The 57149-nt window shown below is 61.4% G+C and carries 49 protein-coding genes and 3 tRNA genes (2 of these 52 cut by a window edge); 31 read left to right on the top strand and 21 right to left on the bottom strand.

The window, feature by feature from the left end; genetic code table 11:
* The 5 genes in view from ACK3CV_RS20330 to agaF are tightly spaced (at most 14 nt apart) and all read left to right on the top strand, a layout consistent with a single transcriptional unit that may run on beyond the window.
* Positions 1–462, top strand: the 3' end of a protein-coding gene (locus tag ACK3CV_RS20330; protein WP_060419399.1) for a D-tagatose-bisphosphate aldolase, class II, non-catalytic subunit. It extends 822 nt beyond the left edge of the window; the window shows 462 of its 1284 coding nt (coding positions 823–1284); its start codon lies off the left edge, out of view; its stop codon occupies positions 460–462.
* A gap of 1 nt (position 463) precedes the next feature.
* Positions 464–940: a PTS N-acetylgalactosamine transporter subunit IIB gene (gene agaV, locus ACK3CV_RS20325; protein WP_019455696.1), complete on the top strand. Its 477-nt coding sequence runs from the start codon at positions 464–466 to the stop codon at positions 938–940.
* Between the two features lie 14 nt (positions 941–954).
* Positions 955–1734 (top strand): PTS N-acetylgalactosamine transporter subunit IIC, encoded by a 780-nt coding sequence (gene agaW / locus ACK3CV_RS20320; protein ID WP_033635784.1) that lies wholly within the window; start codon positions 955–957, stop codon positions 1732–1734.
* Positions 1724–2617, top strand: coding sequence for a PTS system mannose/fructose/sorbose family transporter subunit IID (locus ACK3CV_RS20315; protein WP_164141267.1), 894 nt, complete (start codon positions 1724–1726; stop codon positions 2615–2617). Before agaW ends, ACK3CV_RS20315 begins: the two co-directional genes overlap by 11 nt.
* A gap of 10 nt (positions 2618–2627) precedes the next feature.
* Entirely contained in the window at positions 2628–3062 is a 435-nt protein-coding gene (gene agaF, locus ACK3CV_RS20310) for a PTS galactosamine/N-acetylgalactosamine transporter subunit IIA (RefSeq protein ID WP_033654096.1), read from the top strand.
* 36 nt (positions 3063–3098) lie between these two features.
* On the opposite strand, the gene ACK3CV_RS20305 is transcribed toward agaF, so the two are convergent.
* Entirely contained in the window at positions 3099–4826 is a 1728-nt protein-coding gene (locus tag ACK3CV_RS20305; RefSeq protein ID WP_164141269.1) for an ABC transporter ATP-binding protein/permease, read from the bottom strand.
* Between the two features lie 205 nt (positions 4827–5031).
* Between ACK3CV_RS20305 and ACK3CV_RS20300 the strand changes: the two genes are divergently transcribed.
* Entirely contained in the window at positions 5032–5739 is a 708-nt protein-coding gene (locus tag ACK3CV_RS20300; protein ID WP_164039849.1) for a tetratricopeptide repeat protein, read from the top strand.
* Positions 5740–5771: 32 nt separating this feature from the next.
* Here ACK3CV_RS20300 and ACK3CV_RS20295 read toward each other — a convergent pair whose 3' ends face one another.
* Both ACK3CV_RS20295 and ACK3CV_RS20290 read right to left on the bottom strand, forming a co-directional pair.
* Entirely contained in the window at positions 5772–6419 is a 648-nt protein-coding gene (locus ACK3CV_RS20295; RefSeq protein ID WP_039567349.1) for a DsbA family protein, read from the bottom strand.
* Between the two features lie 68 nt (positions 6420–6487).
* Positions 6488–7372, bottom strand: a complete 885-nt coding sequence (locus tag ACK3CV_RS20290) for an MBL fold metallo-hydrolase (RefSeq protein WP_164039851.1) — start codon at positions 7370–7372, stop codon at positions 6488–6490.
* Between the two features lie 108 nt (positions 7373–7480).
* On the opposite strand from ACK3CV_RS20290, the gene ACK3CV_RS20285 reads away from it, so the two are divergent.
* The gene (locus ACK3CV_RS20285; protein WP_015378928.1) at positions 7481–8389 is read left to right on the top strand and encodes a LysR family transcriptional regulator; all 909 of its coding nucleotides are present in this window, start codon (positions 7481–7483) and stop codon (positions 8387–8389) included.
* 27 nt (positions 8390–8416) lie between these two features.
* Here the strand turns inward: ACK3CV_RS20285 and ACK3CV_RS20280 are convergent, their stop codons facing one another.
* Positions 8417–9340: a LysR family transcriptional regulator gene (locus ACK3CV_RS20280; RefSeq protein ID WP_033649494.1), complete on the bottom strand. Its 924-nt coding sequence runs from the start codon at positions 9338–9340 to the stop codon at positions 8417–8419.
* A gap of 133 nt (positions 9341–9473) precedes the next feature.
* Here ACK3CV_RS20280 and lysA point away from each other — a divergent pair, with 133 nt between their 5' ends.
* On the top strand, positions 9474–10736 hold the full coding sequence (lysA, locus tag ACK3CV_RS20275) for a diaminopimelate decarboxylase (protein ID WP_033649495.1): 1263 nt from the start codon (positions 9474–9476) through the stop codon (positions 10734–10736).
* Positions 10737–10763: 27 nt separating this feature from the next.
* Here the strand turns inward: lysA and ACK3CV_RS20270 are convergent, their stop codons facing one another.
* The 3 genes from ACK3CV_RS20270 to galR form a co-directional block, all read right to left on the bottom strand.
* Positions 10764–11066 carry a helix-turn-helix domain-containing protein gene (locus ACK3CV_RS20270; RefSeq protein ID WP_004931828.1) on the bottom strand — a complete coding sequence of 101 codons (303 nt, stop codon included), beginning with the start codon at positions 11064–11066 and terminating at the stop codon, positions 10764–10766.
* 5 nt (positions 11067–11071) lie between these two features.
* A complete protein-coding gene (locus ACK3CV_RS20265) occupies positions 11072–11416 on the bottom strand; it encodes a type II toxin-antitoxin system RelE/ParE family toxin (RefSeq protein WP_164039853.1) in 345 nt (114 codons plus the stop codon).
* A gap of 160 nt (positions 11417–11576) precedes the next feature.
* Positions 11577–12596, bottom strand: coding sequence for an HTH-type transcriptional regulator GalR (gene galR / locus ACK3CV_RS20260; RefSeq protein WP_049194765.1), 1020 nt, complete (start codon positions 12594–12596; stop codon positions 11577–11579).
* A 220-nt stretch (positions 12597–12816) separates the two neighbouring features.
* Here galR and ACK3CV_RS20255 point away from each other — a divergent pair, with 220 nt between their 5' ends.
* From ACK3CV_RS20255 to lplT, 3 genes are all read left to right on the top strand, one after another.
* On the top strand, positions 12817–15075 hold the full coding sequence (locus ACK3CV_RS20255; protein WP_164141271.1) for a molybdopterin guanine dinucleotide-containing S/N-oxide reductase: 2259 nt from the start codon (positions 12817–12819) through the stop codon (positions 15073–15075).
* Positions 15076–15423: 348 nt separating this feature from the next.
* Positions 15424–17580 carry a bifunctional acyl-ACP--phospholipid O-acyltransferase/long-chain-fatty-acid--ACP ligase gene (gene aas / locus ACK3CV_RS20250; protein ID WP_489009891.1) on the top strand — a complete coding sequence of 719 codons (2157 nt, stop codon included), beginning with the start codon at positions 15424–15426 and terminating at the stop codon, positions 17578–17580.
* A complete protein-coding gene (lplT, locus tag ACK3CV_RS20245) occupies positions 17577–18761 on the top strand; it encodes a lysophospholipid transporter LplT (protein WP_164039858.1) in 1185 nt (394 codons plus the stop codon). Before aas ends, lplT begins: the two co-directional genes overlap by 4 nt.
* A 33-nt stretch (positions 18762–18794) precedes the next feature.
* On the opposite strand, the gene ACK3CV_RS20240 is transcribed toward lplT, so the two are convergent.
* The 4 genes from ACK3CV_RS20240 to mutH all read right to left on the bottom strand — a co-directional run bounded on the left by ACK3CV_RS20240 (position 18795) and on the right by mutH (position 21926).
* The gene (locus ACK3CV_RS20240) at positions 18795–19835 is read right to left on the bottom strand and encodes an NADP(H)-dependent aldo-keto reductase (protein ID WP_033635767.1); all 1041 of its coding nucleotides are present in this window, start codon (positions 19833–19835) and stop codon (positions 18795–18797) included.
* A 206-nt stretch (positions 19836–20041) separates the two neighbouring features.
* Positions 20042–20260, bottom strand: a complete 219-nt coding sequence (locus ACK3CV_RS20235) for a YgdI/YgdR family lipoprotein (RefSeq protein WP_033635766.1) — start codon at positions 20258–20260, stop codon at positions 20042–20044.
* Between the two features lie 159 nt (positions 20261–20419).
* Positions 20420–21136, bottom strand: coding sequence for a TerC family protein (locus tag ACK3CV_RS20230; protein ID WP_033635765.1), 717 nt, complete (start codon positions 21134–21136; stop codon positions 20420–20422).
* Between the two features lie 103 nt (positions 21137–21239).
* Positions 21240–21926, bottom strand: coding sequence for a DNA mismatch repair endonuclease MutH (mutH, locus tag ACK3CV_RS20225; protein WP_060429296.1), 687 nt, complete (start codon positions 21924–21926; stop codon positions 21240–21242).
* Positions 21927–22622: 696 nt separating this feature from the next.
* On the opposite strand from mutH, the gene rppH reads away from it, so the two are divergent.
* From rppH to recD, 12 genes are all read left to right on the top strand, one after another.
* Complete coding sequence (gene rppH, locus ACK3CV_RS20220; protein ID WP_004931849.1) at positions 22623–23150, top strand: RNA pyrophosphohydrolase; 528 nt, start codon at positions 22623–22625, stop codon at positions 23148–23150.
* A gap of 12 nt (positions 23151–23162) precedes the next feature.
* Positions 23163–25409, top strand: coding sequence for a phosphoenolpyruvate--protein phosphotransferase (gene ptsP / locus ACK3CV_RS20215; RefSeq protein WP_041036509.1), 2247 nt, complete (start codon positions 23163–23165; stop codon positions 25407–25409).
* A gap of 222 nt (positions 25410–25631) precedes the next feature.
* Entirely contained in the window at positions 25632–26504 is an 873-nt protein-coding gene (gene lgt, locus ACK3CV_RS20210; RefSeq protein WP_033649501.1) for a prolipoprotein diacylglyceryl transferase, read from the top strand.
* 7 nt (positions 26505–26511) lie between these two features.
* On the top strand, positions 26512–27306 hold the full coding sequence (thyA, locus tag ACK3CV_RS20205) for a thymidylate synthase (protein ID WP_164039862.1): 795 nt from the start codon (positions 26512–26514) through the stop codon (positions 27304–27306).
* Positions 27307–27480: 174 nt separating this feature from the next.
* Positions 27481–27984: a prepilin peptidase-dependent protein gene (locus ACK3CV_RS20200; protein ID WP_049212619.1), complete on the top strand. Its 504-nt coding sequence runs from the start codon at positions 27481–27483 to the stop codon at positions 27982–27984.
* The gene (locus tag ACK3CV_RS20195) at positions 27978–28556 is read left to right on the top strand and encodes a prepilin peptidase-dependent protein (RefSeq protein ID WP_041036506.1); all 579 of its coding nucleotides are present in this window, start codon (positions 27978–27980) and stop codon (positions 28554–28556) included. Before ACK3CV_RS20200 ends, ACK3CV_RS20195 begins: the two co-directional genes overlap by 7 nt.
* Positions 28553–28999 carry a YgdB family protein gene (locus ACK3CV_RS20190; protein ID WP_033649503.1) on the top strand — a complete coding sequence of 149 codons (447 nt, stop codon included), beginning with the start codon at positions 28553–28555 and terminating at the stop codon, positions 28997–28999. Before ACK3CV_RS20195 ends, ACK3CV_RS20190 begins: the two co-directional genes overlap by 4 nt.
* Positions 28989–29345, top strand: coding sequence for a prepilin-type N-terminal cleavage/methylation domain-containing protein (locus ACK3CV_RS20185; protein WP_164039864.1), 357 nt, complete (start codon positions 28989–28991; stop codon positions 29343–29345). The genes ACK3CV_RS20190 and ACK3CV_RS20185 overlap by 11 nt, the downstream gene beginning before the upstream one ends.
* Positions 29346–29377: 32 nt before the next feature.
* Complete coding sequence (gene recC / locus ACK3CV_RS20180; RefSeq protein WP_164039866.1) at positions 29378–32749, top strand: exodeoxyribonuclease V subunit gamma; 3372 nt, start codon at positions 29378–29380, stop codon at positions 32747–32749.
* Between the two features lie 231 nt (positions 32750–32980).
* On the top strand, positions 32981–35869 hold the full coding sequence (gene ptrA / locus ACK3CV_RS20175; RefSeq protein WP_164039867.1) for a pitrilysin: 2889 nt from the start codon (positions 32981–32983) through the stop codon (positions 35867–35869).
* Entirely contained in the window at positions 35866–39420 is a 3555-nt protein-coding gene (gene recB / locus ACK3CV_RS20170) for an exodeoxyribonuclease V subunit beta (protein WP_164141275.1), read from the top strand. Before ptrA ends, recB begins: the two co-directional genes overlap by 4 nt.
* Positions 39417–41267 carry an exodeoxyribonuclease V subunit alpha gene (recD, locus tag ACK3CV_RS20165; RefSeq protein ID WP_164039871.1) on the top strand — a complete coding sequence of 617 codons (1851 nt, stop codon included), beginning with the start codon at positions 39417–39419 and terminating at the stop codon, positions 41265–41267. Before recB ends, recD begins: the two co-directional genes overlap by 4 nt.
* Before the next feature lie 38 nt (positions 41268–41305).
* On the opposite strand, the gene argA is transcribed toward recD, so the two are convergent.
* Positions 41306–42649: an amino-acid N-acetyltransferase gene (argA, locus tag ACK3CV_RS20160; RefSeq protein WP_049232224.1), complete on the bottom strand. Its 1344-nt coding sequence runs from the start codon at positions 42647–42649 to the stop codon at positions 41306–41308.
* Between the two features lie 221 nt (positions 42650–42870).
* Here argA and amiC point away from each other — a divergent pair, with 221 nt between their 5' ends.
* Positions 42871–44124 carry an N-acetylmuramoyl-L-alanine amidase AmiC gene (gene amiC / locus ACK3CV_RS20155; protein ID WP_033635752.1) on the top strand — a complete coding sequence of 418 codons (1254 nt, stop codon included), beginning with the start codon at positions 42871–42873 and terminating at the stop codon, positions 44122–44124.
* Between the two features lie 90 nt (positions 44125–44214).
* Here the strand turns inward: amiC and ACK3CV_RS20150 are convergent.
* The 3 genes from ACK3CV_RS20150 to ACK3CV_RS20140 all read right to left on the bottom strand — a co-directional run bounded on the left by ACK3CV_RS20150 (position 44215) and on the right by ACK3CV_RS20140 (position 44568).
* Positions 44215–44291 (bottom strand) — tRNA-Met (locus tag ACK3CV_RS20150).
* 66 nt (positions 44292–44357) lie between these two features.
* Positions 44358–44434, bottom strand: a tRNA-Met gene (locus ACK3CV_RS20145).
* Positions 44435–44491: 57 nt separating this feature from the next.
* Positions 44492–44568: transfer RNA gene (locus ACK3CV_RS20140), tRNA-Met, on the bottom strand.
* 216 nt (positions 44569–44784) lie between these two features.
* Here ACK3CV_RS20140 and mltA point away from each other — a divergent pair.
* Both mltA and tcdA read left to right on the top strand, forming a co-directional pair.
* The gene (gene mltA / locus ACK3CV_RS20135) at positions 44785–45921 is read left to right on the top strand and encodes a murein transglycosylase A (RefSeq protein ID WP_086580378.1); all 1137 of its coding nucleotides are present in this window, start codon (positions 44785–44787) and stop codon (positions 45919–45921) included.
* 84 nt (positions 45922–46005) lie between these two features.
* The gene (gene tcdA, locus ACK3CV_RS20130) at positions 46006–46812 is read left to right on the top strand and encodes a tRNA cyclic N6-threonylcarbamoyladenosine(37) synthase TcdA (RefSeq protein WP_004931886.1); all 807 of its coding nucleotides are present in this window, start codon (positions 46006–46008) and stop codon (positions 46810–46812) included.
* Here tcdA and csdE read toward each other — a convergent pair.
* A complete protein-coding gene (gene csdE / locus ACK3CV_RS20125) occupies positions 46803–47237 on the bottom strand; it encodes a cysteine desulfurase sulfur acceptor subunit CsdE (protein ID WP_164040299.1) in 435 nt (144 codons plus the stop codon). The two genes, tcdA and csdE, sit on opposite strands and share 10 nt — an antisense overlap.
* A gap of 19 nt (positions 47238–47256) precedes the next feature.
* Positions 47257–48462 carry a cysteine desulfurase CsdA gene (gene csdA, locus ACK3CV_RS20120; RefSeq protein WP_164040297.1) on the bottom strand — a complete coding sequence of 402 codons (1206 nt, stop codon included), beginning with the start codon at positions 48460–48462 and terminating at the stop codon, positions 47257–47259.
* Between the two features lie 196 nt (positions 48463–48658).
* Between csdA and ACK3CV_RS20115 the strand changes: the two genes are divergently transcribed.
* The 4 genes from ACK3CV_RS20115 (at position 48659) to rlmM (ending at position 51729) form a co-directional block, all read left to right on the top strand.
* On the top strand, positions 48659–48883 hold the full coding sequence (locus ACK3CV_RS20115; protein WP_025304050.1) for a YgdI/YgdR family lipoprotein: 225 nt from the start codon (positions 48659–48661) through the stop codon (positions 48881–48883).
* A gap of 385 nt (positions 48884–49268) precedes the next feature.
* The gene (locus ACK3CV_RS20110; RefSeq protein ID WP_025304049.1) at positions 49269–50186 is read left to right on the top strand and encodes a transcriptional regulator GcvA; all 918 of its coding nucleotides are present in this window, start codon (positions 49269–49271) and stop codon (positions 50184–50186) included.
* Between the two features lie 51 nt (positions 50187–50237).
* The gene (locus ACK3CV_RS20105; protein ID WP_004931896.1) at positions 50238–50633 is read left to right on the top strand and encodes a DUF423 domain-containing protein; all 396 of its coding nucleotides are present in this window, start codon (positions 50238–50240) and stop codon (positions 50631–50633) included.
* Positions 50626–51729, top strand: coding sequence for a 23S rRNA (cytidine(2498)-2'-O)-methyltransferase RlmM (gene rlmM, locus ACK3CV_RS20100; RefSeq protein WP_033635748.1), 1104 nt, complete (start codon positions 50626–50628; stop codon positions 51727–51729). The genes ACK3CV_RS20105 and rlmM overlap by 8 nt, the downstream gene beginning before the upstream one ends.
* Positions 51730–51768: 39 nt before the next feature.
* On the opposite strand, the gene xni is transcribed toward rlmM, so the two are convergent.
* From xni to queF, 3 genes are all read right to left on the bottom strand, one after another.
* Positions 51769–52527, bottom strand: coding sequence for a flap endonuclease Xni (gene xni / locus ACK3CV_RS20095; RefSeq protein WP_033635747.1), 759 nt, complete (start codon positions 52525–52527; stop codon positions 51769–51771).
* Between the two features lie 52 nt (positions 52528–52579).
* Positions 52580–53944, bottom strand: coding sequence for a nucleotide 5'-monophosphate nucleosidase PpnN (gene ppnN, locus ACK3CV_RS20090; protein WP_019455737.1), 1365 nt, complete (start codon positions 53942–53944; stop codon positions 52580–52582).
* A gap of 192 nt (positions 53945–54136) precedes the next feature.
* Positions 54137–54982, bottom strand: coding sequence for an NADPH-dependent 7-cyano-7-deazaguanine reductase QueF (gene queF, locus ACK3CV_RS20085; protein WP_033649800.1), 846 nt, complete (start codon positions 54980–54982; stop codon positions 54137–54139).
* Positions 54983–55045: 63 nt separating this feature from the next.
* Here queF and syd point away from each other — a divergent pair, with 63 nt between their 5' ends.
* On the top strand, positions 55046–55594 hold the full coding sequence (syd, locus tag ACK3CV_RS20080) for a SecY-interacting protein (protein ID WP_033649801.1): 549 nt from the start codon (positions 55046–55048) through the stop codon (positions 55592–55594).
* A 610-nt stretch (positions 55595–56204) separates the two neighbouring features.
* Here the strand turns inward: syd and ACK3CV_RS20075 are convergent.
* Positions 56205–57149: the 3' portion of an MFS transporter gene (locus tag ACK3CV_RS20075; protein WP_033654117.1), read on the bottom strand. 294 nt of this gene lie beyond the right edge of the window; only the last 945 of its 1239 coding nucleotides appear in the window; its start codon lies beyond the right edge, outside the window; it ends in the stop codon at positions 56205–56207.

Raw genomic sequence — 57149 nt, 5'->3', positions numbered from 1 at the left:
GTGCGCGATCACTTCGCCATCCTGAAGGTGGGGCCGGCGCTGACCTTCGCGCTGCGCGAAGCGCTGTTCGCCCTCGATCGCATCGAACGTGAATGGCTGGGGGAGCGCCAGTCGGCGCAGCTGTGCGCCACGCTGGAGCAGGTGATGCGCGAGCAGCCGCAGCAGTGGAGCCGCTACTACCACGGCACGCCGCACCAACAGTACCTCGATCGCCACTACAGCCTGAGCGATCGGGTGCGTTACTACTGGCCGCAGCCGCAGGTGCAGCAGGCGGTCGACGGGCTGCTGGACAACCTGCGCCGCAGCCCGGCGCCGCTGGCGCTGCTCAGCCAGTACCTGCCGGATCAGGCGCGGGCGCTGAACGCCGGCGAATTGAGCGCCGATCCGCAAGAGTGGGTGCTGCATAAAGTGACGCAGGTGCTCGACGATTACCACGCCGCCTGCTACCCGGAGGGCCGCTGACATGCCGAACATTTTAATGACCCGCATCGACAATCGCCTGGTGCACGGCCAGGTGGGCGTGACCTGGACCAACACCCTCGGCGCCAACCTGGTGGTGGTGGCCAACGACGAGGCCGCCGCCGATCCGGTGCAGCAGAACCTGATGGACATGGTGGTGGCGGAAGGGGTGCAGACCCGCTACTTCACGCTGCAGAAAACCATCGACGTGATCCACAAGGCGGCGGATCGGCAGAAGATTTTTCTGGTGTGCAAAACGCCGCAGGATGTGTTGACGCTGGTGCGCGGCGGGGTGCCGATCCGTTTCGTCAACGTCGGCAACATGCACTTCGCCGAGGGGAAGCGGCAGGTGCACAAAACGGTGTCGCTGGACGACGGCGACGTGGCCGCGTTTCGCGCGTTAGCAGCGCTGGGCGTGGAGTGCGAAGTGCGCCGGGTGCCGGATGAGGCGGGCGAGGCGATCGGCAAACTGCTCTTTTGAGCCAGGGGGAAAGCATGTTGACGGATGCGTTATTGATTGCGTTGTTGGCCGGGCTGGCGGGGGTGGACCTGTTCGACGGCCTGACCCATTTCCACCGGCCGGTGGTGATGGGGCCGCTGGTGGGGCTGATTTTGGGCGATGTCTACACCGGCTTGCTGGTGGGCGGCACGCTGGAGCTGGTGTGGATGGGGATGGTGCCGCTGGCGGGCGCCCAACCGCCGAACGTGGTGATCGGCGGGGTGATCGGCACCGCGTTCGCCATTCTGACCAAGGCCGACCCTAAAGTGGCGATCGGCGTGGCGGTGCCATTCTCGATTGCGGTGCAGGGCTGCATCACGCTGCTGTTTACGCTGTTCTCGCCGATGATGCACCGCTGCGATCGCATGGTGAAAGAGCTGAACTGGCGCGGCGTCGAACGGGTGAACTATCTCGGCATCGGCATCCTGTTCATCTTCTATTTCGTGGTGGCGTTCCTGCCGATTTACTTCGGCGCCGATGCGGCCAGCGCCATGGTGCAGAAGGCGCCGGGTTGGCTGCTGGACGGGCTGGCGGTGGCGGGCGGCATGATGCCGGCGATCGGCTTCTCGCTGCTGATGAAGGTGATGATGAAAAAAACCTACGTGGCCTATTTTATCCTCGGCTTTATCTCGGTCACGTTCCTTAAGCTGCCGATCCTGGCGGTGGCGCTGGGCGCCCTGGCGATCGCCCTGATCGATTTCTTCAACACGCAACGCGGCGCGGCAGAGGCGACGGCCCGGCCCGCTCCGCAGGAGGACGCCGAAGATGGCATTTAACGATTCCGACGATCTGCTGGCGCAAAAGGCCGAGCAACGCATGGCGCAGGCGCTGGCCACCAGCCAGGTGGAGCAGGACGACTATCTGGACAGCCAGCCCGCCGAAGCGCTGACGCGCGGCGACATCAACCGTATGGCCTGGCGTTCGCTGCTGCTGCAGGCGTCGTTCAACTATGAACGTATGCAGGCCGGCGGCTGGCTGTACCAGCTGATCCCCGGGCTGCGCAAGATCCACCGCAACCCGCAGGATCTGGCCAACTCGATGAAGATGCACATGGAATTTATCAACGTGCACCCGTTCGACGTCACCTTCCTGTCCGGCCTGGTGCTGGCGATGGAGCAGAACAAGGAGAAGATCTCCACCATTCGCGCGGTGAAAGTGGCGCTGATGGGGCCGCTCGGCGGCATCGGCGACGCGCTGTTTTGGCTGACGCTGCTGCCGATCTGCGCCGGGATAGGCGCTTCGCTGGCATTGGAGGGCAGCCTGTTCGGGCCGATCGTCTTCCTGCTGCTGTTCAACCTGTTCCACTTCGGCCTGCGCTTCGGGCTGGCGCACTACGGCTATCAGGCCGGCACCAGCGCGCTGGCGCTGTTGAAGACCCACACCCGGCGCATTTCTCACGCCGCGTCGATCGTCGGCATGACGGTGATCGGCGCGCTGGTGGCCTCGTATGTGCATCTGTCCACGCCGTTGGTGATGCATGCCGGCAAGGCCAGGGTGGCGCTGCAGACCGACGTACTGGACAAGTTGATGCCCAACTTGTTGCCACTGTGCTTCACGCTGCTCATTTTCTTCCTGATGAAGCGCGGTTTCTCGCCGGTGAAGCTGATTGGCGTCACCGTAGCGATCGGCGTGGCGAGCAAATTTATCGGCATTTTGTGAGGAGCGGGCTATGCCAGGCATTGTGATTACCGGCCACGGCGGCTTCGCCACCGGGCTGTTGCAGGCGGTGGAGCAGGTGGTGGGGCCGCAGCGGCACTGCGCGGCGGTCGATTTCCCTGAACAGATGAGCACCGCGCAGCTCAACGACGCCTTGCGCTCGGCGCTGGCGGCGGTGGCGCAGCCGGACGGCGTGGTGTTTCTCACCGACATGCTCGGCGGCTCGCCGTTTCGCAGCGCCTGCGAACTGGCGGATGCGCAGGGCGATTGCGAAGTGCTGACCGGCGTCAACATGCAGCTGGCGGCGGAAATGATGCTGGAGCGCGACGGGTTGAGCCTGGATGAGTTTCGCGAGGTGGCGCTGGCGTGCGGCAAACGCGGCCTGACCAGCCTGTGGCATGAGCGCCGCCGGGTGAAATGCGAAGACGTGCCGGCCGACGGCATCTGAACGAACGCCGGACGCCGCCGCGCCCGGCTCTGCGGGTTATGCCGGCAGCGGGCTTAGCATCAGGCGCGCCGGTTGATCTTCGCTGCGGCTGAAGCGCCAGCAGGTCTGGTGGTACTTCGCCACGCTGTTGCGGTGCGCCACGCTGATCAGCGTCACGTCCGGCAGTTCATCCACCAGCAGGCAGTACATCAACTGTTCGGTTTCGTCGTCCAGCGCGCTGGTGGCTTCGTCGAGGAACAGGATGCTCGGGCGAATCAACAGGGCGCGGGCGAACGCCAGCCGCTGTTGCTCGCCCGGCGACAGGCGATGGCTCCAGTTGGCGGAGGTATCCAGCCAACGCTGCAGGTGCTTCAGGCGGCAGTTTTCCAGCACTCGCATCAGCTGCGGATCGCTGTATTCCGACGCCAGGCTCGGGTAGCTCAACGCTTCGCGCAGCGTGCCGATCGGAATGTAGCTGCGCTGCGGCAGGAACAGCGTGTTGGCATTGGCCGCTACCCCGATAGCCCCCGCGCCGTAAGGCCAGATACCGGCGATGGCCCGCAGCAGCGTCGACTTGCCGCAGCCGGAAGGGCCGACGATCAGCAGGCGATCGCCGCGTTGCAGCGTCATCTCGGCGCCGGCCAGCAGCGGCTGGCCGTCGGGCAAGTTCAGGCTGAGGTTATCCAGCGTCAACGGATGGGCGGTCTCTTCCCGCAGCTGAATGCCGCGCGGCTGATGATGAACCTGATCGACGGCGGCGTTGAAGCCGGCCAAACGGTTGACGCAGGCTTTCCAGGTCGCCAAATCGTTAAATGCGTCGATAAACCATGACAGCGCACCCTGTACCTGGCCGAAGGCCGAGGCGATCTGCATCAGGCCGCCCATCTGAATGGCGCCGGAGAAGTAGCGCGGCGCCGCCACCAGCAGGGGAAATACGATGGCGAACTGGCCGTAGAAGTTGGTGGCGATGTTCAGCCGCCGGGTGATGCGCATAATAGCCCACCAGTTGCTGCGAATGGTGTCAAAACGGTCGCCCAGCTGCTGCGCCTCGCGCGGTTCGCCGTGGTACAGCGCGATGGCGTCGTTGTTTTCGCGGATGCGGATCAGGCCGAAACGGAAGTTTGCCTCATACCGTTCCTGGTTGAAGCCCAGCATGACCAGCGGTTTGCCGACCCACCAGATCAGCAGCGATCCCAGCACCGCATACAGCAGCGCGAACCACACCATATAACCGGGCAAGGTGATGGCATGCTGGCCGAGCGCGAAGGTCATCGGCCCGCTGAAGTGCCATAGGATGTCGATAAAGGAAAACAGCGTCACCAGGCTGGAGAGCAGCCCGAGCGACAGCGACAGGGTATATTGGGTCAAGACGTTGAGATCTTCGGCGATACGCTGATCGGGGTTATCGACGATCTGCTGCTGCTCGGTGTGGTAATACGCCTGGTGCGCCAGCCATTTTTCCATGAACTTTTCCGTCATCCAGCGCCGCCAGCGCATCTGCAGCCCCTGAGTCAGGTAGATCTTGTAGACCGCCAGCACGATGAAGATCAGCGCCAGATAGGTAAAGCGCCACAGCTGCGTCTTGAATACCGGGTAGTTCTTGTTCTGCAGCGCATCGTAGAACACCTGATTCCACTGGTTGATCTGCACGCTGATATAGACCAGGCCGAGCGACAGGACGACGATGGCGATCAGCATCATCCAGGCGCGCCATCGCTCCTCCGACACCCAAAAGGGTTTGATCAGCTGCCAAACGGCGTGTTTCTGCAAGGGGGTTGCGTTCATAACGGCTCGATAATTGCGGTATTTCGTTCAGCATGGGCTGCGGGCCGGTAACAAACAAACCGCGACTGTAAGCAGTTTTAACTCCGCTAACCGTTTGAAATAAGGCGGCTGAATCGACAGCGGCACGCCGACGGGCGCAATTGCGGCATACACTCCACCGCCGGGCGGTTATACTGGCGCCGAATTTTTGCAGAAAGGATAAACGATGAAGGCTTGGTTTCCCCTGTTGCTGACCTGCGGCGTCTTCGCCGGCGCCCGGGCCTGGGCGCACATTGACGAGCCGGACATCGCCGCCGACTGCCAAAAGGTGGCGAGCTACGCCGAACTGGGAAAAAAGGCCTATCAGCGGCAGGATTACGCCAAAGCTGCCGACATCTTTCGCGATCAGGCGGCCTGGAGCGAGTTTTGCGGCCTGAGCGAGCAGGCCATCGCCACGGCCTACAACAACGTGTCGCTGTCGCTGATGCGCGCCGGGGAATTGCTCAAGGCACAGGCCTACCTGGCGCTGGCGCCGCACGATGACAAATCGCAGCACAACATGAGCCTGTTGCGCCAACGCCTGGCGCAGCGGCCGCAGCCGCAGGGGCCGGGCGGCGTGTATTGGCAATACGCCGGGCGCGGCGTGTGGAGCGAAGTGGCGGTGAAGCCGCAGGGCGAGCACTGGCTGATCGATTTTTCCGGCTACGCCATGCCGCAGATGGGGCTGTATTACGGGCCGAACATGGGTGACTTCACCGCCGAGCTGCCAATTGAGCACGGCAAAGCGGTCTACCATCAGCATGACTCGGAAAGCGCGCAGGTCTGCGACGTCACGCTGGAATTTGGCGAGCAAGCGCTGGAGATGCACACGCGGGGGGATTGCGGGTTCGGTCACAACGTGCGCGCGGAAGGGCGGTTCGTGCGGGTCGAATGACCCGCCCCGGCAGCCGGGACGGGAAAGGTAGGTTACGCCAGCGCGGCGGCGCCCAGCAGGTTTTTCCAGGCTTCCACGTTACCCAGATAGTTGCCGGCCGGCAGCAGATGCAGACGGCCTTCGCTGTCCTGCAGCGCAAAGGTCGGGAAGCCCTGGCCTTGCACTTTGGCCAGTAGCGCCCGGCTTTCCGCGATGTGCTGCGCGGTTGGCGCGCCGGTGTTGAAACGCATTTCGGCGATAAACGCCGCCGAAGGCAACCCCAATTCTTTCGCCAATGCTTCCAGCACCGGCGTATCGGCGATGCGCCGGCCTTCTTGATAGTGCGCCTGCTGAATGCGGTGCAGCATGTCCAGCCCGCGCCCCGCCAGCTTTTCCGCCGCCAGGATAGCGGTGATCGGCGGCTCGGAATCCATCACTGCCGTGGTGTCGCGCAGCAGGCCGTTGAAATAGGCTTCGCCAAAAGGCTGGCCCGTCATCTCGGCGATGCGTTTGTCGTGCGGAATGACGTAGTTGCGCCATTCGTCGGTAATCTGACGGCGGTTGTTGCCGGTCATCATGCCGCCGGCATGCGGCACGATCTTCAGCCCAGGGAGGCTCTGAGCCGCTTTCACCAGCGGTGCGGCGCCGTAGCACCAGCCGCACAGCGGATCGAAAATGTAATGCAGAGTGGTTTCGGTCATCTTTACTCCTCGCCTGGCGCGCGGCAGCTCACCGCGGCGCCAGGGCTGGTTCAATCACGCACGGGCGCTTATTGCGGCCACTTCATCTCGGCTTTCAGCACTTTCGCGCTCAGTTCCAGGCTCGACTCGTCTTTCAGCGTCGGGTAGTGCTTTTTCATCGCTTCAATCAGCGCGGCGGAATCCTTGGCCTTCGGCAGCTCGGCTTCCAGCGTGGTCAGGTATTTCTGGGTAAAGTGCACCGATGCCAGCGTTTGCGCTGCGCCCGGCAGGAAGTGGCCCGGCACGACGACCTGCGGCTTCAGCGCTTCGATGTTTTTCAGCGTCTGCTGCCAGTGCTGGCGCGATTCCACGCTCTGGTTGTCGGCGATCCACGGGTGGATATTGTCACCGGCGACCGCGACACCGCCTACTACCGCTTTCAGCGCCGGGATCCACACGAAGGTGCGATCGGGGGTCGGGCCGTTCAGGCCTTTCACTTCCACTTTCTGGCCGTCGATGGTGAAGCTGTCGCCCTGCAGCGGCTGCGGCACGATCACGGTTTTCGGCGCGTTGTCTTTCAGGATCGGGCCCCAATAGGCGACTTTACCGTCTTTGGTAGCGTTGATGTCCTTGATAGTGCCTGGCGAAGCGATGATTTTCGCCTCCGGGAAGGCCGCTTTAATCACGTCCAGACCGAAATAGAAATCCGGGTCTGAGTGGCTGATATAAACGGTGGTCAGTTTCTTGCCGGTCGCCTTGATCTTTTTAACCAGCGCTTCGGCGTCGTTACGCTGGAACTGAGCGTCGATCAGCGCCACTTCGTGTTTGCCGCTGATGATTTCGGAAGACACCGGGAACACGCTTTTCTCGCCCGGGTTATACACTTCCATGGTCAGGGTATCGGCCGCGGTGGCGTAGGTGCTGAGGGTGGCGACGCCGGTGAAGGCCAGAGTTAACAGTGATTTCTTAAACATGGGCAGAGGTCCTTAGGTATCGGTTAATGTTGTAATGATGTTAGGTTGCATAAAGCGATAGAAAAACCGGATAATAAGCAATTATTCGTTGCATAAATCGGACTAATCATGGATCGCATTACCGCCGCAGAGGTTTTTGTCACCATCGTCGATCGCGGCAGCATGATCGCCGCTGCGGAAACGCTGGAGATGTCGCGCGCGATGGTGACGCGCTACCTGGCGCAGATGGAGCAATGGGCCGGGGCGCGTTTACTGCACCGCACTACCCGTAAGCTTAGTCTGACCGACGCCGGTGAGCGTACTCTGGAGCGCTGCCGGCAAATGCTGGCGCTGGCGGGGGAGATCGACCTGGTGGAGGAAGGGCAGAGCGACGAGCTGCGCGGCTTGCTGCGCATCACCTGTTCGCAGTCGCTCGGGCAAACGGCGCTGGTGGGGGCCGTCGCTCAGTATCTGAAGCGTCACCCGCAGGTGGCGGTCGATCTGCAGATGAACAACCGGGCGGTGAACCTGGTGGAAGAGCGCATCGATCTGGCGCTGCGCATCACCAACGAGCTGGATCCCAACCTGATCGCCCGCCCGCTGTCCACCTGCGCATCGGTGGTGTGCGCCGCGCCGGCATATCTGGCGGCGCACGGCACCCCGCGTCAACCGCAGGATCTGGCGTTGCACAACTGCCTGACCTACTCCTATTTCGGCAAAAGCCTGTGGCACTTCGATGCTCAGGGCGTGAAATCGGCGGTAGCGGTCAGCGGCAACCTGAGCGCCAACGAGTCGGTGGTGCTGATGGCCGGCACGGTGCAGGGGGCAGGCATTTCCATGCAGCCCTATTATTCGGCGGCGCCGCTGCTGGCCAGCGGCGAACTGGTCGAACTGTTGCCGGATTACCGGCCGCAGTCGATGGGCATCTACGGCATCTATACCTCACGCCGCCAGATGCCCGCCACCTTGCGCACCATGCTGGACTTTCTGGTGGAGTGGTTCGCCACCGATCCGCAGTGGCAGGCGACGCTGCGCTGATGCTTCGGCAATATTCCCACGCCGCTTTCAGCGCCTGACGGCGGCGGCCAGCCGGGCGACAAAGGTGGCGGCCTGCTGATGAAGGTGGTCGATAAAGGCCGTCACCAGCGCCGACGAGGGGCGGTGTAGCGGCCGAATAAGGCTGACGGTGAACGGCACGTCGATGCTGAACGGCCGCACGTGCACGCCGTTGCCGGCATAGTCGAGCGCCGTCAGCGGGTTGACGATCGACACCCCCACGCCGGCCCTCACCATGGCGCATACCGATGCCGCGCTGTGCGTTTCCATCACCATGCGGCGCTCGACGCCCTGTTCGCCGAACAAAGCATCCAGCAGGTGGCGATAGCTGTCGGTGCTCGACAGGCTGATAAAGTTCTGCCCGGCGAAGTCCTGCGGCGTCAGCCGATCTTTCAGCAGCAGCGGGTGGCCCGTCGGCAGCACGCACACTTCGTTCAACGTCATCAGCGTCACTCGCTCGGTGCCCGCCGGCGTCAGGGTGGTTTCCGTCAGCCCGAGATCGTGGCGCTGGGCCGACAACCACTCTTCTAGCAGCGGCGACTCTTGCGGGATAACGCTAAAGCTGACTTCCGGGTAACGTTCGATAAAGGGCCGGCACACCGCCGGCAGCAGCGATTGGGAAAATACCGGCAGGCACACGATCGACAGCTGCGCCTGCTGAAACTGGCGGATGCCGGCGGCGGCGTTGACGATGCGATCGAGGCCGTAATAGGAGCGCTGCACCTCTTCGAACAGCCGCAATCCCTGCACGGTAGGGGACAAGCGCCCGCGCACCCGATCGAACAGCTGCAGCCGAATCAGCTTTTCAAAACGCGCCAGCTCACGGCTGACGGTCGGTTGCGAGGTCTGCAGCAGGGCCGCCGCCTCGGTCAGGTTGCCGGTGGTCATCACCGCCCGAAAGATTTCGATCTGCCGCAAAGAGATGCTGTGCATGGCGAGGCCGCTCGATTAAGGGGAAACCCATATCATAAATGAATAGACTACGGCTAAATAGATATTTTCCACCCGATTCAGCGTGCGGCACTATGGCGTTATCTGCCGTCATTTTCGAATTGGGAATATCGCCATGCCACGCCCGTTGCACGACACCTCCACTGCGTTGAACGCCGCTAACCTGTTGGCCTTGCCGCAGCGTTTCGGCTGCCCGGTTTGGGCCTATGATGCGGACATCATCAGCCAGCGCATTGCTCAGCTGCGCCACTTCGACACTATCCGTTTCGCACAGAAGGCCTGTTCGAACATTCATATTTTGCGCTTGATGCGCGAGCAGGGCGTGAAGGTGGATTCGGTGTCGCTGGGCGAGATCGAGCGGGCGCTGCAGGCCGGTTTTCAGCCGGGCGGCGAACCGAGCGAAATCGTGTTTACCGCGGACGTGTTGGATCATGCCACGCTGGCGCGCGTCAGCGAATTGAAGATCCCGGTCAACGCCGGTTCCATCGACATGCTGGATCAGCTCGGCCAGGTTTCCGCAGGGCACCCGGTGTGGCTGCGCATTAACCCGGGTTTTGGCCACGGCCACAGCCAGAAAACCAACACCGGCGGCGAGAACAGCAAGCACGGTATCTGGTATGCCGACCTGCCGCAGGCGGTGGAGAAAATTCGCCGCTACGGCCTGAAGCTGGTCGGCGTGCACATGCACATCGGTTCCGGCGTCGATTACCAGCATCTGGAGCGCGTCTGCGATGCGATGGTGCAGCAGGTGATCGATCTCGGTCATGATATCAGCGCCATTTCCGCCGGAGGTGGCCTGTCTATCCCGTACCAGTACGGCGAAGAGGCGATCGATACCGAACACTATTTCGGGTTGTGGAACCGGGCGCGTGAACGCATCGCCGCGCATCTGGGGCATCCGGTGCAGCTGGAGATCGAACCTGGGCGTTTCCTGATGGCGGAAGCGGGCGTCTTGGTGGCCGAGGTGCGGGCGGTAAAAGACATGGGCAGCCGCCACTTCGTGCTGGTGGACGCCGGTTTTAACGATCTGATGCGCCCGGCAATGTACGGCAGCTATCACCATATTTCGCTGTTGCCGGCCGATGGGCGCGACACCTCGCGGCAAGCGCTGCGCGAGACGGTAATTGCCGGGCCGCTGTGCGAATCCGGCGACGTGTTCACCCAGCAGGCGGGCGGCGGCGTGGAAACCCGCGAACTGCCGCCGGTGCAGATCGGCGATTATCTGGTGTTCCACGACACCGGCGCCTACGGCGCATCGATGTCCTCCAACTACAACAGCCGCCCGCTGTTGCCCGAAGTGCTGTTCGAAAACGGCGAGCCGCGGCTGATCCGCCGCCGCCAGACCATCGAAGAGCTGATCGCGCTGGAGCTTATCTGATAAGCGGGCGGGCGCCTTGCGCTCGCTTCACAGCGTCATGCGGCGGTGTTGGCCATTGGGCAATTGCACATCCAGCGACAGCGTGCCGCCCATGGCCTCGATATAGCGTTTGAGCGACGACAGCTTTATTTCGCTGCCGCGCTTTTCCAAATTGGCGACGGAGGGTTGGCTGATGCCGAGCCGCTTCGCCAATTCAACCTGAGAGACCGCCAGCTCTTCCCTCAGCATCGCCAGCCGCAGCTCGAAAATTTCCTGATCCGCTTTTTGCCTGGCGGCGGCAACGACGGCGGGATCGAGTTTATCGATCAGTTGGGATAAAGGTTTGGCCATCTGCACTACCTCCGGGTTGCCAGATAATGTGAAAACTCCATGGCGGCGATGGGCAACATGCGCTGGTAAAAGCGTTGGTCGCCGGTTTTATCGCCACCGCACAGCAATACCGCTTGCCGCTGTGGGTCAAAGGCGAAAAACACCCTGAAAGGGCGCCCGCGGTGTTGAACGCGCAGCTCCTTCAACTGCCGGACCGCGTCGGAAAAATACAGCGTATCGGCATGCGGCCGCGTCAACTGCGGGCCGAACGTCTGCAATTTGAAGATCGCCGCCAGGATGCTTGTTTGCTGGGCGTTGTTCAGCGCTAAAAACCAGTCGTCGAACCGTTCGACGGTCACCACTTGCCACATGACGCGCTCCGAATATAGCGTTTATGCTATATAGTGTAAAGGTTATTGTGCCAACAATATGCACGAACGCTGGGAGCGGAAAAAATCCAAAAGCGGGAAATGCGGCGGGCTGCGCAATATGAACGCACGGGTGATGGCTCCACCCATGCGGCGGCGCGAATTACGGCTGTTCGTGCGCGTTGTTGAGGGTGGCGACCGAGTGGCGGCGCACCAGCGTCGGGCTGAACATGTTGGTGATTTCCGGCAGCGGTTGACGATTGGCCAAGGCCAGGGCCAGTTCCGCCGCCTGGGTCGCCATCGCCACGATCGGGTAGCGAACGGTGGTCAGGCGCGGCCGCAGGTAGCGCGAAATCAGTACGTCGTCGAAACCGATCAGCGACATTTGCCCCGGTACGTCGACGCTGTTGTCGCTCAGCACCGAAAGCGCGCCGGCGGCCATCGGATCGTTGTAGCAGGTAACGGCGGAGAAAGAGCGGCCGCGGCCGAGCAATTCGGTCATCGCCTGTTCGCCGCCGATCTCGTCCGGTTCGCCGTAGGCGATCAGCTTTTCATCCACCGCAATGCCGTGCTCCTGCAGAGCGTCGAGATAGCCTTGCAGGCGATCGGTGGCGTCGGAAATCTGGTGGGTGGAGCAGATGATGGCGATGCGCTGATGCCCTTGCTGGATCAGATGACGGGTCGCCAGCCAGGCGCCGTAGCGATCGTCGAGCGCCACGCAGCGCGTTTCAAAACCCGGCAGCGTGCGGTTGATCAGCACCATGCCCGGGATCTGCTGCATCCAGCCGCCAAGTTCCCGATCGCTCAGACTTTTGGCGTGCACCACCAGCGCCTCGCAGCGATGTCGCACCAGCTGTTCAATCGCCTGACGCTCTTTTTCGGCGTCGTGGTAACCGTTGCCAATCAGCAGAAAATTGTGGGTGGCGTAGGCCACCTGCTCGACCGCTTTGACCATCGCGCCGAAGAAGGGATCGGAAACGTCGGAGACGATCAGGCCCAGCGTTTCGGTGGACTGCTGCGCCAGCGCCCGTGCGTTGGCATTGGGGTGATACTGCAGCTGTTCCATGGCGGCCAGCACCGCGGTGCGCGACCCTTCGCTGGCCTTGGGGGAATTGTTTATCACGCGGGATACCGTGGCCACGGAAACACCCGCCAGCCTGGCAACATCCTTTATCGTAGCCATATCAGTCAACACATCCTGGGTAATCGCTTACATCCCCCAGTTTTGCGGAAAAAAACCGGGGCTGCAAGCGGTGTTGTGCGCAACTTGTGGCGGCCGTTGCAGAATCTTTTCGCGGCTGCGCGCATAACCGTCGGCCGCCGAACGATAGCGCAATTTGTACGTTGGCACTGGCGACGGGCTGAGGTAACGTCTGTGCATTCCGATTTGCGCCGAGAACGCCATGTCCATTAAACGCTATCCGCAGCTCGCCCATTGGGGCGCCTATACCGCCGTGGTTGAAGACGGCCGGCTTATCCGCTGTGAACCCTTCGCCGACGATCCCGACCCTTCGCCGTTGCTCGATTCCATCGTACCGATGGTTTACTCCGACAAACGTATCCGCAAGCCGGCGGTGCGCCGCTCGTGGCTGCAAAAGCGCGAGGGCAGCGACCGTACGCTGCGCGGCAGGGAAGATTTCGTCGAAGTGGACTGGGAACTGGCGCTCGATTTGGTGGCGCAGGAGAATCGCCGGGTGCGCGATCGCTACGGCGCCTCCGGGCTGTTTACCGGCTCTTATGGCTGGTCGTCGGCCGGGCGCTTGCATCATGCGCGCTCGCTGGTGCGACGGTTCTATTTCAGCGGCGGCGGCGGGGTCGATCAGCAGGGCAACTACAGCTGGGGCGCGGCGCAGTTTTTCCTGCCGTATGTGATCGGCACTTTCTCGCCGTTGACCGGGCGCGTCACCAGTTGGCCAAGCGTGGTGGAGCATTGCGAGCTGTTTGTGGCGTTTGGCGGGCTGGCGCTGAAAAATGCCCAGGTCTCTTCCGGCGGCGCGGCGGAGCATGCGCTCAAGCCCTGGCTGCAAAAGCTGGCGCACAAGGGCACGCCGGTTGTCAACATCAGCCCGATGCGCGACGACTGCTCCGGGTTCGTCAACGCGGAGTGGATCCCGATCCGGCCGAATACCGACGTGGCGCTGATGCTGGCGCTGGCTTACGAAATTCAACGGCTGGGCGCGCAGGACGAAGCCTTCCTGCACAGCCACTGCGTGGGCTATCAACAGTTGGCGGATTACCTGAACGGCGTGAGCGACGGCGTGGCGAAAACGCCGGCCTGGGCCAGCGCCATTACCGGCATTCCGGCGGCGCGCATCGCCCTGCTGGCGCGGCAGCTGATCGGCGTGCGCAGTTTTATCACCTGTTCCTACTCCGTACAGCGCGCGCACCGCGGCGAGCAACCCTATTGGATGATGATCGCGCTGTCGTCGATGTTGGGCCAGGTGGGCCTGCCGGGCGGCGGCTTCTCGTTCGGCCACGGCTCGATGAACGGCGTCGGCAACCCGCGCGTGGACACCCCCGCGCCGACCATGCCGGTAGGGGAAAACCCGGCCGGGCTGGCGATCCCGGTGGCGCGCATCTGCGACATGCTGCTGCACCCCGGCGAAACCTATCAATTTTGCGGCGAGACGCGGCAGTACCCGGATATTCACCTGGTGCACTGGGCCGGCGGCAACCCGTTCCATCACCATCAGCAGTTGAATCGGCTGGTGGAGGGCTGGCAGAAGCCGGATACGGTGATCGTACAAGATATCTGGTGGACGGCGGCGGCCAAAATGGCGGATATCGTGTTGCCGGTCACCAGTTCGCTGGAGCGCAACGACATCGGCGGCTCCTCGCGCGATCGCTACGTGCTGGCGATGCATCAGGCGATTGTGCCGCAGCATCAGGCGCGCAACGATTTCGATATCTTCGCCGATCTGGCGGAGCGCCTGGGCTATCGCGAGCGCTTTACCGAAAACCGCGGCGAGCGGGCCTGGATCGAAGATATCTATCGGCAATGCGGCGCGGCGCAGCGGCGCGCCGGCGTCGCCTGGCCCGAGTTTGAGGATTTTTGGCGCCGAGGCTATGTCGAACTGCCCGCGCCGGCCAAGGAGTTCGTATTTTTTGACGCGTTTCGCGCCGATCCGCAGGCTAACCCGCTTCAGACGCCCAGCGGCAAGATCGAACTGTTCAGCGAGCGGATCGCCGGTTATCGCTACGAGGATTTCGCTCCGCATCCGCAGTGGCGGCCGCCGGTCGAGTGGCTGGGGGCGCCGCAGGCCAAAACCTGGCCGCTGCATCTGATCTCCATTCAACCGAGCGATCGTCTGCACAGCCAGATGGATCCGGCGCCGCTGGCGCAGGGCAATAAGACCGCCGGGCGCGAAACCCTGTATATGCATCCGGAGGACGCGGCGCAGCGCGGCGTGGCGGACGGCGCCGAAGTGCTGGTCAGCAATGCGCGCGGCGGCTGTCTGGCGGGGGCCTCCCTCACCGACGGCGTGACGCGCGGCGTGGTGCTGATGGCGACCGGCGCCTGGTTCGAGCCGGGTTACGACGCGCAGCGCCGGCCGGTCGAGCAGGCGGGCAACCCGAACGTGCTGACGCTGGATATCGGCACCTCGCCGCTGACGCAGGGGCCGAACGCCATGAGTTGCCTGGTGGAAGTCAGCGCGCGATGAGCGAAGGTTTCACGTCGGGATCACCGGCTCGCCGTCGCGGCTGTATTTATTTTTTCGCCGCTGCGGGAAGGTTTAAGTTTCATTGAGTTATTACAGCAGATCGCGGGAAATTTACAGCTGGTTGCATTTGGAGCAGAACTCTTGCGATTCGCCGGTAGTTTCCTGCACGCCATCTCTCTAGAGTAGGTGATCCCAGAGGTATTGATTGGTGAGAAATCAGCATACTCTGTATGTTGAAGCCATTTTCAATTGCACCAACCTACGCGGATGCGTAGGTTTTTTTTTGCCTGCCATATAGTATTCTTTTCCCTACAACGATTTACGCCTCCATGGCCAAGGGAGAAGGGCATGATCTTTTCACTGCTGCGCGCGCTGTTTCGCCTGCTGTTTCGGGTACGGGTCGAAGGGGACGTTCAGCACTTCGAGCGGCAAAAACTGCTGATTACGCCGAACCACGTCTCTTTCCTCGACGGCGTGCTGCTGGCGCTGTTCCTGCCGATTAAACCGGTGTTTGCGGTTTACGCCAGCATCGGCGAGAGCTGGTTTATGCGCTGGCTGCGGCCCTACATTGATTTCGTCTCGCTCGATCCCACCAAGCCGATGGCCATCAAGCAACTGGTGCGCATGGTCGAGCAGGGGCGGCCGATCGTGGTGTTCCCTGAAGGGCGCATCACCGTGACCGGCGCGCTGATGAAAATCTACGACGGCGCGGCGTTTATCGCTGCCAAATCGGGCGCCACCGTGGTGCCGGTGCGGATCGACGGCCCCGAGTTCAGCCCGTTCGGCCGCATGGCCGGGGTGTTCAAGATCCGCTGGTTCCCGCAAATCAGCATCCGCATCTTGCCACCGACCACGCTGCCGATGCCGGAAGCGCCGCGCGCGCGTGAACGCCGGGCGCTGGCGGGCGATCGGCTGATGCAGATCATGATGCGGGCGCGAATGGATACGCGCGAACCGCAGACGCTGTTCCATGCCTTGCTGGCGGCGCAGCACCGCTACGGGCGCCGCAAGCCCTGTATCGAAGACATCGCTTTCAAAGAAGACAGTTACCAGACGCTGATCAAGAAATCGCTGGGCGTCAGCCGCATTCTGCAGCGCTTTACCGCCGAAGGGGAACACGTCGGGCTGCTGTTGCCGAACGCCACCATCACCGCGGCGGCGATCTTCGGCGCTTCGCTGCGTAACCGCATTCCGGCGATGCTCAACTACACCGCCGGCGCCAACGGCCTGAACAGCGCGATGCTCGCCGCCGGCATCAAGACCATCGTCACCTCGCGCCAGTTTCTGGAGAAGGGCAAGCTGACCCACCTGCCGGAGCAGGTGACGCAGGCCAACTGGGTGTATCTGGAAGATCTGAAAGACACCGTTACGCTGGCGGACAAGCTGTGGATTTTGCGGCACTTGCTGCAGCCGCAGCGCGCGGCGTTGCCGCAACGCCCAGAGGACGCGGTGCTGATCCTGTTCACTTCCGGTTCCGAAGGCCACCCCAAGGGCGTGGTGCATTCGCATGCCAGCCTGCTGGCTAACGTAGAACAAATTCGCACCATCGCCGACTTCACGCCGCGCGACCGTTTCATGTCGTCGCTGCCGCTGTTCCACTCGTTCGGCCTGACGGTGGGGCTGCTTACGCCGCTGATCACCGGCAGCCGCATTTTCCTCTACCCCAGCCCGCTGCACTATCGCGTGGTGCCGGAGCTGGTGTATGACCGCAACTGCACGGTGCTGTTCGGCACGGCGACCTTCCTCAACAACTATGCGCGCTTCGCGCATCCGTATGATTTCGCCCGCCTGCGCTACGTGGTGGCCGGCGCGGAGAAACTGGCGGACAGCACCAAACAGATCTACCAGGACAAATACGGCATCCGCATTCTGGAAGGCTATGGCGTGACCGAATGTGCGCCGGTGGTGTCCATTAACGTGCCGTTGGCGACCAAGGTGGGCACCGTCGGCCGCATCATGCCGCAGATGGAGGCGCGCCTGATTGCGGTGCCGGGCATCGATAACGGCGGCCGCCTGCAGCTGAAGGGGCCGAACATCATGAAAGGCTATCTGCGGGTTGAGCGCCCCGGCGAGCTGGAACCGCCGGCGGCGGAAGATGCGAACGGCGTGCTGCAGCTGGGCTGGTACGACACCGGCGATATCGTCAGCCTGGATGAGCAGGGCTATTGCACCATTCGCGGCCGCGTGAAACGCTTCGCCAAGCTGGCGGGCGAGATGGTGTCGCTGGAGAGCGTCGAATTGCTGGCGCAACGGCTGTCGCCGGAAAAAATGCATGCCGCCACGGCCAAAGGCGACAGCAGCAAAGGCGAGGCGCTGGTGCTGTTCACCACCGATCCCGCCATCACTCGTGAAGCATTGCTGCGGGTGGCGCGTGAGCTGGGCAGCCCGGAGCTGGCGGTGCCGCGCGATATTCGCCTGTTGAAAACGCTGCCGGTGCTCGGCAGCGGCAAACCCGATTTCGTCACCCTGCGTCATATGGCCGAACAGCCGGAGAGTGCCCGATGAATCCTTCGACCGAGTCCCCTTTGCTGTCACGCGGCATGATCGCCGTCATCAGCGCGCAGTTCCTCTCGGCGTTCGGCGATAATGCGTTGCTGTTCGCCACGCTGGCGTTGATCAAGCAGCAGCTGTATCCGGACTGGAGCCAGCCAATCCTGCAGATGGCCTTCGTCGCCACCTACATCATCCTGGCGCCGTTCGTCGGCCAGGTGGCCGACAGCTTTGCCAAAGGGCGGGTGATGATGTTCGCCAACGCCTTAAAATTGGCGGGGGCGTTAGTGATCTGTTTTGGGGGAAACCCGTTCCTCGGCTACAGCCTGGTCGGGGTGGGAGCCGCCGCGTATTCGCCGGCCAAATACGGCATTCTGGGCGAGATCACCAGCGGCGAGAAGCTGGTCAAGGCTAACGGCCTGATGGAGGCCTCGACCATCGCCGCCATTCTGACCGGTTCGGTGGCCGGCGGCATTCTGGCGGACTGGCATGTGGTGGCGGCGCTGGCGGTCTGCGCCTTGGTTTACGCGGGGGCGGTGGTCGCCAACCTGTATATTCCGCGTCTGGTGGCGGCGCGCCCGGGAGCTTCCTGGCGCCCGCGGGCCATGACGAACAGCTTCTTTACCGCCTGCGTCACGTTATGGCGCGATGGGCAGACGCGTTTTTCCTTGATCGGCACCAGCCTGTTCTGGGGGGCCGGTGTGACGCTGCGTTTTCTGCTGGTGCTGTGGGTGCCGGTGGCGCTCGGCATCGCCGATAACGCCACGCCGACGCTGCTGAACGCCATGGTAGCCGTCGGTATCGTGGTGGGAGCCGGCGCCGCCGCGCGCTTTGTCACGCTGAAGACGGTGAAGCGCTGCATGCCGGCCGGGATCCTGATCGGCGTTGCGGTCGCGGTATTCGCGCTGCAAACCACCATGCTCAATGCCTATGTCTTGTTGGCGATCATCGGAATGCTGGGGGGCTTCTTCGTGGTGCCGCTCAATGCGTTGCTGCAGGAGCGGGGCAAGCATTCAGTCGGTGCCGGCAATGCGATCGCGGTGCAAAACCTGGGTGAAAACGCCGCCATGTTGCTGATGCTGGCGCTGTATTCGCTGGTGGTGAAGCTGGGCGTGCCGGTGGTGGGTGTCGGCGTAGGGTTTGGCGTGGTGTTTGCGCTGGCGATTAGCGCGCTATGGTGGTCGCAACGGCGGTGAAACGGGGCGCAGCCAGGCTGCGCCCTTGCTGTATTAAGGCGCCGGAATGGTAAACCGGGTATGGATTTCTTCGAGCGCCTGCAGTACGTCTTCATCCAATACCACATCGAGGCTGTCGATGTTGATTTTCAACTGATCCACCGTGGTGGCGCCCAGCAGGGTGCTGGCGACAAACGGCTGTTGACGCACGAAGGCCAACGCCATCTGCGAAGGATCCAGCCCGTGTTTTTTGGCCAGCGCCACGTACTCGGCGATCGCCAGCTGGGTTTGCTGACCTGAATAACGGTTGAAGCGGGTGAACAGCGTATTGCGCGCACCGGCCGGTTTTGCGCCATTGAGGTATTTACCGCTCAGGGTACCGAACGCCAGGCTGGAATAGGCCAGCAGTTCCACCCCTTCGTGCTGGCTGATCTCGGCCAGGCCAATCTCAAAGCTGCGGTTCAGCAGGCTGTACGGGTTTTGAATCGACACGATGCGCGGCAGCTCGTGTTTCTCCGCCAGCTGCAGGTAGCGCATCACGCCCCAGGGCGTTTCATTGGAAACCCCGATATAGCGGATCTTGCCGGCGCGCACCTGCTCGGTCAGCGCCTCCAGCGTTTCCAGCAGCGTGACCGTGGCTTTGTCGTCGGTGTATTGATAGTTGAGTTTGCCAAAACAGTTGGTGGCGCGCTGCGGCCAGTGCAATTGGTAGAGATCGAGATAATCGGTATTCAGCCGCTTGAGGCTGGCGTCCAGCGCGGCGCGGATGTTTTTGCGATCGAGCGCCTGCTGCGGGCGAATGCTGCTGTCGGTGCCGCGCACCGGGCCCGAGACTTTGCTGGCCAGGACGATTTTTTCGCGATTGCCGCGCGCCTTGAGCCAGCTGCCGATATAGCTTTCGGTCAGGCCCTGGGTTTCCGGACGGGGCGGCACCGGGTACAGTTCGGCGGTGTCTATCAGGTTGACGCCTGCGGCCAATGCATAGTCCAGTTGCGCATGGGCGTCGGCTTCGCTGTTCTGTTCGCCAAAGGTCATGGTGCCCAGTCCCAGCACGCTCACTTCTAAAGAACTGTGGGGAATACGGTGGTATTGCATTAACGGCCTTCCTTTCTTGTTAGCGCTTACGGGCCGCGCGGCCCGGTGAAACAGGAGCCCAATGTCAGAAGACGGCGCAGAGTCCGTCAGGCGGCGATGTCGCCTTTCCTGACTATAACCAAGCGGTGAAGATGGGGGAAGCGGATTCCGTGCGGACGCGAATGGGGGCTACCGCGCTTGAACGGGCGATAGCCGGCGGGCGGTGATTAGCGTTCGATAACCTGAGAAACTTGATCGCCGTTGATCTGGCGCTGGTTGCCTTTCTCGTCTTTATAGCTGATGAGGCCGGTATCTTCATCGATCTCCGGTTTGCCTTGCGTCAGGATCATGTTGCCGTCTTTGGTCGCCATCACGTAGTCGCTGGAACACCCCGCCAGGCCAGCCACCATCACCAGCGCAGACACTGCCATTACCCACTTTTTCATCCTGCGGATCCTCGATTATGCAGAAAATAATGTTCTTTCAAGATTAGCAAACTCTCGGCGAAGCGCGTCTCAGATAAGTCTTTATCTGATAAGAAAAAGTGAAATGAGAGGTCAACAAAGTGATGAAAGCCGCCAATGGCGGCTTTCATATAGATAGCGTTATTCCGGCGCGCGATTTTTTTTGCTGCGCATCAGATTGAGCGCTTCTACCGACATCGAGAAGAACATGGCGAAGTAGATGTAGCCTTTTGGCACGTGCACCTGGAAGCTTTCCAGCATCAGCGTGAAGCCCACCAGGATCAGGAACGCCAGAGCCAGCATTTTCACCGATGGATGGCGGTTGACGAATTCGCCGATCGGTCGGGCAGCGAACATCATCACGCCGACGGCGATCACCACTGCCGCCATCATGATGAACAGATGGTCGGAAAGGCCCACGGCGGTAATCACCGAATCCAGGCTGAAGATAATATCCAACAGCATGATCTGCACGATCGCGCCGAAGAAGCTGTGCACCTTGGTGTGGTGCTCTTCTTCCGACCCTTCGATGGTTTCGTGGATCTCTTTGCTGGCTTTCCAGATCAGGAACAGCCCGCCCAGCAGCAGGATCAGATCGCGAGCGGATACGCTGTGCTCCATCACGGTAAACAGCGGATGGGTCAGGCGAATCACCCAGGCGATGGAAGCCAGCAGCGCCAGGCGCATAAGCATGGCGGCGGCCAGCCCGATCCGGCGAGCTTTGTTCTGTTGCGCTTTGGGCAGCTTGGCCACCACCAGCGACAGAAAAATGATGTTATCAATACCCAGTACGATCTCAAGAATGGTTAGCGTGCCTAACGCTAACCAGGCATTGGGATCCATAATCCATTCGAACATTGCTCGACACACCTTATTAATACTTAATAAATGCAAAGCGTGAATTATACGCGTTTATCATGGCGCTGATAGGGGCAGCTAAACCAGAGTTAAACGAAATCGCTTAGATTGAGAAATGTCTTGCCAGCAGCGTGCCGGTAAAACTCTTTTTCAGATAGAAGCCGCGCGGCAGCGTCATGATCGGTTGCCCTTGTTCGCCGATGGCTTCGGTGAGCGCCTTGCTGTTAGCCGCTTTGGGGCGCAGCTGCAGCACTTCGCCGTGGCGTGCGGTGATGCGCTCTACGTGGCCGAGCACGATCAGATCCATCAATTCTTCCCAATCGCGGCGCAGCATTTCGTCTTCTGCCGCGCTTGGGCTCCACAGCAGCGGCGAACCGACGCGGCGTTCGGCCAACGGGATCTGGCGTTCGCCTTCTACCGGTATCCACAACACGCGCGCCAGCTTGTAGCGAACGTGGCTGTTGGCCCAGGTGACGCCGCTGTTGCCGGTGAGCGGAGCGACGCAGACAAAAGTGGTTTCCAGCGGTTTGCCGGCGGCGTCGACAGGAATGGTTTTCAGCTCGATGCCCAGCTCGGGAAAGTCCTGCTCCGGTTTGCTGCCGGCCATGGCGCCGAGATACAGCTCCAGCAGCATGCCTACCCAACCTTTATCGCGTTTCAGATCCTTGGGGATCGGCAGCTGCGCGCGAGCGGCCAGTTCGCCAAAGCTGGCGCCGGCCAGCGCCTGAGCGCGCTCGAACAGCTGCCGTTCATTTTCCGGCGGGGGCGGCAAAGGGGATAAAAACGCCATAAATCAAGCCTGTCTAATTTGGTTGAAAAACGTACTGCAATTATGCACGGTGAGCGATAACCGCCATCGCTTGGGGAAAAGAATAATAGTAGCATGATTTTACATGACTTTTTTCCATTCTTGGCGTGGTGGACAATGCACTGGCGAGGCTTGTTCACCTGAAGCCACCGACAATAAACAGGATCTTACACCTATTTATCCACAGATTTTTGGGATAACCCAAATTTTTGCCGATCACTGGTTCAATTTACAGCCTTGACTCGGGCGGTTTTTTACGAATTTGTCCGTTTTGTGCGTAACTTGCCCAGATAATCTGTGGATAAAAACGACGTTGGTGGATCTTTCGCCAGGGTAAGATCCTTACCGTGCACAGATCACATTTTTGCCCTGTATATAACGATGCGTTAATACATAATTGTATGTTTTTAAAATAAATATGCGTTTTTAGTGTTGAGGGGGGATTTTAGGGGTTAAGAGTTTTACCGGCTTATTCCTCGAGTTCTGCACACACCTATCCACAGAAAAAGTGAATAAAACCGGTCTGAAAGGCTAGGGTATGTTTATAACTTTGCCTATATCTGTGAGTTATCCCAATGTTATTCGGCCCGCAGCGCCGTAAAGCAGTGGTTTACCGCCTGTAGCTTGTGTGAAACAATCAGGACATCTATGCGAATTTAAGCTTATCGAGGTAGTCCGGTGATCGATGATGATGGCTACCGCCCGAATGTTGGTATCGTAATCTGTAATCGTCAGGGGCAGGTCTTATGGGCCCGCCGTTACGGTCAGCACTCCTGGCAGTTTCCCCAAGGTGGGATTAACCCTGGCGAAACTGCGGAGCAGGCGATGTACCGTGAGCTGTTCGAAGAAGTGGGGCTGAGTAAAAAGGATGTGCGCATCCTGGCTTCGACCCGCAACTGGTTGCGCTATAAATTGCCGAAACGTTTGGTGCGTTGGGACACAAAGCCGGTTTGTATCGGCCAAAAGCAAAAATGGTTTTTGTTGCAGCTACTGTGCAATGACGCTGATATCAATATGCAGCGCAGCAGCACGCCGGAGTTCGACGGTTGGCGCTGGGTGAGCTTCTGGTATCCGGTACGCCAGGTGGTGTCGTTCAAACGCGACGTCTACCGCCGGGTGATGAAAGAATTCGCCGTGACCGTGATGCCGATGCAAGAGCAGGCGGCGCCGCGGCAGGCTCCTGCTTATCGCCGAAAGAGAGGTTAAGTTAAGCCGACTATGCTCACGCGCTTGCGAGAAATTGTAGAGAAGGTGGCTGCGGCGGCCAGTCTGACGGATGCGCTGGATCTGCTGGTCAATGAAACCTGTCTGGCGATGGACACCGAAGTGTGTTCCATCTATCTGGCGGACAACGATCGCCGCTGCTACTACCTGATGGCCACGCGCGGGCTGAAAAAGCCGCGCGGGCGCACTATCGCATTGGCGTTTGACGAGGGCGTCGTCGGGTTGGTCGGCCGCAGAGCCGAGCCTATCAACCTGGCCGATGCCCAAAGCCACCCCAGCTTCAAATACGTTCCGCAGGTGAAAGAGGATCGTTTCCGATCCTTCCTCGGGGTGCCGATCATTCATCGGCGCCAGCTGCTGGGCGTGCTGGTGGTGCAGCAGCGCGAGCTGCGCCAGTTCGACGAAAGCGAAGAGTCTTTCATGGTCACCCTGGCCACGCAGATGGCCGGGATCCTGTCACAGTCGCAGCTCAACGCCATTTTCGGCCAGTATCGCCAAACGCGCGTGCGCGCGCTGGCGGCCTCGCCCGGCGTGGCGGTGGCGGAAGGGTGGCAGGACAGCAGCCAGCCTTCACTCGATCAGGTTTACCGCGCGTCGACGCTGGACACCGCCAGCGAGCGCGAGCGCCTGACGCTGGCGCTGGAAGAGGCCGGCGCGGAGTTTCGCCGCTTCAGCAAGCGTTTTGCCGCCAGCTCGCAAAAGGAGAGCGCGGCGATCTTCGATCTTTATTCTCACCTGTTAAATGACGCCCGTCTCAAGCGCGAACTGTTCGCCGAAATCGACAACGGTTCGGTGGCGGAGTGGGCGGTGAAACAGGTGATAGAGGCCTTTGCCGAGCAGTTCGCCAAACTGCAGGACACTTACATGCGCGAGCGCGGCAGCGACCTGCGCGCGCTGGGCCAGCGCCTGCTGTTCCACCTCGACGACACCACTCAGGGCGCTACCCAGTGGCCGGCGCGTTTTGTGCTGGTGGCGGATGAGCTGACCGCGACATTGCTGGCCGAAGTGCCGCAGGATCGCCTGGTCGGCGTGGTGGTGCGCGACGGTGCCGCCAACTCGCATGCGGCGATTCTGGTGCGGGCGATGGGGGTGCCGACGGTGATGGGCGCCGACATCCAACCTTCTCTGCTCAGCCAACGGCTGCTGATCGTCGACGGTTATCGCGGTGAACTGCTGGTCGATCCTGAACCGGTGCTGGTGCAGGAATATCAACGGCTGATCAGCGAAGAGCTGGAGCTGAGCAAGCTGGCGGAAGACGACGTCGAGCAGCCGGCGCAGTTGAAAAGCGGCGAGCGCATTCAGGTGATGCTGAATGCCGGCCTCAGCCCGGAACATGAACAGCTGTTGGGCGGCCGGGTAGATGGCGTGGGGTTATACCGCACCGAAATCCCGTTCATGTTGCAAAGCGGCTTCCCCTCCGAAGAGGAACAGGTCGCGCAGTACCAGGGCATGCTGCAGCTTTACCCGAGCAAGCCGGTTACGCTGCGCACTCTGGATATCGGCGCCGACAAGCAGCTGCCTTATATGCCGATCAGCGAAGAGAACCCCTGCCTGGGCTGGCGCGGCATCCGCATCACCCTGGATCAGCCGGAGATCTTTTTGATTCAGGTGCGCGCCATGCTGCGCGCCAACGCCGGCACCGGCAATCTGGGCATTTTGTTGCCGATGATCACCAGCCTGGAAGAGGTCGATGAGGCCAAACGCCTGATTGACCGCGCCGGGCGCGAGGTGGAAGAGGTGCTTGGCTATGCGATCCCGAAACCGAAAATCGGCGTGATGCTGGAAGTGCCGTCGATGATTTTCCTGATCCCGCATCTGGCCGGGCGCGTTGATTTCATCTCGGTCGGCACCAACGATTTGACCCAGTACCTGTTGGCGGTGGATCGCAACAATACCCGAGTCGCCTCGCTGTATGACAGTTTGCACCCCGCGATGCTGCAGGTGCTGAAATTGATCGCCGAGCAGGGGAACGCGGCCGGGTTGCAGCTTAGTCTCTGCGGTGAGCTGGCCGGCGATCCCATGGGCGCGCTGTTGCTGGTGGGCATGGGCTATCGCAATCTGAGCATGAACGGCCGCAGCGTGGCGCGCATCAAATACCTGCTGCGGCATATCGACCTTGCCGACGCCGAAATGTTGGCGCAGCGGGTGTTGAACACCCAGATGACCACCGAAGTGCGCCATCTGGTGGCGGCGTTTATGGAGCGGCGCGGCATGGGCGGGTTGATCCGTGGGGGCCGGTAGCCGCCGCGCGTTGTGATTTTTTTACAGAACTTTTCCCGGCCTGCCGGACCGGACCGCGCTAAGCCTATGTTATGATGCGCAACCTCAGTGCGGCGCAGGCTCGTCGCCTTGCACACCGCAGCGGCCAATGCTGCTGCTTGCAAGACGCGGGACAATCTCCGCCGCCGCTTGGCACCTGCCGCCCCCGCATGGGGAAAAATAACAGACATGTTGTGGTGATAGATGAGCAATAGCTATCTGGCGTTTCCTAAATTTGATCCGGTCATTTTCTCCATTGGCCCGGTTTCTCTGCATTGGTACGGCCTGATGTACCTGGTCGGCTTCGTTTTTGCCATGTGGCTGGCGGTGCGCCGTGCCAACAAGCCGGGCAGCGGCTGGACCAAAGACGAAGTTGAAAACCTGCTCTACGCCGGTTTCCTGGGCGTATTCGTCGGCGGCCGCGTAGGCTATGTGCTGTTCTATAACCTGCCGCTGTTCCTGGATAACCCGCTCTATCTGTTCAAGGTCTGGGATGGCGGCATGTCGTTCCACGGCGGCTTGATGGGGGTGATTCTGGTGATGTTCTGGTTCGCTCGCCGCACCAAACGCACCTTCTTCCAGGTTTCCGATTTTATCGCGCCATTGATCCCATTCGGCCTGGGCGCCGGCCGCCTCGGCAACTTCATCAACGGTGAACTGTGGGGCCGCGTGACCACCGACACCCCTTGGGCGATGCTGTTCCCAAGTTCGCGCAGCGAAGACGTGGCCCTCGCCGCCGCCGATCCTTCCTTGCTGCCGTTATTGAATCAGTACGGCGTACTGCCGCGCCACCCGTCGCAGCTGTATGAACTGCTGCTGGAAGGCGTGGTGCTGTTTATCATTCTGAACCTGTTTATTCGCAAGCCGCGGCCGATGGGCGCCGTCTCGGGCCTGTTCCTGATCGGTTATGGCGCATTCCGCATCATCGTTGAAGCGTTCCGCCAGCCGGATGCCCAGCTCGGCCTGTTCGACGGCGTGATCAGCATGGGGCAGATCCTGTCCATCCCGATGGTGGTGGCCGGTATTATTATGATGATTTGGGCGTACCGTCGTCGCCCGCAGCAACAAATGTCGTGAGGGACAAATGAAACAGTATCTGGATTTGATGAACAAGGTGCTCGCCGAGGGCACCCCTAAAGCCGACCGTACCGGCACTGGCACGCTGTCGATTTTCGGCCATCAGATGCGTTTCAACTTGCAGGAAGGTTTCCCGTTGGTGACCACCAAGAAATGTCATCTTCGTTCGATCATTCATGAGCTGTTGTGGTTCCTGAACGGCGATACCAACATCGCCTACCTGCGTGACAACAAGGTCACCATTTGGGACGAGTGGGCCGATGAAAACGGCGATCTCGGCCCGGTGTACGGCAAACAGTGGCGCGCCTGGGGCGCGGCGGACGGCCGTCAGATCGATCAGCTGAGCAACGTGCTCCAACAGCTGAAGCAGGATCCGGATTCGCGCCGCATCATCGTTTCCGCCTGGAACGTCGGCGAGCTGGATCAGATGGCGTTGGCGCCGTGCCACGCGTTCTTCCAGTTCTACGTCGCGGACGGCAAGCTCTCTTGCCAGCTGTACCAGCGTTCCTGCGACGTGTTCCTCGGCCTGCCGTTCAACATCGCCAGCTACGCGCTACTGGTGCATATGATGGCGCAGCAGTGCGATCTGGAAGTGGGCGATTTCGTCTGGACCGGCGGCGATACCCACCTGTACAGCAACCACATGGAACAAACTCAGCTGCAGCTGACGCGTGAACCGCGTCCGTTGCCGAAACTGGTGATCAAACGCAAGCCGACTTCGCTGTTCGATTACCGTTTCGAAGACTTCGAGATCGAAGGTTACGATCCGCACCCGGCCATCAAGGCGCCGGTCGCGATCTAACCTTAACCGCATCACACCAGGGGGGCAGAGATTGCACCCCTTTTTTTATCCGCATTGCGCACCGCGCCGCATTTTTTTGTCGTCCTCTGCCGTCGTAAATAAAACATTGCGCAGCTTGCCGCAGCGATTACGCATGCGGCTTTACCGCGTTGTGGCGATCCTTACACTGGCGGCATGAAAGACAATACTCTCTCGAATATCGATGATCGCCAGCGTGGCATGACGCTGATTGAGCTGTTGGCGGCGATATTGATCGCCGGCATGCTCACCGGCTGGGGCGTCGGGCAATGGCGTTATCATCAGCAAGCGCTGCGGCTGGAACACACGGCTCAGCAGCTGCTGGCGTTTTTGCTGCGATTGCAGGCGGACGCCAACTGGCGTAACCGCGCGACGCTGCTGTGGTTCAAGAACGGCACGCCCTGGTGTCTGGGCGGTGGCGTGCCGCCGACGGATTGCGCTTCCGCCGAAGGCGCCGTTTTCTCGCCGTTTTATCGTGACGTCGCTTTGAGCGGCTACACCGGCAAAGAGATTGGGTTTTACGGTTTGCGCAATACTGCGCAGGCGGGGCACATCCTTCTCAGCAACGACGCAGGCAGCCTGCGGCTGGTGCTGTCCGCCCGTGGGCGGCTGCGTTTGTGCAGCGAAGGGCAGCGGGTCAGAGGCATTGCGCTATGTTGACTTTAGAACGCGGTTTTACCTTGCCGGAGGTGATGTTGGCGTTGGTCTTCGGCAGCGTGATCGCGCTCGGCGCGGCGAAAACCTATCCGTTGTTGCGCCAGCAAAGCGTGGTCGTCAGCCAGCACTTTCGGCTGGAGTCAACGCTGCGGCAACTGGCGTTCGGCATTGAGAAAGATCTGCGCCGCGCCGGTTTTTGCGCCGGGCAGTGCGCCGGCCGTCCGTTGCTGATCGGTCAGGCATCGGGAGAAGCGGCGGGCAGTTGCGTTATCGTTGCCTACGACATCGCTCGCAGCGGGCAATGGCTCGCTTCGGGCGAGGATGCGGGCTATTTCGGTTACCGGCTGCGCAATGGCGGCTTGGAAGGGCAGCGCGGCGTGAGCCAATGCGATGGCGGTGGCTGGGAGCGGTTGCTCGATTATGACGAAGTGCGCATTGAGCGGTTTCATGTGGCGATCGAGCGGGGCGATCACGGCGCGACCTTGGCTCGCCTGACGCTGGCGGGGCGCTCCGCCAGCGATACGCGTATCAGGCGCAGCCTGAGTGCGAGCGTCGAAATGGCGGCGCTGCCATGAATTGGCGAACCCAGCGGGGCGGTAGCACTCTGGCGGCGGTGATGTTGCTGTTGGCGCTGGGGCTGATGTTGCTTAACGCTCAGCATCGGCAGTTGGATAACGCGCTGTTACTGGCCGCCGATCAGCAGCGTTACCTTCAGGCTTATAATCAGGCCGCTTCGGCGCTGAGTTGGGGCATGAGCCAGCGCTGGCCACGCGCCGAGCTGAGTGCGGCGGCCTGGTTATGCAGGCAGCGCGCGGAACTGACGGCCTGCGCCCGGCTGTCTGCCAGAGCGGGCGTTGTGACGATACGCGGCCTTGGTGAGATGCGCGGCGGTGAACCGCTTTGGCTGTATCAGTGGGGCACCTTTAACGGCGCAGAGACCGCTGGCAAGGTGCAAGCTCAGCCGGGCGGTCGGCTGGATTTTTGCCCAGAGAAAAGGCTGACCGACTGTGACGGCTAACGCTCGGCCAGGGCGGCTATCCCGCAACGGCTTCAGCCTGCCGGAAGTGTTGGTGGCGGCCTTGCTGTTCTCGGTGTCGCTGCTTGGCTTGTTACAGTATCATCAGGTGCTGTTGCAGTCGTTTCAGCGCCAGTGGCACTACCGGCAAGCCTGGGCGCTGGCGCATCAGCAGTTAGAAGCGTTCGCCGTCACCGGGCGGCTCGAGGCCGAATCGCCGCCGGAAGGTTGGCGACGCGAGACGGCGCTTGACGATGCGGAGAGTGATTGCCGCCGATTGACGGTTAGAGTCCAAACGCCACAGCGGCAGTGGGCGGCGCTGAGCCGCTGGTATTGCACCCGCTTTTAAGCCGGTATGTCTTTTGTTTTAAAGGAGCCTTGATGTTCACGGTTTATCATTCCAATCAGCTGGATTTGTTGAAAACGCTGACCAGCGCACTGATAGCCAGAGATCCGTTGGCCGATCCTTTTCAACCGGAAGTGGTGCTGGTGCAGAGCCCCGGTATGGCGCAATGGCTGCAGATGCAGTTGGCGGAACAGTTCGGCATCGCCGCCAATATTGCGTTTCCGCTGCCGGCGACCTTTATTTGGGACATGTTCACCCGGGTGTTGCCGGATATCCCGAAAGAGAGCGCCTTCAGCAAGGACGCCATGACCTGGAAGCTGATGTGGTTGCTGCCGGAGATGCTGACTCAGCCGGCGTTTGCGCCACTGCAGCACTATCTGACCGATGACGGTAACAAGCGCAAGATTCACCAGTTGGCCGGCCGGGTCGCCGACCTGTTCGACCAATATTTGGTTTATCGCCCGCAGTGGCTGGAGAGCTGGCAGCGCGGGGAGCGCATCGACGGCCTGGCGGAGGCTCAGCAATGGCAGGCGCCGCTCTGGGCGCGGCTGGTGGAGTACACGCGCGAGCTGGGGCAGCCGGAATGGCACCGCGCCAATCTGTACAGCCGATTTATCCACGCGCTGGAGCAGGCAAAAACCTGCCCGCCCGGTTTGCCGCCGCGGGTGTTTATCTGCGGTATCTCGGCGTTGCCGCCGGTCTATCTGGAGGCGCTGCAGGCGCTGGGGCGGCATATCGATATCCACCTGATGTTCACCAACCCCTGCCGCTACTATTGGGGCGATATTCAGGATTACGCTTTCTTGGCCCGCTTGCAGAGCCGCAAGCGCCGTCACTACCACCAGGCTCGTGAGCAGGGGCTGTTCCGCGAACCGGATGACGCGGCGCGCCTGTTTGACGCCGAAGGCCAGCAGCAGCTCAGCAACCCGCTGCTGGCCTCTTGGGGCAAGCTGGGGCGCGATCACCTCTATCTGCTGTCGCAGATGGAAGGGGCGCAAGAGGTTGACGCCTTTGTCGATATCCCGGCCGATACCATGCTGCACGCCGTTCAGCGCGACATGCTGGAGCTGGAAGACCATGCGGTGATCGGTATTACCGCGGAAACGCTGGAAAGCAGCTTCAGCAAACGTCCGCTAGATGAGAACGACCGTTCCCTCAGCCTGCATGCCTGCCACAGCCCGCAGCGGGAAGTGGAGGTGCTGCACGATCAACTGCTGACCATGCTGGCGCAGGATCCGTCGTTGACGCCGCGCGACATCATCGTGATGGTCGCGGATATCGACAGCTACACGCCTTACATTCAGGCGGTGTTCGGCAATGCCCCTGCCGAGCGCTACCTGCCGTTCGCCATTTCCGACCGTAAAGCGCGCCAGGCGCATCCCGCGCTGCAGGCGTTCATTTCACTGCTCGATCTGCCGCAAAGCCGTTTTACCTCGGAACAGGTGCTGGCGCTGCTTGAGGTGCCGGCCCTGGCCGCCCGTTTCGCCATTGGCGAAGAGGGGCTGCGCCTGCTGCGCCATTGGGTCGGTGAATCCGGCGTGCGCTGGGGCCTGGACGACGATAACGTGCGCGAACTGGATCTGCCCGCTACCGGCCAACATACCTGGCGCTTTGGCATCACGCGCATGTTGCTTGGCTACGCGATGGACAGCAATGCCGGCGATTGGCAGGGCATTTTGCCTTACGACGAATCGAGCGGATTGGTCGCCGAACTGGCGGGGCAGCTGGCAGACCTGCTGGCGCAGCTCAGCCACTGGCGGCAAATCTTGAGCGAAGCGCGCCCGCTCGAAGCGTGGCTGCCGCTCTGCCGGCAACTGCTGGATGCCTTCTTCGCTGCGGACAGCGACACCGAGGTGGTGCTGGCGCTGATCGAACAGCAGTGGCAGCAGGCCATCAATTTTGGCCTGGCGGCGCGCTATCCCGATGAGGTGCCGTTGACCATTCTGCGGGACGATCTGGCGGCGCGCCTCGATCAGGAGCGCATCAGCCAGCGCTTCCTCGCCGGGCAAATCAACTTCTGTACGCTGATGCCGATGCGTTCCATTCCGTTCAAGGTGGTGTGCCTGTTGGGCATGAACGACGGCGTGTATCCGCGCACGCTGCCGCCGCTGGGTTTCGATCTGATGGCGCAGCAGGTCAAACGCGGCGACCGCAGCCGACGCGATGACGACCGTTATCTGTTCCTGGAAGCGATTTTGTCCGCTCAGCAGCGGCTGTATATCAGTTTCATCGGCCGTTCCATTCAGGACAACAGCCCGCGTTACCCTTCGGTACTGGTCACCGAGCTGCTGGAGTACCTGGAACAAAGCTATTGCCTGCCGGGAGATGAAGAGCTTAGCGCAGACGACAGCGCCCGGCGGGTTGGTGAGCACTTGCTGAAGTGGCACGCGCGCATGCCGTTCGCCGCCGAGAACTTCTTGCCTGGCTCGGAGGATCAAAGCTATGCCGCCGAGTGGCTGCCTGCCGCCGATGGGCGCGGTGCGGCGCATCCGGCGTTCAACCAGCCGCTGCCCGCCGAAGCGCTGCAGCAAATATCGCTGGATGAACTGCTGCGGTTTTACCGCCATCCGATTCGCGCGTTTTTCCAACTGCGGCTGGGCGTCAGTTTTATCCTGGAAGAGACCGAGCTGCCGGACGAAGAACCCTTCACGCTGGATAACCTCAGCCGCTACCAGTTCAACAGCCAACTGTTGAATACGCTGATCGACGGTGACGATCCCGAACGGCTGTTCCAGCGGGTGCGCGCCGCCGGCGGCTTGCCCTATGGCGCCTTCGGCGAAATTTATTGGCAAAAGCAGCAGGAAGAGATGAGCGAACTGGCCGAGCAGGTGCGTGCGGAACGCGCAGAGAGCCATAGCCTGGAGCTGGATATCGATATCGCCGGCGTGCGCCTCAGCGGCTGGCTGCATCAGGTGCAGGATGACGGCCTGTTGCGCTGGCGGCCCGCGACGCTGTCGGCGGTGGATGGCATATTGCTGTGGCTGGAGCACCTGGTGTACTGCTGCGCCGGCGGCACCGGCGAGAGCCGCATGTATGGCCGCAAGAACTCCGCCTGGCGCTTTGCCGCGCTGGCGCCTGAAGAGGCACAGGCGCAGCTGGCGGAACTGCTGACGGGCTATCAGCGCGGTCTGAGTCAGCCGCTGCTGTTGCTGAACAAGAGCGGCTGGGCGTGGCTGAGTCAGTGCTATCTGCCGGAAACGCAGCAAATCGACTGGGAGGAAGACGCGCAAATCAAGGCGCGCGCCAAATTGCTGCAGGCCTGGCAGGGCGATCAGCGCATTCCCGGAGAAGGGGAAGATCCCTACGTGCAGCGAGTGTTTCGCCAATTGGATAATGAATACTTAGCGCAAATACTGGCCGAAACAGAGCGTTATCTGCTGCCGGTGGCGCGGCATAACCTGGGGTAACAATCACCCGGTGGTGCTGTGCGGCGGTAGGTGGTAAAAATAACGAAGGTTATATTCAACCATTGGGGTCATTCCCGGTCTTACATAACGTACAGGCATATACCCGCCGAGTTCGGGTCGCCATATTGGCGAAGAACCCGGTGAGTACAGATTTGGTTATGTGGTTTTGATGAACGTCGCCACCGTCAGGGAGTGGGCGCAGCGACGTCAGAATAGGGGTTTATTTTGGATATGCGCAGACAGTTGGCCCGTATCACCGGGCTGGTATTATTGGCTATGTGTTGGGCGCCGTTGAGTTGGGCCGCGCAAGGATGGCAACCGCTGGCGGAGAAGATCAACAAAAGCGAACACGATCCGCGTCAGTATGAGGCGATCAAATTGACTAACGGCATGACGGTGTTGCTGGTGTCCGATGCCCAGGCGCCGAAATCGCTGGCGGCGCTGGCATTGCCGGTCGGCTCGCTTGAAGATCCGAACAGCCAACTGGGTTTGGCGCACTATCTGGAACATATGGTGCTGATGGGCTCCAAGCGCTATCCAGAGCCGGAAAACCTGTCCGAATTCCTGAAAAAGCATGGCGGCAGCCACAACGCCAGCACGGCTTCTTATCGCACCGCCTTCTATCTGGAAGTGGAAAATGACGCGCTGGAGCCGGCGGTCGATCGCATGGCCGACGCCATTGCCGAGCCGCTGCTGGATCCGGGCAATGCCGACCGTGAGCGCAACGCGGTTAACGCCGAGTTGACGATGGCGCGTTCGCGCGACGGTATGCGTATGGCGCAGGTGGGCGCGGAAACCCTTAACCCGGCGCACCCGAGCGCGCGCTTCTCCGGCGGCAATCTCGATACGCTGAAAGACAAGCCGGACAGCAAGCTGCACGATGAGCTGACCGGCTTCTATAAGCGCTACTATTCCGCCAATTTGATGATGGGCGTTTTGTACGGCAATCAGCCGCTGCCGCAGCTGGCTGATATTGCGGCGAAAACCTTTGGCCGCGTGCCAAATCACGACGCCACCGTGCCGCCGATCACCGTGCCGGCCGTGACGCCGGAACAGCAGGGCATCATCATTCACTATGTGCCAGCACAGCCGCGCAAACAGTTGAAGGTCGAGTTTCGCATCGATAACAACAGCGCCGCGTTTCGCAGCAAAACCGATACCTACATCAGATACCTGATCGGCAACCGCAGCAAGAACACCCTGTCTGACTGGTTGCAGAAGCAGGGGCTGGCGGACGCCATCAATGCCGGCGCCGATCCGATGGTGGATCGCAACGGCGGCGTCTTCGCCATCAGCGTTTCACTGACCGACAAAGGCCTGGCCAAGCGCGACGAGGTCGTCGCCGCCATTTTCAACTACCTGAAAATGCTGCGCAGCGAAGGCATCAAGCAAAGTTACTTCGACGAAATCTCGCATGTTCTCAACCTGGATTTCCGTTATCCGTCGATCACGCGCGACATGGACTACATCGAATGGCTGGTGGACACCATGCTGCGCGTGCCGGTTGAACATGCGCTGGACGCGCCTTACCTGGCCGATCGCTATGATCCGAAGGCGATCGCCGAACGCCTGGACGCCATGACGCCGCAAAACGCCCGCATCTGGTTCGTCAGCCCGGATGAGCCGCACAACAAGACGGCCTATTTCGTCAACGCGCCTTACCAGGTCGACAAAATCACGCCGCAGCGCTTTACGCAGTGGCAGCAGTTGGGGAGTGGGATTTCCCTGTCGTTACCGACGCTCAATCCGTACATCCCGGATGACTTTACCCTGACCAAGCCGTCGCACGAGTTCAAAAAGCCGGAAATGGTGGTGGATAACCCCGGCCTGCGCGTGCTGTACATGCCGAGCCGTTACTTCGCCGATGAGCCGAAGGCCGACGTCACCGTCGCTTTCCGCAACGCCAAGACCATGGATTCCGCGCGCAACCAGGTGCTGTTCTCGCTGACGGATTATCTGGCCGGCCTCGCGCTGGATCAGCTGAGCTATCAGGCATCGGTTGGCGGGTTGAGCTTCTCGACCTCGCCGAACAACGGCCTGATGTTTAACGCCAACGGCTTTACCCAGCGCCTGCCGCAGTTGCTGACGGCGCTGATCGAAGGCTATTCCAGCTTCACGCCGACGGAAGATCAGCTGGCGCAGGCCAAGTCCTGGTATCTGGAGCAGTTGGACGCCGCCGAGAAGGGCAAGGCGTTTGAATTGGCCATTCAGCCGGTGCAGATGGTTTCCCGCGTGCCGTATTCCGAACGCAGCGAACGCCGCGAAGTGCTGAAGACGCTGACGCTGAAAGACGTGCTGGCCTATCGCGACAGCCTGCTGGCCGAGGCCACGCCGGAGCTGCTAGTGGTGGGCAACATGAGCAAGCAGCAGGTCGACACGCTGGCGTCGACGCTGAAACATCGCCTGGGCTGTACCGGCATCGAATGGTGGCACGGCGAAGACGTGGTGGTGGACAAAAATCATCTGGCCAATCTGCAACAGGTGGGCAGCAGCACCGATTCGGCGCTGGCGGCGGTCTATGTGCCGACTGGTTACGACGAAGTGGCCGGCATGGCCTACAGCTCATTGCTGGGGCAGATTATTCAGCCGTGGTTCTATAGCCAACTGCGCACTCAGGAGCAATTGGGATATGCGGTCTTCGCCTTCCCAATGTCGGTGGGGCGCCAATGGGGCGTGGGCTTCCTGTTGCAGAGCAACAGCAAACAGCCGGCCTACCTGTACCAGCGCTATCAGGATTTCTACCCGAAAACCGAGAAACGCTTGCGCGACATGAGCGAAGCGGACTTTGAGCAGTACAAACAGGCGCTCATCAATGAGCTGAAGCAGCGGCCGCAAACCCTGAGCGAAGAGGCCAGCCGGTTCGCCAACGATTTCGATCGCGGCAATTTCGCCTTCGATACTCGTCAGAAGCTGATCGCGCAGGTGCAACAGCTGACGCCGGCCAAACTGGCGGATTATTTCCACCAGGCGGTGATCCAGCCACAGGGGCTGGCTGTGCTGTCGCAGGTGAGCGGCAGCGGGCAAGACAAGGCGGATTACGCGGCGCCTAAGGGCTGGGTCACCTATCCGAACGCGTCTGCATTGCAGCAGATCCTGCCGCGCAAAGTGGCGACGCCATGACGGAAACTGCCCCGCAGAGGCTGGAGCCGCTGACGCTGCCGCTGTTCGGCGAACGCCTGATTGAGGCGTCGGCGGGCACCGGCAAAACCTTTACCATCGGCGCGCTGTATCTGCGTTTGCTGTTGGGGTTGGGCGGTGAAGCGGCGTTTCCCCGGCCGCTGACGGTTGAAGAAATCCTGGTGGTGACCTTTACCGAGGCCGCCACCGAGGAGCTGCGCGGGCGTATCCGCGACAATATCCACGGGCTGCGCATCGCCTGCGTGCGGGGCGTCAGCGCCAACCCGCTGTTTTTGGCGCTGATGGCTGAAATTGACGACTTGACCGACGCCGCCTCGCAGCTGCTGGCGGCGGAGCGGCAGATGGATGAAGCGGCGATCTACACCATTCACGGCTTTTGCCAACGAATGCTGACGCACAACGCCTTCGAATCCGGCATGCTGTTTGAACAAACGCTGGTGCAGGACGAGTTGCCGCTGCGGCGGCAGGCCTGTGCCGATTTCTGGCGTCGCCACTGCTATCCGTTGCCGCTGGGCGTGGCGCGTGCGGTCAGCCAGGAGTGGAGCGGCCCGGAAGCGTTGCTGGCCGACCTTTCCGGCTATCTGCACGGTGAGGCGCCGGCGCTGCGCCGGCCGCCGAAAGAGGAAGAAACCGTCCTGATGCGCCACGAGCAGATCGTCGCGCGCATCGATGCCATCAAGGCGCAATGGCGTGCGGCGGCGGGCGATCTGGAGGCGTTGATCGCCCAGTCCGGCGTCGATAAGCGCAGCTACAGCAGCAAGCACCTGCCGAACTGGCTGAACAAGGTCGGCGAATGGAGCGGGCAGGAGACTCAGGACTACCAGTTGCCGAAGGAACTGGATAAATTTCGCCAGTCGGTGCTGCTGGAGAAGACCAAGAAAGGCGAGCCGCCGCGGCATGCGCTGTTCACGGCGATCGACGAACTGTTCGATGAGCCCTTGACGCTGCGCGACCTGATCATGGCGCGCGCGCTCAGCGAGATCCGCACTTCCATTCAACAAGAAAAGCGCCAGCGCGCCGAGCTGGGGTTTGACGACCTGCTCAGCCGGCTGGACGGCGCCTTGCAAAGCGGCGGCGGCGAACAGCTGGCGCAGGCGATCCGCCAGCGTTACCCGGTGGCGATGATCGATGAATTTCAGGATACCGATCCGCAGCAATATCGCATTTTCCAAAAGCTTTACGTCGGCCGGCCCGATTGCGGCCTGCTGTTGATAGGCGATCCCAAGCAGGCGATTTACGCCTTCCGCGGTGCCGATATCTTTACCTACATGCGGGCGCGCTCAGAGGTGAGCGCCCACTATACGCTGGAGACCAACTGGCGCTCGTCGCCGTCGATGGTCGCCAGCGTTAATCACCTGTTTTCTCAGGTAGAAAAACCTTTCCTGTTCGGCCAAATCCCCTTTATCGAGGTCAGCGCGGCGGAAAAGAACCAAGGGCTGGCGTTTGACCTGCACGGCAAGCCGCAACCGGCGATGCAGTTCTGGCTGCAGCAGGGGGAAGGCGCCGGTGTAAGTGATTACCAACAGCTGATGGCGCGCCTGTGCGCCACGCAAATTCGCGACTGGCTCAGCGCCGGGCAGCAGGGCCAGGCGTGGCTGCAGGGCGGCAAGGAGCCAAGGCCGGTACAAGCTTCCGATATCACGGTGCTGGTGCGCAGCCGCAATGAGGCGGCGTTGGTGCGCGATGCGCTGAGCGCGCTGTCCATTCCGTCGGTCTACCTGTCCAACCGCGACAGCGTGTTCGACACCCCGGAGGCCAAAGACCTGCTGTGGTTGCTGCAGGCGGTGTTGGCGCCGGAGCAGGAGCGCACGCTGCGCAGCGCCATGGCCACCGGGCTGATGGGGCTGGACGCGCCGACGCTGGACGGCCTGAGCCGCGATGAGCGTGCCTGGGACGAGCTGGTTAACGAATTCGACAATTACCGCACGCTCTGGCTGCGCCGCGGCGTGTTGCCGATGCTGAGCGAGGTGATGAAAGCGCGCCAGCTGGCGGAGAACCTGCTGGCCAGCGCCGGTGGCGAGCGTCGTTTGACCGACGTGCTGCATCTGGGGGAGTTGTTGCAAGAGGCGGCGGCGCAACTCGACAGCGAACATGCGCTGGTGCGCTGGCTGGCACAGCAGATCGCCCAGCCTAATCGCCAGTCCGATAATCAGCAACTGCGGCTGGAGAGCGACCGGCATCTGGTGCAGGTGATCACGATTCATAAATCCAAGGGGCTGGAGTTCGATCTGGTGTGGCTGCCGTTCGTCGGCAATTTCCGCCAGCAGCAGCAGCAGGCGCTGTATCACGATCGCCACAGCTTCCAGGCATTGCTGGATCTCGATGCCAATGAAGAGAGCCAGGCCTGGGCGGAGGAGGAGCGGTTGGCGGAAGACCTGCGCCTGCTGTATGTGGCGCTGACCCGCTCGGTGTACCACTGCAGCATCGGCATCGCGCCGCTGTTCCAGGGCACGCGCAAGAAACAGGGCGATACCGATCTGCACCGCAGCGCATTAGGCTATCTGGTGCAGGGCGGGCAGGCCGGCGACGCCGCGTATCTGCAGGAGCGCCTGCAGCAATTGGCGGGCGGCGGCATCGCGCTGTCGCTGGTGGAACCGCCGGACGAGGCGCCCTGGCAGCCCCAGGCATCGCTGGCCGCTGCGTTGGCGGCGAAAAGTTTTACCCGGCGGATCCAGGATTTTTGGCGGGTGACCAGCTATACCGGTTTGCAACAGCACGGTTCGAGCCTGATGCAGGATCTGCTGCCGCGTCTGGATGTCGACGCCGCGGGCGAGCGGGGTGAGGAGAGTGAGCCAGCGCTCACACCTCATACCTTCCCGCGCGGCGCAACGCCCGGCACCTTCCTGCACAGCCTGTTTGAAACGCTGGATTTCACCCAGCCGCTGGACGAACAGTGGCTGTTGGCACAGCTGCAACAGCAAGGATTTGCCGAGCACTGGCAGCCGATTTTGCTGGCGTGGATGCAGGTGTTGCTCAACACGCCGCTCGCCGCCAGCGGCGTGACGTTGTCGGCGCTGACGCCGCAGCACAAGCAGGCCGAGCTGCAGTTCTATTTGCCGATTAACCGGTTGTTGCAGGCGAAGGAGCTCGATGCCCTGGTGAAGCGTTACGATCCGCTTTCCGCCCGCTGCCCGGCGTTGGATTTCTATCAGGTGCAGGGCATGCTGAAAGGTTTTATCGACCTGGTGTTCTGCTGGCAAGGCAAATACTACCTGCTGGACTACAAGTCCAACTGGCTGGGGGAAGACAGTAGCGCCTATACCTGGCCGGCGATGGAGCAGGCGATGGCGGAGCATCGTTACGATCTGCAATACCAGCTGTATACGCTGGCGCTGCATCGTTATCTGCGTCATCGGTTGCCGGATTACGATTACCGGCGCCATTTTGGCGGGGTGATTTATCTGTTCCTGCGCGGCGTGGATGCGGCGCACCCGGGCAACGGCATTTTCACCTGTCTCCCCGAGCTTGAGCTGGTGGAGGGGATGGATCGCTTGTTCAGCGGCGAAGCTGCGGCGACGGAGGAAGGATCATGATCGCACTGCTGGAGCAGGCGGTGGCGCTTGGCGTGCTGCGCCCGCTTGACGTGCAGTTCGCCCGCGTGGTGGCGAGCGAAGACGAGCCCGATATTTTGCTGGCCGCCGCCTGCCTGAGCGCAGAGGCGGGGGCCGGTCACGTCTGCCTGATGCTGGAACAGCTGCAGGCGGACACGCTGTTTGAAGGGCGCCAGCCGGCGTTGGCGCTGGCGGTGTGGGAGGCGGCCGGGCGACCGGATAGCGCGCGTTGGCAGCAGCGTTTGGCGGCCAGCGCGGCGGTTGGGGACGGCAGCGGCGCTACGCCGCTGGTGCTGCGCGGGCCGCGCCTGTATCTGCAGCGCATGTGGCAAAACGAAGGCGAAGTGGCGGCGTTTATCGGCGGTGAAGGCGAGTCGCTGGCGGTGCCGGAGGCTGAGCTGCGCACCATTCTCGACCGCTTGTTCGGCGCGGCGAGCGACGAGCCCGACTGGCAGAAAATTGCCGCCGCGGTGGCCGCCACGCGGCGCATTGCGGTCATTTCCGGCGGGCCGGGCACCGGTAAAACCACCACCGTCGCCAAACTGTTGGCGGCGCTGGTGCAGCTGGATGAAAGCGCGCGCTTGCGCATTCAGCTGGCGGCGCCGACCGGCAAGGCGGCGGCGCGTCTGACGGAGTCGCTTGGCAGCGCCAGCCGCCAGCTGGCTTTGACCCCGGCGCAGCAGGCGCTGTTCCCGACGGAGGCGGCGACGTTGCACCGTCTGTTGGGGGCGCAACCGAACAGTCAGCGCATGCGTTATCACCGTGGCAACCGGCTGCATTTGGATGTGCTGGTGGTGGATGAGGCCTCGATGGTCGATCTGCCGATGATGGCGCGCCTGATTGCCGCGCTGCCCGATCGGGCGCGGGTGATTTTCCTCGGCGACCGCGATCAGCTGGCTTCGGTGGAGGCCGGCGCGGTGCTGGGCGATATTTGCCGCTTTGCCGAGCAGGGATACAGCGATGCGCGCGCCGCTGAGCTGAGCCGCCTGACCGGTTGTTCGCTCGCAGGGCAGCAGGCCGACGCGGAAGCGGCGGTGCGCGACAGCCTGTGCCTGCTGCGCAAGAGCTATCGCTTCGACGCCCGTTCCGGCATCGGTCAGCTGGCGTTGGCGGTTAACGCCGGAGCGGGGGATCGCGCGCTGGCGGCATTAAACGGCAGTTTCGGTGATGTTGCGGGCTATGCGCTGGCGACGAGCGAAGAGTATCAGGCGCTGTTGGATGCCTGCGTGGCGGGCTACCGCGACTATTTGCGGCTGACCGCAGAAGGCGCGGGCGCGGCGGCGGTGCTGGCGGCCTTTGGCCGTTTCCAGGTGCTGTGCGCGCTGCGTGAAGGGCCGTTCGGCGTCGCCGGCCTGAACGAGCGCATTGAGCTCGGGCTGCAGCGCGCCGGTTTAATTGACCGCAAGCCGGGCGTGCTTGGCCGCTGGTACCGGGGGCGGCCGGTGATGATCGGCCGCAACGACAGCGCGCTGGGGCTGTTCAATGGGGATATCGGCATTACGCTGCCGGATGAGCACGGCGATCTGCGCGTGCATTTCCAACTGCCCGACGGCAGCATCAAGTCGGTACAGCCAAGCCGTTTGCCGGCGCATGAAACCGCTTATGCGATGACGGTGCACAAATCTCAGGGATCGGAGTTTGACCATACGGTGCTGGTGTTGCCTAATCACTTCCTGCCGGTGCTGACGCGTGAGCTGGTCTATACCGCGATCACTCGCGCGCGTAAGCTGCTTTCGCTGTACGCTGCGGAGGCGGTGCTGCTGCGGGCCATTCGCACGCCGACCCAGCGCCGCAGCGGATTGGCTGAACGGCTGCAGGCGGCGGAATAAGCGCTGAGGGGCGCGGCAACGGCCGCGCCCCTCAGGGATTACAGATCCGCCAGCAGAATTTTGGAGCGGCGCTGGTAGTTGTACAACGCCTGTTTCTGCATCGGCAGCACGTCGACCTCCGCCGGGGTAAAGCCACGCTCCTGGAACCAGTGGATGCTGCGGGTGGTCAGCACGAACAGCTTCTTCAGCCCCATCTGCCGAGCCTGATTTTCCACCCGCTGCAGCAGCATCTCGCCGCGCGATGAGCTGCGGTAATCGGGATGCACCGCGACACAGGCCATCTCACCGATTTTTTCCTCCAAGAACGGGTACAGCGCCGCGCAGGCGATGGTCAGGTTGTCGCGTTCGATAATGGTGAACTTGTCGATTTCCATCTCCAGCTGTTCACGCGAACGGCGCACCAGAATACCCTGCTGCTCGAGTGGCCGAATCAGCTCCAGGATGCCGCCGATGTCGTTGATCGTCGCCCGACGCACCTGTTCGGCACTCTCCATCACGATTTGGGTGCCGATGCCGTCGCGCGAGAACAGTTCCTGCACCAGCGCACCGTCCTCTTGATAGCTGATCAGGTGGCTACGGCGCACGCCGCTGCGGCAGCCTTTCACCGCGCCACGCAGGAAGCGCACGGTGCCGGAATGGTAATCGCCGCCTTCCTCGAGCTCTTCAAGGCGCTTTTGCGCGTCGTTGGGGAACAGCTCGGAAAGGATGTTACCCTCCGCGTCGGTCACGCCCTGCGAGGAGCAGAAGCCGATCATTTTTTCCGCTTTCAGCTTGATTGCCAGCTGGGTGGCCACTTCTTCCGAGGTCAGGTTGAAGCTCTCGCCGGTAACGGAAACCGCGACCGGGCCGATCAGCACGATGGCGTTGCTGTCGAGCTGGCGGTGGATCGCGTCTTCATCGATGCGGCGAATGCGGCCGCTGTGGCAGTAGTCGATACCGTCATCGATGCCCAGCGGTTGCGCGATGATGAAGTTGCCGCTGACCACGTTGATATGCGCGCCCTGCAGCGGCGTATTGTTGAGGCTCATCGACAGCCGGGCGGTGATGTCGAGCTGCAACAAACCGGCGGCCTGCTTGACCAACTCCAGCGTATGGGCGTCGGTTACGCGCGTGTGCTTGTGGTAGATCGGCTCAAAGTTATGCTGCGCCAGGTTGGCGTCGATCTGCGGCCGCGCGCCGTAAACCACCACCAGGCGAATGCCCAGACTATGCAGCAGCCCGATATCGTTGACGATGTTGGAGAAATTCTCGTGTTCGATGGCTTCCCCGCCGAGCATGATGACAAACGTTTTGCCGCGGTGGGCGTTGATATAGGGGACTGAGTGACGGAATCCTTGCACCAGCTCTGTACTACGTTCCTTCACGACAAACCTCTTTTGCATATTTATACGGTATTTTTGTATTTTTATTCTTTTATAGTGCCGATGGCAAGCGAGAAATCATCATGAAGAGTGCGCTAAGGGCGCTAAATCGTTAATAAATTGAAAAACCATAAAAAGATTTTCTGATGACAGGGCTGGAATGATTGGTTAAAGTTTTCGGCATCCCCATTTTATTGATGTTTTTTTCATCTGTTGTAAACAGCTATTACTGCCGGAGCCGCATGCCAAACTCTAATCACAATCTGGGCCGCCGTCGTTTATTACAGGGCGTTGCCGCCAGCTGGTTGCTGAGTGTGAGTCGCACGGGCTTCGCCGCGTCATCGCACGTGATAGCCGTGCGCGTCTGGCCATCCTCCACCTATACCCGCGTCACGCTGGAATCCAACGTCGAGCTGAAATACAAGCAGTTCGCCCTGACCAATCCCGATCGCGTGGTGGTGGATATCGAGGGCGTCCACCTCAACAGCGTGCTGAAAGGCATCGCCGGGCAGGTGCGCGCCGACGATCCGTATCTCAAGCAGGCGCGCGTCGGCCAGTTCGATCAGAATACCGTGCGGCTGGTGCTGGAGCTCAAGCAGAGCGTCAGCCCGCATATTTTCACGCTGGCGCCGGTGCCGGAGTATCGCAATCGCCTGGTGATGGATCTCTATCCGACCAAGGGCAGCAGCGGCGGTGAGGAGTATGATCCGCTGCTGGCGTTACTGGAAGATTACAACAAGGGCGATCTGGAGCGCACGCTGCCGCCGGAAGCGCCGCAGGCCGGCAAGGCGGGGCGCGATCGGCCGATCGTCATCATGCTGGATCCCGGCCACGGCGGCGAAGATCCCGGCGCTATCGGCAAGTACAAGACGCGCGAGAAAGACATTGTGTTGCAGATTGCCCGCAAGCTGAGCGCCATGATCAAGCGCGAGCCGAACATGAAAGTATTCATGACGCGCAACGAAGACGTGTTTATCCCGCTCAAGGTGCGCGTCGCCAAGGCGCGCAAGCAGCGCGCGGATCTGTTCGTTTCGATTCACGCCGACGCCTTCACCAGCCGCGCGGCGCGCGGTTCATCGGTGTTCGCGCTGTCCACCAAGGGCGCCACCAGCTCGGCGGCCAAGTTCCTGGCGCAGACGCAGAACGCCTCGGACCAAATCGGCGGCGTCAGCAAGAGCGGCGACCGTTATCTCGACCACACCATGTTCGATCTGATCCAGACCGCGACCATCAACGACAGCCTGAAGTTCGGCAAGGAAGTGTTGAATCGGATGGGGAAAATCAACCGGTTGCACAAGAATCGCGTCGATCAGGCCGGTTTTGCGGTGTTGAAGGCGCCGGATATCCCGTCGATCCTGGTGGAGACGGCGTTTATCAGCAATATCGAAGAGGAGCGCAAGCTGCGCACCAGCCATTTCCAGCAGCAGGTGGCGGAGTCGATTCTGGCGGGCATCAAGGCTTATTTCGCCAACGGCGGCGCGCTGGCGAGCCGATAGAAGCAGAGCCGGGCGCGAGTCCGGCTATTTTTGCGGATTGCAGATACAAAAAAACACCCGTCAGGGTGCTTGTCTGTTGTCATCAAGAGTTGGTTGCGGAGGCCGGATTTGAACCGACGACCTTCGGGTTATGAGCCCGACGAGCTACCAGGCTGCTCCACCCCGCGTCCGTCTTGATGCTGTATTACTACGAAACCACCGTTTCATGGTATGCCGCTGGTACGGCATTCGGTTGGTTGCGGGGGCCGGATTTGAACCGACGACCTTCGGGTTATGAGCCCGACGAGCTACCAGGCTGCTCCACCCCGCGTCCGTATAATACTTTGTTATCGAAGCCAAACGCAAATACCGCTAATGCGGCATCGGTTGGTTGCGGGGGCCGGATTTGAACCGACGACCTTCGGGTTATGAGCCCGACGAGCTACCAGGCTGCTCCACCCCGCGTCCGATGGATGCGCACTATACTCTCCATGCGTTTTGTTGCAAACCCTTTTTGCATTTTATTGGCCTAAACCCGTTTTTCTGCTGAATTTGCCCGCAATTTGCCTTCTTTTTCATCACCATCCTCCGTGCGGCTTTTTTTATTTGCAGCGATTCCTTTATCAATGAGCGTTTGTTATCGTTCAGCCGGTAGATCATATCAGTTTGAGAGTGTGCGCGATGAAAGGACGTTGGGGCAAATACCTGCTGGGCGGGTTGATGGTGGCGGTGTTGGCAGGCTGTTCGTCCAAGCCGACCGATCGGGGTCAGCAATATAAAGACGGCCGTCTGGATCAGTCGCTGGAGCTGGTCAATCAGCCCAACGCCAAAGGTTCGCCGGTCAACGCCAAGGATTATTCGGATCAGCTGATGGAGATCAAGTACGCGTCGCCTTCGCTGTTTAACCGCAACAACGGCACCTATCAGGCGGTACAAAATTGGATGGCGTCCGGCGCCGACACGCGCATGCTGAGCCAGTACGGCCTCAGCGCTTACCAGATGGAAGGCGTCGACAATTACGGCAACGTGCAGTTTACCGGCTACTACACGCCGGTGGTGCAGGCGCGCTATACCCAACAGGGCGAGTTCCGCTATCCGCTGTACCGCATGCCGCCGAAGGGCAGGGGCCGCTTGCCGGATCGCGCGGGCATCTACTCCGGCGCGCTCGACGATCGCTATATCATCGCTTACACCAACTCGCTGATGGACAACTTCATGATGGAAGTCCAGGGCAGCGGCTATGTCGACTACGGCAACGGCCAGCCGCTGGTGTTCTTCGGCTACGGCGGCAAGAACGGCCACGCCTATCGCAGCATCGGCAAGGTGCTGATCGATCGCGGTGAAGTGGCCAAGGCGGACATGTCGATGCAGGCGATCCGTCAGTGGGCGGATACCCACAGCGCCGCAGAGGTACGTGAGCTGCTGGAGCAAAACCCATCGTTCGTGTTCTTCCGCCCGGAAGCTTTTGCGCCGGTGAGAGGTGCCAGCGCGGTGCCGCTGATCGCCAAAGCCTCGGTGGCTTCCGACCGTTCGCTGATCCCGGCGGGCACCACGCTGCTGGCCGAAGTGCCGCTGCTGGACAACAAGGGTAAATTCACGGGAAAATACGAGATGCGCCTGATGGTCGCGCTCGACGTGGGCGGCGCCATCAAGGGCCAGCATTTTGACATGTATCAGGGCATCGGGCCGGAAGCCGGCCACTCGGCGGGGTACTACAACCACTATGGCCGCGTCTGGGTGCTGAAGAACAACGGCGGCGGTCAGCTGTTCAGCGCCAATCAGTCAAACGGCAGCGGTTCGTTGCTGGCCACCCGCTAAACGCATACGGCGTGAAAAGAGTGACCCGCAAGGGCCGGATTTTCCGGCCCTTATCATTTGCATTACGAAGGTAATTAAAGCGTTATGAGCACAGCTTATTCGGAAGCCTATCTGCAGCGTTTCGGCGGCACGGCGCGGTTGTACGGCCAGCAGGCGCTGGCGGTGTTCGCGCAGGCGCACGTCTGCGTGATCGGCATCGGCGGCGTGGGTTCCTGGGCGGCTGAGGCGCTGGCGCGCACCGGCATCGGCGCCATCACCCTGATCGATATGGATGATGTTTGCGTCACCAATACCAACCGCCAGATCCACGCGTTGCGCCAACACGTCGGGCAATCGAAAACCGAGGTGATGGCGGAGCGTATCTTGGCGATTAACCCGGAATGCCGGGTGACCTGCATCGACGATTTCATCACCCCGGACAACGTCGCCGAGCTGCTGGACCATAACTTCAGCTACGTCATCGACGCGATCGACAGCGTGCGGCCGAAGGCGGCGTTGCTGTCATACTGCCGCCGCTTCAAGATCCCGGTGGTGACCACCGGCGGCGCCGGCGGGCAGATTGACCCGACCAAGATCGAAGTGGCCGATCTGGCGAAAACCATCCAGGATCCGCTGGCCGCCAAGCTGCGCGAGCGGCTGAAGCACGATTTCAACGTGGTGAAAAACGGCAAGGGCAAGCTGGGCATCGACTGCGTCTTCTCCAGCGAGCCGCTGGTTTACCCGCAGCCGGACGGTTCGGTGTGCGCTTCACGCAGCACGGCGGAAGGGCCGAAAAGAATGGATTGCAGCGCGGGGTTCGGCGCGGCGACCATGGTCACCGCTACTTTCGGCTTCGTCGCCGTGTCGCACGCGCTGAAAAAGATGGTGGCGAAGGCGGCGCGTCAGGCGTAACGGGCGGCGATCGCCTTGACGGCGGCGGCCAACGCCGCCAGGCCGCCGGCGCGGGTGGCGCTCAGTTGGGTGCGCAGCGCTAACCGGTCGAACAGCGCCAGCGGATCCAATGCGGCGATCTGCTGCGGCGTTTTCCCTTCCACTTCGGTCAGCAGCACCGCCAGCAGGCCGCGCACGATGCGGCCTTCGCTGTCGCCATAGAAGTGCAGCGTGCCGTCTTCCAGCAACTGGTGCCCCAACCAGACGCGGTTTTCACAGCCGCTCAACGCCATTTCTTCACTGCGCAAGGCCTCCGGCAGCGGCGGCAGCCGTTTCGCGAGCATAATCAGCTGGCGGTAGCGATCTTCCCACTGTTTCAGCGTGCTGAAGGTGGCGATCAACGCCTCGGCGGTGACCTCTCGGCCAAAAGGATGGGGGGCGAGCATAGCGTCTCCGGGAATCAAGTCAGTCGGCCAGCAGATCGAGGGCGTGAGTCAACGCGCTGACCAGCGTATCGACGTCCTGTTGCGTATTGTAGGGGGCGAACGACGCGCGCAGCGTGCCGCTGACGCCCAACGCCGCCATCAGCGGCTGCGCGCAGTGTTGGCCGGCGCGCAGCGCAATGCCTTGCTCCGCCAGCAGGGTGACGATGTCGCTGTGGTGTACGCCGGCGATGTCGAACGCCAGCAGGCTGGAGCCCGAGCTGCGGAAGCTGCGAAAGCCCGGCAGCTGTGCCAGCCGCTGTTCCGCCTGGTCCGCCAGCTCGCGGCTGTAGCGCTCCGCCGCCGCCATGTCCTGTTCGCTGAGCCAGGTGAGCGCCGCGGCCAACCCCAGCACGCCGGCGATGTTTGGCGTGCCGGCTTCGAAGCGATGCGGCGGCTTTTGCGGGGCAAAGCCGTCGAACGATGCCTGGGTCAGCATCTTGCCGCCGCCTTGCCAGGGTGCCATCTGCGCCAGCAGCTCGGCTTTGCCGTACAGCGCGCCGATGCCGGTCGGCCCATACAGCTTGTGGCCGGAAAAGGCGTAGAAATCGATGTCGAGCAGCTGTACGTCGGCCGGGCCGTGAACCACGCCCTGTGCGCCGTCGATCATCACGCGTGCGCTGGCGGCATGTGCCAGCGCGATCGCCGGCGCCAGATCCGGGCAGCCGCCGGTGACGTTGGACATTTGCCCCAGCGCCAACAGGCGGGTTTTGTCGTTGAGCAGGGTGGGCAGCTGTGTCAAATCCGGCAACCGATCGGCGCCGATCGGCAGTTTCACCACCCGCGCGCCGGTTTGTTCCGCCACCATCAGCCAGGGGATCAGATTGGCGTGGTGTTCCGCTTCGCTCACCAGAATTTCATCGCCCGGCTGCAGACGCGGACGCAGGTAGCTCTGCGCCACCAGGTTGATCGCTTCGGTGGTGCCGCGCGTCCAGACGATGTCGTCGGCCGACGGCGCATTGATCAGCTGCGCCACCTGGCCGCGCGCCTGCTCGAAGCGGGCGGTCAGATCCTGCGCCGCCCGATGCTGGCTGCGGTGCACGGTGGCGGCGTCATCGCGATAAAATTGCTGCGTGGCGTCGATCACCGCCTGCGGTTTTAACGCGGTGGCGGCGCTGTCCAGATAGATGCCGTCCTGCGCGAGCGCGGGAAACTGTTGGCGAAAAAGGCTGGGGTTAAAAGGCGTCATACCCTGATTGTCACTGGCTTGAGTCGATGGGGGATCCTGTCCTATTTTGCCGCCGGAGACAAGCGATCCTGCCTATTAGGACTTATCGCCTGGCAAAATTGGGAAAGTTTGTTATGCTATTAAATGTGCGCTTATTAATCGCATCTATACACATAAAAGGTATTTATCAGCATTTAAAACTAAAAAGGAGTCCTCAATGAAGAAAACAGCCGCAGTTCTCTCTGCCCTGATGCTTACGTTCACCCTGGCCGCCTGTTCCAGCAACTACGTGATGCATACCAATGACGGACGCACCATTGTCGCTGACGGCAAGCCAAAAGTGGACAACGATACCGGCATGATCAGCTATAAAGACGCCAATGGCGTCGAGCAGCAGATCAACCGCGCCGATGTGAAAGAGATGGTTGAAAGCAACCAATAACCGTCAGGCAAAAAAAAGCACCGCAAGTTTTGCGGTGCTGCATAAAATCACTATGGACAGACAGGGTAAATGTACAGGAAGTGAAAAAACAGTAGCCTAGCTACCATGTCCGGAATCGCCGGACAATTTGCAAACACAACATCACAACCACAAGCCAAAAGTTCATCGGCGTCCTCGACACCCACTCCCTTTTCGTTCCGGCCCGGGAAGTGCCGCCACTATAGGTATTTGCTGGCGCATCCTCAACGGACAAATTATAATGGCTCGGATTAAAAAAACTAATGGCAATACGCCGTTAGCGTTTACCGATGGCTTGCCACACAAAGCCGCCCGATTTTCGGCGCCGAATCATTCGGATTAATGTTACACAAAAGTAGCTAATTTAATGTCTAAACGCTTACCTCCCCTCAATGCGCTGCGCGTGTTCGATGCGGCCGCTCGCCACCTGAGTTTCACCAAGGCGGCGGAAGAGCTGTTCGTGACCCAGGCCGCGGTGAGCCACCAGATCAAGTCGCTGGAGGACTTCCTCGGGCTGAAGCTGTTTCGCCGGCGTAACCGCTCGCTGCTGCTGACCGAAGAGGGGCAAAGTTACTACCTCGATATCAAGGAGATCTTCTCTTCGATCAACGAGGCGACGCGCAAGCTGCAGGCGCGCAGCGCCAAGGGGGCATTGACCGTCAGTTTGCCGCCGAGCTTCGCCATTCAGTGGCTGGTGCCGCGCCTGTCCGGCTTTAACTCAGCTTATCCGGGGATCGACGTGCGCATCCAGGCGGTGGACCGCGAAGAGGACAAGCTGGCGGACGACGTCGACGTGGCGATTTTCTACGGCCGCGGCAACTGGCCGGGGCTGCGCGCCGAGCGCCTGTATGCGGAATATCTGCTGCCGGTGTGTTCGCCGAGCCTGCTGACCGGCGATCATCCGCTGAAAACCGCAGAGGATCTGGCTTATCATACGCTGCTGCATGACGTTTCACGCCGCGACTGGCTGGCCTATACGCGCCAGCTGGGGTTGCAGCACATCAACGTGCAACAGGGGCCGATCTTCAGCCATAGCGCGATGGTGGTGCAGGCGGCGGTACACGGCCAGGGCGTGGCGCTGGTGAACAACGTGATGGCGCAAACCGAGATTGAAGCCGGTCGCCTGGTGTGCCCGTTCAACGATGTGCTGGTCAGTAAAAACGCTTTTTATCTGGTATGTCATGACAGCCAGGCAGAACTGGGTAAAATAGCCGCCTTCCGGCAGTGGATCCTGGCGCGTGCCGCCAGTGAACAAGAGAAGTTCCGCTTCCGCTACGAACAATAAGGCCGGCCGCCGCCTTGCCGCGGCCGGTGATTTTTAATGGGATAGATCACGATGAGCAGCCGTTCCATGCTGGTTTTCGCCGCTATCAGCGGCTTTGTGTTTGTCGCGTTGGGCGCATTCGGCGCGCATGTGTTAAGCGGCACGCTCGGCGCCAACGAAATGGCCTGGATCCGCACCGGGCTGGAGTATCAGGGGTTCCACACCCTGGCCATCCTGGCGCTGGCGGTCGCGATGCAGCGCCGCGTGAGCCTGTGGTTTTACTGGAGCGGAGCGCTGTTGGCGTTCGGCACCGTGTTGTTCAGCGGCAGCCTCTATTGCCTGGCGCTGTCGCACCTGAAGGTCTGGGTATACATCACGCCGGTTGGCGGCGTGTGCTTCCTGATCGGCTGGATATTGATGTTGATTGGCGCTTTGCGTCTGAGGAAAAAGGCCGAGCGCCATGAATAAGATTGCGTTGTACTGCCGCCCTGGCTTTGAAAAAGAGTGTGCGGCGGAGATCACCGACAAAGCCGCCCAGCGGGAGATTTTCGGCTTTGCGCGGGTAAAAGAGCACAGCGGTTACGTGCTGTTCGAATGCTATCAGCCGGACGATGCCGACCGCCTGGCGCGGGAAATTCCGTTCCGCGAACTGATTTTCGCCCGCCAGATGATCGTGGTGGGCGAGCTGCTGCGCGATCTGCCGCCGGAAGATCGGGTATCGCCGATCGTCGGCATGCTGATCGGCGTGGTTGACCGCGGTGGCGAGCTGCGGGTGGAAGTGCCGGACACCAACGAAAGCAAAGAGCTGATGAAGTTCTGCCGCAAGCTGACGGTGCCGCTGCGCGCCGCGATGCGCGAGCAGAAGGTGCTGATGGCGCGCGAGAACCCGACCCGCCCGGTGGTGCACGTGTTCTTCATCGCGCCGGGCTGCTGCTACGTCGGTTACTCCTACAGCAACAACAACTCGCCGTTCTACATGGGCATTCCGCGTCTGCGCTTCCCGGCCGATGCGCCGAGCCGTTCGACGCTGAAGCTGGAAGAAGCGTTCCACGTGTTCATCCCCGCCGACGAGTGGGACGAACGCCTGGCCAGCGGCATGCACGCGGTCGATCTGGGGGCCTGCCCGGGCGGCTGGACCTATCAGTTGGTGAAACGCAGCATGATGGTGCATTCGGTGGATAACGGCCCGATGGCGCCGAGCCTGATGGAAACCGGCCAGGTGACGCACCACCGCGCCGACGGCTTCAAGTTCGAGCCGAACAGCAGCAAGATCTACTGGCTGGTGTGCGACATGGTGGAGAAGCCGGCGAAGGTAACCAGCCTGATGATCCAGTGGTTGGTGAAAGGCTGGTGCCGCGAAGCGATTTTTAACCTCAAGCTGCCGATGAAAAAGCGCTATGAGGAAGTGTCGCAGAACCTGATGAGCATCCGCGAAGCGCTGGGCGCTGCCGGCGTCAGCGTCGAAGTGCATGCCAAGCAGCTGTATCACGACCGCGAAGAGATCACCGTACACGTGCGCCGCATGTGGTCGGCGGTGCCGGGCCGGCGCGACGAGCGCGATTAATCGCGTTAAGCCTGATGAAGGGCGCTGCTTGCAGCGCCCTTATGGTATCGGCAGGCGCAGCTGCTGCAGGTTGCCGTCCAGCGACAGATCGGTGCGCAGCGTGGCGACTTGTTTGCTGACGTAGGCCAGCTCGCGGTGCCGCTCCAGCTTGCCGCGCCATTTCTCCGGCACCTGTTCCAGCTGCTGATAGAGCCCATCCAGGCTGCCCGACTGCTGCAACAGCAGCACGGCGGTTTTCGGCCCGATACCGGCCACGCCGGGGATCTTGCTGCTGCCGATCCCCGCCAGCCCCCAATAGTCCGGCAGCTGCTGCGGCTGCACGCCGAATTCCTGTTGCACGAAAGGCATATCCAGCCAGCGTTTCTGGAAGTAATCACGGATCTGCACGTTCGGCGCCAAAAGCTGGCAGTAGCCTTTGTCGGTGGAGACGATGGTCACCTGGTGGCCGCCGCCGGCGACCTTCGCCGCCAGCGTGGCCGCCAGATCGTCCGCCTCGTTGCCGGGAGAATGCCAGCTGGCGACGCCCAGTTCGGCGAAGGCCTCGCGCAGCTGCGGCATCTCCTGCTGCAGGTTTTCCGGCATCGGCGAACGCCCGGCCTTGTAGTCCGGCAGAATTTGGTGACGCCAGCTGTCGCGGCGATCGTCCTCGTCGAAGACCGCCACCGCGTGGGTCGGGCGGCTGTGCTGGATCAACTGCTGCAGCGCGTGGCGGCAGGCGTTGACGCAAGGGGAACCCTGCACGGCGTGAATGCGGCGGATGAGGTTCAGGGCGTCGACAATCAGTAGGTGTATCATCATGGGCGGCAAGGTCAGAAAACGGGGCGGCCGTTACGCCGCCCGGGATTGAGGGTCAGGCGACGATTTCGTAGCAGGGCACATAGGCGCTGCCCGGCAGCTTCATGCGGTGCTGGGCGACAAAGCCCTGCAGCAGGCTGTCCATCTGTTTCATCATCTGCGGCTCGCCGTGCAGCTTGTACGGGCCGAACTGCTCGATGGCGTGGATGCCGTTTTCCTTCACGTTGCCGGCCACGATGCCGGAGAACGCGCGGCGCAGCGCGGCGGCCAATTGCTCCGGCGGCTGGTTCGGATACAGGTTGAGGTTCGCCATGTTCTCGTGGGTCGGCTCGAACGGCAGCTGCAGATCCGGCGCGATGCGGATCGACCAGTTGAAGCTGTAGGCGTCGCCGGTGTTGCGGCGGTTTTCCTTCACCAGCGGCATGGCTTTCTTCATCTGCCGCGCCACTTCCGCCGGATCGTCAATGATGATGGTGTAGTGACGGCGCGCGGCATCGCCCAGCGTGTTCATGATGAACTCGTCCAGCACGCGGAAGTAATCGGCGCTCTCTTTCGGCCCGGTCAGGATCAGCGGCAGCACCTGTTCGCTGTTCTCCGGGTTCATCAGGATACCCAGCAGGTACAGCAGCTCTTCGGCGGTGCCGACGCCGCCCGGGAAGATGATGATGCCGTGCGCGATGCGCACGAAGGCTTCCAGGCGCTTTTCGATGTCCGGCATGATCACCAGCTCGTTCACCAGCGGGTTTGGCGGCTCGGCGGCGATGATCGACGGCTCGGTCATGCCGATGAAACGGCTGTTGCGGTAACGCTGCTGCGCGTGACCGACCGCCGCGCCTTTCATCGGCGCTTCCATCGCGCCCGGCCCGCAGCCGGTGCAGATGTTCAGCTCGCGCAGGCCCAGCTGGCTGCCGACCTTGCGCGCGTAAAGGTATTCGTTCTCGTTGATCGAGTGGCCGCCCCAGCACACCACCATATTGGGATCTTCATCCAGATGCAGCGTGCGTGCATTGCGCAGGATCGAGAATACCAGGTTGGTGATGTGGGCCGAGTTTTCCAGGTTCAGGTGCTGGAAACGGCCGGCGCTGGCGATTTGGCCGTGTACGAACAGGATGTCGCGCAGTACGGCGAACAGGTTGGCCTGCAGCGAGCGGATGATGCGGCCGTCGACGAACGCCTCTTCCGGCGGGTTGACCAGCTCCAGCTTCACCCCGCGTTCGCGGCGCAGCACGTTGATGTCGAAGGTTTCATAGCGTGACAGCAGCTGTTTGCTGTTGTCGGTTTGGCTGCCGGAGTTCAACACGGCCAGCGAACAGTTGCGGAACAGGCGGTACAGGTCGCTGCTGGCGGTACGCTTCAGCATGTCTACTTCCAGCTGCGACAATAAATCCATAGAGCCAAGCGGGCTGATGTGTGTAATCAAGGTAACTCCTTTGCACCCGGTGCGGGGCGGTAGTAATCCATACGCAGCAAAACAGCATCTCGTTATGGTTGGCGTGCTGCGGCGCAGCGGGCGCTCCGCCCGGCCGCAGCCTCGTTTTAACCTTACCGCCGTCCCTGCGCTTTTACCAACATAAACCGCTCGTTAGCTCAGTTGTTGAGCAATGTTTCGCACTTATTGGCGCGCCAGGCGGCCGCGTTCGGGAGCGAATTCGACGTTGCTGCGCCACGGGTTGATATCCAGCCCGCCGCGGCGGGTGTAGCGGGCGTAAACCGTCAGGCTTTGCGGCCGGCAGTAGCGCATCAAATCGTTAAAGATGCGCTCGACGCACTGCTCGTGGAATTCGTTGTGGTGGCGGAAGGAGACCAGGTAGCGCAGCAGCGCTTCGCGATCGATCTTGCCGCCGCGGTAGCTTATCTGCACCGAGCCCCAGTCTGGTTGATGGGTGATCAGGCAGTTGGACTTCAGCAGGTGGCTGACCAATTGCTCTTCCACCACCTCTTCACCGGCGGCGTTCAACAGGTAGTCGGCGTTGAACTCATAATTGTCGATGCGGATATCCTGCTGATCGATGCAGTCGCCGGCCAGGCGGGCGATCGGCGTGCCTTCCAACTGCTCGACGCTGAACAGGGTGACGCTCACCTCGCCCTGGGCGCAGGCGGACAGATCGCGCTGCAGCGTGCTGCGCACCGTTTCCCAATCGGCGAACGGGGTTTGGTTGAAGCTGTTGAGATACAGCTTGAAGCTTTTCGATTCGATCAGGTTCAGGCTGTCGGCGTTGAGGCTGATTTCACCGACCGCCACCTGCGGCAGCCCGTTGGCGTTCAGCCAGGAGAGCTCGTACAGCGTCCAGATGTCCGCGCCGTGGAAGGGGAGGTTATCGGGGTACAGCCCCAGCGGCTCGCGGTTCATGCTGCGCGGCACCGCCTGCAGCAGCGAGGCGTCGTAGCGATCGCGGTAGGCGGTGGGTTTGCCCAGCGTCAGCCCCGACAGGGCCTGGTGGTCTTGATATGAGGACATCTGCTGTCACCTTGGTCAGAGATAGGTACAATGGCCGTCAGTTTAACGTATGCGGGAAAGAATATGGACCATGATGTATCGCACGCTCTGCGTGAATTCACTCAACGCTATGTCGAGTTGTGGCAGCAAGAGCGCGGCCACGCGCCGGCCAGCCAGGCGCTGTACGGCGTGCCGTCGCCCTGCATCGTGGAGAACCGCGAGGACGAAGTGTTGTGGTTGCCACAGCCTTTCGAACCGGCGGCGACGTTGGAAAAGGTAGAAGCCGCGCTGGAGCTGCGTTTGCAGCCGGACGCGCACCGTTTCTACACGCAGCAATACGCCGGCGACATGAGCGCACAGTTCGGCGAGCATCGTCTGAGCCTGCTGCAGGTCTGGAGCGAAGAGGATTTTATCCGCCTGCAGGAGAACCTGATCGGCCATCTGGTGACGCAAAAGCGCCTCAAGCTGCCGCCAACGCTGTTCCTGGCGACCACCGAATCCGAGATGACGATGGTGTCGTTGTGCAACGTCAGCGGCAACGTGGTGCTGGAACAGTTCGGCAGCGATAAGCGTACCCTGCTGGCGGCGACGCTGGGGAATTTCCTCGATGCGCTGCGCCCGGTGCTGGACTGAATGGCGACGGATTCGCCGTCGCCCGTGTGCGAGATCTCTCACACGGGCTGTGAGAGATCGCTCTTAATTTTTCCCGCCTTTCTCCAGGCGATGAGATTATTGTTATCCAGATCAATTGGTTAGAATTTCTTTAGGATAACTCTTAGGCTTAATTTAGTGTGAGACACCTCCCAAACCCTTGTGATTCCGGGGAATTTAAGCGATCTTATCGTTACCGGAACGGAACCGGCGGAGCAGGAAAGCATCAGGATGATGCAGCTTCAGGAAGAAGAAAGGGATGCGCTCAGGCAAGAGCGAAGGATGGCGTCAGGAGATGCCCAGGATGTTTCAGGATAGAAACCAGGGACACCTCCAGGACGGAGATTGAGAGCCGGCACAGGACTGTCGGCGGGTCAGGAAGGCTGAGGAACCGCGTCAGGACGATGCTGCAGGATGATGCAAGGATCGCTTGGTCAGGATGGCCGCAGGAAAAGTTTTCAAGGATTGAGCAGGGAGCACGCTGTGTAGCGGGATAGCTATAAAACGAACCGGGGGCACTGTTAACGCAGTGCCCCCAACTTTTTGTTCCATTCCGCCGCGCGTGCGGCCCTGCCTTAATCCCTCTTCAGCGTTAACCAATCGCGCCCAGCGTATCGCCTGCGCCCTGTTTTTTCGGCAGCAGGAACAGCGTGGCGTAGATATCCAGCAGGTAAATTGCCGCCAGCAGGCTGATGGCCGCGGTAAACGACACCTGCGTCACCAGCGCACCGATTACCAATGGCCCCAGGCCGCCGACGCCGCGCCCCAGATTGAACAGGATGTTCTGCGCGGTGGCGCGTGCCTGCACCGGGTAGGTATCGGAAATTAACGCGCCGTAGCCGCCGATCATGCCGTTGACGAACATGCCCATCACGGCACCGGCGAACAGCATCAGCGTCGGGTCGCTCAACTGGGCGTAACCGATCACCATCACCACGGCGCCGACCTGATACAGCACGAAGATCTTCCAGCGGGGAAAGCGGTCGGCCAGTACGCCAAACAGCCAGATGCCGAACGTCATGCCGACCACCGTCACCGCCGTCCACAGGCCGGACTTGGTGAGCGAGAAGCCAAAGTTTTTCGCCAGGTAAGTCGGCATCCAGATCATCAGGCCGTAGTAACCGAAGTTCTGCACCGAACAGAGAATGAAGATGCCGATGCTGGCCCTGCTGGTGGCGCGATCCTTGAACAGCAGGCGCAAACGCTGCAGGAAGGAGAGCGATTGCCCAGCGTCTTTCTGCCGTACGAATTCCTCCGGTTCGCCCAGAGTGCGGCGGATCAGGAATGACGCCAGCGCCGGCAGCAGGCCGACCAAAAACATGCCGCGCCAGCCGATGTGTTCCAGCAGCAGCGGCGTCAGGAAGGCGGCCGCCAGCACGCCCAGTTGCCAGCCCATGCCGACGTAAGCCGAAGCGCGGTTGCGCTTCTCCGCCGGCCAGGCTTCGGCGATCAGCGCCATGCCGATGCCGAACTCGCCGCCCAGCCCGATGCCCGCCAGGGTGCGATAGGCCAGCAGATCCCAATATCCTTGCGCCAC

The sequence above is a fragment of the Serratia sp. TSO36 genome (genome assembly GCF_057808395.1).
The sequence above is the reverse complement of the archived record's forward strand: the minus strand, read 5'-3'. Positions and strand labels throughout refer to the sequence as shown.

Bases quoted from the DNA above. Each gene is read 5' to 3' on its own strand.
- ACK3CV_RS20270 (WP_004931828.1), bottom strand. From the start codon at position 11,066: ATGGCCAAACCTTTATCCCAACTGATCGATAAACTCGATCCCGCCGTC.
- ACK3CV_RS20200 (WP_049212619.1), top strand. From the start codon at position 27,481: ATGAAAGACAATACTCTCTCGAATATCGATGATCGCCAGCGTGGCATG.
- lgt (WP_033649501.1), top strand. From the start codon at position 25,632: ATGAGCAATAGCTATCTGGCGTTTCCTAAATTTGATCCGGTCATTTTC.
- recD (WP_164039871.1), top strand. From the start codon at position 39,417: ATGATCGCACTGCTGGAGCAGGCGGTGGCGCTTGGCGTGCTGCGCCCG.
- ACK3CV_RS20290 (WP_164039851.1), bottom strand. From the start codon at position 7,372: ATGTTTAAGAAATCACTGTTAACTCTGGCCTTCACCGGCGTCGCCACC.
- ACK3CV_RS20315 (WP_164141267.1), top strand. From the start codon at position 1,724: ATGGCATTTAACGATTCCGACGATCTGCTGGCGCAAAAGGCCGAGCAA.
- syd (WP_033649801.1), top strand. From the start codon at position 55,046: ATGGACCATGATGTATCGCACGCTCTGCGTGAATTCACTCAACGCTAT.
- lplT (WP_164039858.1), top strand. From the start codon at position 17,577: ATGAATCCTTCGACCGAGTCCCCTTTGCTGTCACGCGGCATGATCGCC.
- ACK3CV_RS20115 (WP_025304050.1), top strand. From the start codon at position 48,659: ATGAAGAAAACAGCCGCAGTTCTCTCTGCCCTGATGCTTACGTTCACC.
- mltA (WP_086580378.1), top strand. From the start codon at position 44,785: ATGAAAGGACGTTGGGGCAAATACCTGCTGGGCGGGTTGATGGTGGCG.
- ACK3CV_RS20300 (WP_164039849.1), top strand. From the start codon at position 5,032: ATGAAGGCTTGGTTTCCCCTGTTGCTGACCTGCGGCGTCTTCGCCGGC.
- ACK3CV_RS20255 (WP_164141271.1), top strand. From the start codon at position 12,817: ATGTCCATTAAACGCTATCCGCAGCTCGCCCATTGGGGCGCCTATACC.
- agaW (WP_033635784.1), top strand. From the start codon at position 955: ATGTTGACGGATGCGTTATTGATTGCGTTGTTGGCCGGGCTGGCGGGG.
- argA (WP_049232224.1), bottom strand. From the start codon at position 42,649: ATGCAAAAGAGGTTTGTCGTGAAGGAACGTAGTACAGAGCTGGTGCAA.
- galR (WP_049194765.1), bottom strand. From the start codon at position 12,596: ATGGCTACGATAAAGGATGTTGCCAGGCTGGCGGGTGTTTCCGTGGCC.
- recC (WP_164039866.1), top strand. From the start codon at position 29,378: ATGTTCACGGTTTATCATTCCAATCAGCTGGATTTGTTGAAAACGCTG.
- ACK3CV_RS20285 (WP_015378928.1), top strand. From the start codon at position 7,481: ATGGATCGCATTACCGCCGCAGAGGTTTTTGTCACCATCGTCGATCGC.
- ACK3CV_RS20235 (WP_033635766.1), bottom strand. From the start codon at position 20,260: ATGAAAAAGTGGGTAATGGCAGTGTCTGCGCTGGTGATGGTGGCTGGC.
- ACK3CV_RS20110 (WP_025304049.1), top strand. From the start codon at position 49,269: ATGTCTAAACGCTTACCTCCCCTCAATGCGCTGCGCGTGTTCGATGCG.
- ACK3CV_RS20240 (WP_033635767.1), bottom strand. From the start codon at position 19,835: ATGCAATACCACCGTATTCCCCACAGTTCTTTAGAAGTGAGCGTGCTG.
- thyA (WP_164039862.1), top strand. From the start codon at position 26,512: ATGAAACAGTATCTGGATTTGATGAACAAGGTGCTCGCCGAGGGCACC.
- agaF (WP_033654096.1), top strand. From the start codon at position 2,628: ATGCCAGGCATTGTGATTACCGGCCACGGCGGCTTCGCCACCGGGCTG.
- ACK3CV_RS20195 (WP_041036506.1), top strand. From the start codon at position 27,978: ATGTTGACTTTAGAACGCGGTTTTACCTTGCCGGAGGTGATGTTGGCG.
- amiC (WP_033635752.1), top strand. From the start codon at position 42,871: ATGCCAAACTCTAATCACAATCTGGGCCGCCGTCGTTTATTACAGGGC.
- ACK3CV_RS20190 (WP_033649503.1), top strand. From the start codon at position 28,553: ATGAATTGGCGAACCCAGCGGGGCGGTAGCACTCTGGCGGCGGTGATG.
- tcdA (WP_004931886.1), top strand. From the start codon at position 46,006: ATGAGCACAGCTTATTCGGAAGCCTATCTGCAGCGTTTCGGCGGCACG.
- queF (WP_033649800.1), bottom strand. From the start codon at position 54,982: ATGTCCTCATATCAAGACCACCAGGCCCTGTCGGGGCTGACGCTGGGC.
- lysA (WP_033649495.1), top strand. From the start codon at position 9,474: ATGCCACGCCCGTTGCACGACACCTCCACTGCGTTGAACGCCGCTAAC.
- ACK3CV_RS20265 (WP_164039853.1), bottom strand. From the start codon at position 11,416: ATGTGGCAAGTGGTGACCGTCGAACGGTTCGACGACTGGTTTTTAGCG.
- ACK3CV_RS20305 (WP_164141269.1), bottom strand. From the start codon at position 4,826: ATGAACGCAACCCCCTTGCAGAAACACGCCGTTTGGCAGCTGATCAAA.
- ACK3CV_RS20280 (WP_033649494.1), bottom strand. From the start codon at position 9,340: ATGCACAGCATCTCTTTGCGGCAGATCGAAATCTTTCGGGCGGTGATG.
- ptsP (WP_041036509.1), top strand. From the start codon at position 23,163: ATGCTCACGCGCTTGCGAGAAATTGTAGAGAAGGTGGCTGCGGCGGCC.
- recB (WP_164141275.1), top strand. From the start codon at position 35,866: ATGACGGAAACTGCCCCGCAGAGGCTGGAGCCGCTGACGCTGCCGCTG.
- csdE (WP_164040299.1), bottom strand. From the start codon at position 47,237: ATGCTCGCCCCCCATCCTTTTGGCCGAGAGGTCACCGCCGAGGCGTTG.
- mutH (WP_060429296.1), bottom strand. From the start codon at position 21,926: ATGGCGTTTTTATCCCCTTTGCCGCCCCCGCCGGAAAATGAACGGCAG.
- rlmM (WP_033635748.1), top strand. From the start codon at position 50,626: ATGAATAAGATTGCGTTGTACTGCCGCCCTGGCTTTGAAAAAGAGTGT.
- ACK3CV_RS20295 (WP_039567349.1), bottom strand. From the start codon at position 6,419: ATGACCGAAACCACTCTGCATTACATTTTCGATCCGCTGTGCGGCTGG.
- ptrA (WP_164039867.1), top strand. From the start codon at position 32,981: ATGCGCAGACAGTTGGCCCGTATCACCGGGCTGGTATTATTGGCTATG.
- xni (WP_033635747.1), bottom strand. From the start codon at position 52,527: ATGATGATACACCTACTGATTGTCGACGCCCTGAACCTCATCCGCCGC.
- agaV (WP_019455696.1), top strand. From the start codon at position 464: ATGCCGAACATTTTAATGACCCGCATCGACAATCGCCTGGTGCACGGC.
- ACK3CV_RS20230 (WP_033635765.1), bottom strand. From the start codon at position 21,136: ATGTTCGAATGGATTATGGATCCCAATGCCTGGTTAGCGTTAGGCACG.
- csdA (WP_164040297.1), bottom strand. From the start codon at position 48,462: ATGACGCCTTTTAACCCCAGCCTTTTTCGCCAACAGTTTCCCGCGCTC.
- aas (WP_489009891.1), top strand. From the start codon at position 15,424: ATGATCTTTTCACTGCTGCGCGCGCTGTTTCGCCTGCTGTTTCGGGTA.
- ACK3CV_RS20105 (WP_004931896.1), top strand. From the start codon at position 50,238: ATGAGCAGCCGTTCCATGCTGGTTTTCGCCGCTATCAGCGGCTTTGTG.